The following is a 57,222-nucleotide window of genomic DNA, read 5'->3' as shown; positions in this document are numbered from 1 at the left end:
GGCATCGTCTCCTTCGATGGCAAGCGCTTCCATCAGGAACGCCATATGGGCCTCGTCGGCGATCATTATACCGATCCTGCAACCCTTGCCCGCCTGCCCGGCTCCATCGCGATTGGCCATACCCGCTACTCCACGACAGGCGAAGTGGCGATGCGCAACGTGCAGCCACTGTTTGCCGAGCTGGAAGAAGGCGGCATTTCGATTGCCCATAACGGCAATTTCACCAATGGCCTGACGCTTCGCCGACAGATCATCGCCACCGGCGCCATCTGTCAGTCGACTTCGGATACCGAAGTCGTGCTGCACCTCATCGCCCGTTCGCGTCACAGCTCCACTGCCGACCGTTTCATCGACGCCATCCGCCAGATGGAAGGCGGCTATTCGATGCTGGCGATGACCCGCACCAAGCTGATCGCAGCCCGCGACCCGATCGGCATCCGCCCGCTCGTCATGGGTGAGCTGGACGGCAAGCCGATCTTCTGCTCGGAGACCTGCGCTCTCGATATCATCGGCGCGAAATTCGTGCGTGACGTCGAAAACGGCGAAGTCATTATCTGTGAAATTCAGCCGGATGGTTCGATCACCATCGATGCGCGCAAGCCTTCGAAGCCGCAGCCGGAACGTCTCTGCCTGTTCGAATATGTCTATTTCGCCCGCCCCGATTCCGTCGTTGGCGGCCGCAACGTCTATACGACGCGTAAGAACATGGGCATGAACCTTGCCAAGGAAGCGCCGCTGGAAGCTGACGTTGTCGTTCCGGTTCCCGATGGCGGCACGCCGGCAGCGCTCGGTTTTGCGCAGGAAAGCGGTATTCCGTTCGAATACGGAATCATCCGCAACCACTATGTCGGCCGTACCTTCATCGAGCCGACGCAGCAGATTCGCGCTTTTGGCGTCAAGCTCAAGCATTCCGCCAACCGGGCGATGATTGAAGGCAAGCGCGTGGTGCTGGTGGATGATTCGATCGTGCGCGGCACGACTTCATTGAAGATCGTGCAGATGATCCGCGAAGCGGGCGCGAAAGAAGTGCATATCCGCGTTGCCAGCCCGATGATTTTCCATCCGGATTTCTACGGCATCGACACGCCTGATGCCGACAAGCTGCTCGCCAACCAATATGCCGATGTGGACGCCATGGCGAAATTCATTGGCGCCGATTCGCTTGCCTTCCTGTCGATCGACGGTCTTTACCGCGCCGTCGGTGGCGAGAACCGCAACAATGCGCGTCCGCAATTCACGGACCATTATTTTACCGGCGACTACCCTACCCGCCTTCTCGACCAGAACGGCGAGGCGATGGGCAGCAAGATTTCCGTGCTGGCCAGCAACGGCTGATAATCTTGAAATAACAAGCGGCCACCGGCTTCCGGTGGTCGCTTTTTTGTGGCGGGCGATTGAAACCGTGCCCGCTGCGGCGTTTTGATCGCTTGCGGTTGGCGTCAGGGGCTTCATAAAACAAGCGGAATGAATTTCGGAGGGGGCAAAATGACCATCAATCTCAAGGGCAGGATCGCGCTCGTCACCGGCGCGTCGCGCGGTATCGGCTATTTCACGGCGCTGGAACTTGCCAAGGCCGGTGCGCATGTCATTGCCTGCGCCCGCACGGTCGGCGGCCTCGAGGATCTGGACGACGCCATCAAGGCCGTCGGCGGCACCGCGACGCTGGTTCCCTTCGATCTCGCCGATATGAACGCCATCGATGCGCTGGGCGCCAATATCTTCGAGCGCTGGGGCAAGCTCGATATTCTGGTCGCGAATGCCGGTGTTCTCGGCGTCATCTCCCCGGTCGGCCATATCGAGGCGAAAGTCTTCGAAAGGGTCATGACCATCAATGTCACCGCTACATGGCGGCTGATCCGCTCGGTCGAACCGTTGCTCCTGCGATCGGATGCCGGGCGCGCGTTGATCCTGTCTTCGGGTGCTGCCCATAGCTGTCGTCCCTTCTGGGGCGTCTATTCCACCTCCAAGGCCGCCGTTGAGGCACTTGCCCGGACCTGGGCTGCGGAAACAGATAAAACCGCCCTGCGCATCAACAGCATCAATCCCGGCGCGACACGAACAGCCATGCGTGCGCAGGCCATGCCCGGCGAAGACCCCGCAGACGTGCCGCACCCTTCTGAAGTTGCCGCCGCCATTGTTCAACTCGCCTCGCCTGAGCTTACCGAAACCGGCAAGCTCTTCGTGGTGCGTGAAGGCAAATTCCTGGATTACCGCCAGCCGGAATAGGCTTTTGGTCAAGGCGGTCTCTTAAGGTGCTTCTGGCGTCTGCGAGAAACGCTTGACCGCGAAACACCGGCACGCCATAAGGCAAGGCATGAAAACAACGATCTGCACCTGCTGCTGAATAATTTTTGCTGGTTCACCACCGGCCAGATCGTTTTCGTCTCCCCGCAAGGTCCAACAGACAAACGGTCCGGCCAGGACAATTGACTGCCTTTAGGGAACGCCCGCATGTCCTTGCGCCTGAAACTCCACAACACCCTGACACGCGAAAAGACGGAATTTGCGCCGATCGACGCCGACAATGTGCGCATGTATGTCTGCGGACCAACGGTTTACGATTTCGCCCATATCGGCAATGCGCGCCCGGTCATCGTTTTCGATGTTCTTTACCGGCTGCTGCGCCACGTCTATGGCGAAAGCCATGTGACCTACGCCCGCAACATTACCGATCTCGACGACAAGATCAACGCAAGGGCGCTGCGCGACTATCCGCATCTGCCGCTGAATGACGCCATCCACGCGGTGACGAAAAAGACCGCCGACCAGTTCCATGAGGATGTGGCAGCACTCGGCTGCCTGCAGCCGACCGTTGAACCGCGCGCCACCGACTACATCGCCGAGATGATCGACATCATCGAGAAGCTGATCGCACGCGGCCATGCCTATGCGGCGGGCGGCGAAGTGCTGTTCGACACCCGCTCGATGGCCGATTACGGCCAGCTGTCCAAACGCCCGCTGGACGAACAGCAGGCCGGCGCGCGCGTGGCGGTGGAAGCCCACAAGAAGACCCCCGGCGATTTCGTGCTGTGGAAACTTTCCTCTGATAGTGAGCCCGGCTGGGAAAGCCCATGGGGCCGCGGCCGTCCGGGCTGGCACATCGAATGCTCGGCCATGGCCGGTCGCTACCTCGGCGAAGTGTTCGACATTCACGGCGGCGGGCTCGATCTCATCTTCCCGCATCACGAGAACGAAATCGCGCAATCCCGCTGCGCCCACGGCACGCAGGTGATGGCCAATGTGTGGATGCATAACGGCTTCGTGCAGGTGGAAGGCCGCAAGATGTCGAAGTCCGAGGGCAACTTCGTGACCATCTATGAATTGCTGCACACCGAAAAATTCGGCGGCCGCCAATGGCCGGGCGAGGTTCTTCGCCTTGCCATGCTGATGACGCATTACCGCGAGCCAATCGATTTTTCGGTGAAGCGTCTCGAAGAGGCCGAACGTCTTCTCGCCAAGTGGCCGGCGGCCGAAGCCTCCGACGCGGCACCGGATGAAACCGTGCTTGATGCGCTTGCCGACGACCTGAACACGGTTGCCGCCGTGCAGGCGCTTCACGCGCTGGCACATGCCGCCAATACCGATCCTGCCCGCCTGCCCGCCTTTGCGGCCAGCGCCGCCCTGCTCGGCGTATTGCCGAAGAAAGCGGAAGTGGACGAGGCTATCGTTTCGGCAGTCGATGCCCTAGTGCAACTGCGTCTGGAAATGCTGAAGGCGAAAAACTTTGCAGAGGCGGATCGTTTGCGCGACGAGCTTTCCGAGAAGGGCATTCAGTTGAAGGATGGCAAGGATAAGGAAACCGGGGAACGGACGACGACCTGGGAGTTGAAGCGGTAATTTGCTGCTGCGGCTTGGGACTTACCCCCTCTGCCCTGCCGGGCAGAGGGGGTGATGCGCCACGACAGGCCCTTGATTTCGTCCACACCATGCTACAATCGCGCGGCAACCGTTCAAGTCGCGAGCATCCCAATGCCCCATGCCAAGGTCAGGCCCCGACATCGGGAACATGCTCGGCAGATGCGCAAGGCCATGACAGGCGCCGAACTCAAGTTCTGGAACGCCGTCCGTGCCCATCGTCTTGCAGGCCTGTCTTTCAGACGCCACCTGCCTGTCGCAGGATACATCGTTGATTTCGCCTGCCCGTCGCATAAGATCATTGTCGAGTTAGACGGGTTTCAGCATGCGGAAGATGCTGCGGCAGACTATGATCGGCAACGAACGGAGACGCTGGAGCAGTGTGGCTGGCGGGTTCTGCGTTTCTGGAACGAAGATGTTGTGAAAGACATCGACAATGTCTGTCTCCACATTATCCGGACGGTAAAGGAGAGCCAACCATGACCACCTACACCGGCGGATGCCAGTGCGGCGCGATCCGGTTCCGCGCGACCGGCGATCTCAAGGACAGTTCCATCTGTCATTGCCGCATGTGCCAGAAGGCTTTTGGGGCCTATTACGCGCCGCTGGTTTCGGTGCGCGGCGTCGATTTCGAATGGACGCGGGGGAAGCCGAAACGTTTTCAGTCCTCCAGCGTCGTCAAGCGCGGCTTCTGCGCCGAATGCGGCACGCCGCTGACCTATGAGGCGCCGGATGGCATTGCGGTTGCGGCCGGTGCTTTCGACGATCCTGCCGCCTTGCCGCCCACCATTCAGTGGGGCGTGGAACGCAAGATCGATTTCGTCGACAGCATCCACACGCTACCCGCCGTCCCAACGGAAGACGATCTGACCTCGGTCGACTATCTGACCAACCTCGTTTCCTACCAGCACCCCGACCATGACACCGAGAGCTGGCCCCCGGAGAATAAACGATGAGCGAAACAGGCTTTTCCGGCGGCTGCCAGTGCGGCGCCGTGCGGTTTCATGCGGGCAAGATCGGACGCCCCTCCATTTGCCATTGCCGCATGTGCCAGAAGCATTTCGGCAATTTCTTCGGTGCACTCGTCACCGCCGATCAGGCGCATCTGACATGGACGCGCGGCCAGCCTTCCCTCTTCCGTTCATCTGCGAAAATCCATCGCGGCTTCTGCAACAAATGCGGCACGCCGCTGACCTACCATTATCCTGGCGGCGTAGAGATCGCGATCGGTGCTTTCGATCATCCGGAGCGGATCGAACCGCAGGTGCAGGTCAATATCCACAAGCGCATGCCCTGGATCGAGCAGCTGTTTTCAAAACCTGCAATCGAGCAGAGCGTCGATGAGGCTGATATCACCTCCTTCCAACACCCGGACCACGACACCAAGGTCTGGCCGCCGGAAGACGACCGCGCATGAACGGTTCAGAAATCTTCAGCGGCGGATGCCAGTGTGGCGCCGTGCGTTACCGGATCGATGGCGGGTTGCGCTATCCGCATCTGTGTCATTGCCGCATGTGCCAGAAGGCATCGGGCAACTATTTCATGCCGCTTGCAGCAAGTACCCGCGCGAAGTTTGAAATGACCCGTGGCGAGGCTTCGTGGTTCCAGTCGTCCGATCACGTGCGGCGCGGTTTTTGCGGACGGTGCGGCACGCCGCTTTTCTATGACATGCCGGACGCCGATTTCATCAACATCACGCTTGGTTCGCTGGACGAGCCGGAGCTGATAAAGCCCGAGGCGCAGTCAAATCTCGACAGCAAAATGCATTGGTTCGGGGACCTTGACGGCTTGCCGGTCGAGCCGGAAGCTGCGCCGGATGAAAACCGGCTACCGGTCAACAACCGGCAACACCCGGATCGTGACACGGCCGAATGGCCACCCGAAGGAAAGTAAGACATGGCCGAAGAATTGCGCAGCTTTTACCCCGAGATCGAACCCTTCGAGAGCGGCATGCTCGATGTCGGCGATGGGCACACGATCTATTGGGAGCGGGTTGGTACACGCGGTGCGAAACCGGCGGTTTTCCTGCATGGCGGTCCGGGCGGCGGGGTAAATCCCACGCATCGCCGCGTTTTCGACCCGGCACTTTACGACGTCATCCTGTTCGATCAGCGCGGCTGCGGTCGCTCCACGCCGCATGCGGAACTGGAAGCCAATACTACCTGGCATCTGGTTGCCGACATTGAAAGGCTCCGTGCGCTGTGCGGCTTTGAAAAATGGCTGGTTTTCGGCGGCTCCTGGGGCTCGACGCTGGCGCTCGCCTATGCCGAGACTCATCCCGAACGCGTGAGCGAACTGGTGCTGCGCGGCATCTACACGGTCACCAGGCCGGAACTGGACTGGTATTACCAGTTCGGCGTTTCTGAAATGTATCCCGATCGCTGGGAAAACTTCATAGCGCCAATTCCTGAAGCCGAGCGCGGCGAGATGATGCAGGCCTATAATCGCTATCTCACCGGTACGGACGAAGCCAAGAAGCTCGAATGCGCGCGAGCATGGAGCCAGTGGGAAGGCGCAACCATCGCCCTTGTTACCGATCCGGCGCGCGTCGAGGATTTCGGCGAGGATAAATACGCCATCGCCTTCGCACGCATCGAGAACCACTTCTTCGTCAATGGCGGCTGGCTGGAGGAAGGGCAATTGCTGCGCGATGCCGGCAAGCTTCGCAATATTCCGGGCGTCATCGTGCACGGGCGTTACGATATGCCCTGCCCGCTGAAATATGCCTGGCAGCTTGCCAAGGCCTGGCCGAAGGCGGATTTCCATGTTGTCGAGGCAGCCGGGCATGCGCTGAGCGAACCCGGTATTCTTGACCAGCTGATCCGCGCAACCGATCGTTTCGGGGGTAAATAGGCAGGCCTTTCAGATGCTTGAAGCGGCCTGATGAGATAACGATTCACGCAGATTTTTGTGCGTGGATCATCCGTTTGGTCGCAAAGTCGCCTGTTTCAAGAGCAAATCGCCTTTTATTCATGCAGTTTTTCTCATGGACGCTTCACGGAAATGAATTGGCCCGCGCTAGGCCGATCCGTTATGAAGGGCCATCCCTAATAATTGGCGGTACTCCCATGGCACTCGATAAAACGCTTCCGGCCCAAGAGGGCGGCGATAGCGCACGCGGTTTTGCTTTCGCGCTCTCCGCATATCTGCTGTGGGGATTCCTTCCCATCTACATGAAGGCGGTTGCGCATATTTCGCCGATAGAGGTCATCGTGCACCGCGTCATCTGGTCGGTGCCTATCGGCGCTGCCGTCCTTATCGCTCTCGGTCGCACGGCGGAAATCCGCACTGCGCTGAAAACCCCTAAAATGCTTGCCATGGCAAGCCTCACGGCCGCGCTCATCAGCATCAACTGGGGCATCTATATCTGGGCGATCGGCGCGGGCCGCGCACTCGATGCCGCGCTTGGCTATTTTATCAATCCGCTGTTCAGCATCTTCCTCGGCGCGGTACTGCTCAAGGAAAAGCTTTATCCGGCGCAGATCGCCGCCATCGGCCTCGTGGGGCTGGCCGTTGCGATCCTCACCTGGCATGCGGGCAGCCTGCCATGGGTTTCCATTGCGCTCACCGTGTCCTGGGGTTTTTACGCCTTCTTCCGCAAGACGCTGCCAATCGGCGCCACACAGGGCTTCCTGCTTGAAGTCATGCTTCTTTCCGTTCCGGCCGTGCTGGTGCTGGCCTGGCTTGCCATTAGCGGACAGGCGCATTTCATGGCCGGCAATGCGACAGATACCTGGCTGCTTGCGGCCAGCGGCATCGTCACCGCCGTTCCGCTTATTCTTTACGGCAATGGTGCAAAGCTTCTGCGGCTGTCGACCATCGGCATCATGCAATATATCGCTCCGACGATGATCTTCCTCATCGCCATCTTCATCTTCAAGGAACCGTTCGACATGGTGCGGATGGCGGCCTTTGCAATGATCTGGGTGGCGCTGGCGATCTACACCGCATCGAGCCTGATGCGGCTGAAGCGATAACCTTCCGCGTCATGCCGCCTCTCCACATTCCCCTATCTGTAACGGGAATGTGGGTCTTCAATAATCGACCAGCAACTGCGGTGTCGCGTCATAACCGAAGCGCGGTTTGACGCCGAGAAGTCCAGCCGTCTGGGTGATGATTTCGCGGGTCATGGGTGCGGCCGTCGAGGCAGCCGTGCGTCCTCCGTTCACGCCGGTCCTGGGGGCGTCGATCATCGTCAGCACGACATATTTTGGCTTGTGCATCGGAAAACCGGCAACGAAGGCGTTGAAATTGATATCCTTGGCATAACGGCCATTGATGACCTTGTCGGCGGTTCCGGTCTTGCCGCCAACGTGAAATCCTTCCACCTGCGCACCCCTGCCCGACCCTTTGATGCCGTTCCAGTTGAAAAGGTAACGCATATCGGCGCTCGTCTTTCCGTTGATGACGGTGCGAGAAAGCACTGCCGCATCCTCTCGGGAACGCGGCAGGAAGGTCGGCGAAATAAGGCTGCCGCCATTGATGAGCGCAGCTGCTGCCACCGCCGTCTGCAAAGGCGTAGTGGCAACGCCATGGCCGAAGGAAATGGTGACGGAATTGATCTTCTTCCATGTTCTCGGCTGGGTGGGCGTGGCAACGCCAGGCATTTCCGTGTCCATTCTGGAGAGAAGTCCCAGTTTCGTCAGGAACTGCTGGTGGCCTTCGACCCCGACCTTGTCGGCAACAGCCGCCGTGCCGATATTCGATGAATATTGAAACACTTCCGGGATCGACAGCGGGCGGTTCCGGCCCTTGAAATCCTTGATGGTAAAGCCGCCCATGCGGATGGGTCGCGACGCGTCAACCACCGAGTTGAGCGTTATGGCACCTGCATCCAGTCCCATGGCAAGTGTGAAGCTCTTGAAGGTGGATCCCATCTCGAAGGTCGCATTGCTCATGCGGTTGAACCAGCCCTTTTCATACTCCCTGTCGATGCTGCCATCGGCAAGGGTGCGGGAAGGCTCGTTCGGGTCGTAATCCGGCACCGATGCCATGGCCAGCACCTCGCCCGTCTCCACATCCAGTATCACTGAACCGGCAGCCTCCGCCTGATAGGCGGTTTTCGCCTTGAGCACGACCTCACGAACGATGTTCTGCACCCGCAGATCGATCGACAACCTCACCGGCTCCAGCGGTGCACCGCTGGCAAGGCCGGTCGCGCGCAAGTCGGCCAGGCCCTGCTGGTCGAGATAACGTTCCATACCCGCAAGGCCCTGATTGTCGACATTGACGTGGCCGATGATATGGGAGGCTGCGGGGCCACCCGGATAAAAGCGCCGTTTCTCCGGCCGGAAACCGATGCCGGGGATGCCGAGGTTGAGAATATCGGCCTGCTGGCGCGGCGTCAGCTGGCGCCGCAGCCATTGAAAGCCGGAGTCCGAGCGCAATCTGCGGTGCGTCTCGCGCCAGTCGAGATTGGGGATGACGGTTGCGAGCTTCTCGACAACCTCATCCGCGTCCACGACCCGGCGCGGATCCGCATAAAGCGACACCATGTTGAGATCGGTCGCGAGCAGCGTGCCGTTGCGGTCGAGAATATCGGGACGGGAGGCGACTGCTGTAGCGCCGGTATTGATCCATGCGGTCGCAATGGGTTCGGCAAGGCCGTATTGGACAAGCCGTGCTGCAACGACGCCATAGATAACGGCAAAGACGGCGATCAATATTCCGAGCCGCTTTTTCGCGTCCACCCGGCGGCGGGCAGCGGAACCGAGGATCGCATCCCTGCCCTGAAACGGACTTCTCTGAATAATAAAATGCGTCCGGCTTTTCAGCCGCACCAAAAAAGCAATCATTCCCCAATGAGCCCCGCTATCATGGCGGCGAAAATCAAATTCCGCGCTCAGCCTACGCCTTGTAGACGCTGGCACAGGATCGGGCGCGGAGCCATGAAAACAGCGGGCGGGGCGATGCCGCAGTCAAATCTCTATTAATATACACTTAAAATTGTAACGAACCGCGTGGCGGCCCGTTAACATTTATTCGATGCCTAGAGACGGGAAATTACCGAAGGGTCGCCTTCCGGGTTCTGCTGCGCAAGCGCCCGGTCGATGATGGCGGGCACGATGTCCTTGACCTCATCGATGACCAACGGGTTCAGAAGATGGGCGCGATGGATGAAACCCTGATCGCGCATATGCTGCACAAGTTCCAGCATCGGGTTCCAGAAGCCGTTGATATTGGCGAAGACAATCGGCTTGGCGTGACGACCGAGCTGCGCCCAGGTCATGATTTCGACGATCTCTTCCAGCGTGCCGACGCCCCCCGGCAGCGTTACGAAAGCATCCGAGCGCTCGAACATCATATGTTTGCGCTCATGCATGTCCTTGGTAACGATAAGCTCGTTCAATTGTCCGAGAGAATGGCGTGTAGCCTCCATATCGACCAGAAATTCCGGTATGATACCCGTTACTTCGCCGCCGTTGGAAAGAACGCCGCTGGCGACCGCGCCCATGATGCCCTTGGTGCCACCGCCATAGACCAGGCGAATGCCGTTTTCGGCAATGGATTTCCCAAGCGCGCGGCCTGCTTCCATGTGAGCCGGGTCACGTCCGGGCTGGGAGCCGCAATAAACGCAGATGGATCGAATCGCTGTATTTTTGTCCGTCATGATGGGAAGGAACTATGCCGGATGCGACACGTCAAGAAAATTTGGGAAATCCCTTGCAAATATGGCCTTTTACGGCCACGCCGCTTGTCTGGGGCAAGGTAAGACGCTAGCAATCTGAACTCGTGTAAAAAGCTTACAATACCCGGAGATTCCAGGATGAAAAACAATAAAGCCGGTTTGCTGGCACTGATCGTGCTGGGCATCGCGTCCCTGCTCATGATCTTTTTCGTCCTGCCTAGAATTTCCAATGACGGCAAACCGATCGGCGATGCCATCAACGAAGCGGGCAACGCAGTGAAGAACAGCGTTGAAATGGGCAGCGACAAGGCGGGAGACATCCTGTCCGACGCCGCTCAGGAGACCGCCAATATCGCCGACAAGGTCGGACGGCTCGCGGCTTCCGCAACCCAGTCGATCAAGGATCTGACCACGCTTTTCGCCGATAGCAAGGTTCCGTCCGACGCCGACTTTGCGGCAGCACGCAAGAAGGTCGAGGCATCGCTCAAGGAACTGACCAATATCGAAATTCCCGAGACGCTGGATGAAACGACGTCGCGCCTCATCACCACGGCGCGCACTGCGGCCGAACGCACCACCGCTTTCCTGCGCGGTCTGCCGGATAGTGCAGCGGCGGCGGCAGCACAGGTCCGCCGTCTGGCGGGCGTCTTCACCGGCACCGACGATGGTGCTGCACAGCAGCCCCAACCCGCCGCTCCTGCCGCCGATGCAGCGCAGGCCCCATCGGGCGCACCGACCTTTGACGTGCTTCGCGTCGAGCCCGATGGTTCGGCTGTGGTCGCAGGCAAGGCACAACCCGGCTCCAGGCTTGAAATTCTGAGCAACGGCAAGGTGATCGCGCAGACGACCATCGACGGATCAGGCGATTTCGCCGCCGTTTTTGACAATCCGCTACCACCGGGCGACCATGAGCTGGTGCTGCGCTCGACCGACGCCAGCGGCAAGGCAACGCAATCCGAAGAAGTCGCAACCGTTTCCGTGCCCAACGGCAAGGCGGGCGAACTCTTGGCAATGGTGTCCAAGCCCGGTGAAGCAAGCCGCGTGCTGGCAATGCCGGAGGCGGCACCTTCAGCACTCCAGCCCCCGCAAGCCGCGCAACCGGGTCAGTCGGCAACAGCTGCCGCCACCACGACGCCCGCGCCTGCCGCTAGTACCCCGGCTCCGTCCGCTGCCGCCGCTCCTCTGACTTCGACCGTTCAGGTAACCGCCGTCGAATTCGAAGGCTCGAAGATTTTCGTTGCGGGTTCCGCGCCTGCCGCTTCGAGCGTGCGCGCGCTGGTCGACGACAAGGAAATCGGCAAAAGCACCACGGAGGCCTCCGGCCATTTCGTGATCGAGGGCAATGTCGATCTTTCCGTCGGCAGCCATATCATCACTGTCGAAGAGCTGAATGCCGATGGCACGGTGAAGGTGCGCGTGCGCGTTCCTTTCGAGCGCCCGCAGACCGACCAGGCAACCGTCGCCATGCAGGCACCGTCCGCAACGCCATCCGCCGCCACGACGACCGCGCCCTCTGAAAACCAGAGCACGGCAAGCGACCGCGCTGCATTCGAAAAGCTGCGCACGGATGTCGCCAAGGCCTTCGGCATTCTGTCCAATCTCTACAAGGATCAGGCCACACCGGCGCTCGACCAGGCCATTGCCGGCCGCTCCGCCGTGGTGATCGGCCTCAAGTCGCTCTCCGAGTTCCGCACTGCCGCCGGCACCGAGCCGTCCTTTACCGCCTTTGCCGGCGATATCGCCGCCAAGGCACGTCAGCTGCTGACATCGGTAGAGGCATGGCCGAACGACGTTGCCGGGATCGGCAAGGGCATCGCCACGCTGGCAAGCCGCCTTGCCGACCTCCACATCATCGCGCCGCCCGCACCTGCACCGCAGGCGCCCGCCGGTCCGCAGACCTTCGAGCAGCCGCCGCTTGCCGAAAGCCAGAACAGCGTCATCATCCGCCGCGGCGATACGCTGTGGCAGATTTCCCGTCGCGTTTACGGACAGGGCGTGCGTTACACCACGATCTACCTCGCCAACGAGGATCAGATCAAAAATCCTGACCTGATCGAGCCCGGCCAGATTTTCGGTGTGCCGGAGAAGGCCCTGCCGAATGCGGAAGAACTTCATCGCAAGCGTCTGAAGAGCGGTTCCTGATCGTTCAAGACATTGCGGTGACCCCGCAACAACCCTACCTGTGACAAGCACGGCGGCTTTCTAGAGCCGCCGCCCTGCTGTCGGCTTCCGGCAGTGCCCGGAGCAAATGATGGCCACCAAGAAAAAAACCATTTCGGCGGATTCCAGCAATCCCACGCAGACCCTCATCAACCTCTGGCCCTACATGTGGCCGGAAGGCCGCCTTGACCTGAAAATGCGGGTAATCTGGGCGACGGCGTTTCTCGTTGTCGCCAAGCTGGTGCTGATCCTCGTTCCCTATTTCTTCAAATGGGCAACGGATGCGCTGAACGGCAAGCTGGACATGGTCGGGCTGGTTCCGGCCTTCCTGCTCGGTGCTGTCGCGCTTGTCATCGCCTATAATCTGACGCGGCTGATACAGGTCGGGCTCAACCAGCTGCGCGATTCGCTGTTTGCCAGCGTCGGCCAGCATGCCGTGCGCCAGCTCGCCTATAGAACCTTCGTGCACATGCACCGGCTTTCCCTGCGCTTCCATCTGGAGCGCAAGACCGGCGGGCTTTCACGGGTTATCGAGCGTGGGACCAAGGGCATCGAAACCATTGTCCGTTTCACCATTCTCAACACCGCACCGACCTTCATCGAATTCCTGCTGACGGCGATCATTTTCTGGACCTCCTACGGCTTTTCCTATGTGCTGGTCACGGTTGTCACCGTGTGGGCCTATATCTGGTTCACCGTGCGGGCCAGCAACTGGCGCATCTCCATTCGCCGCGCCATGAACGACAGCGATACCGACGCCAACACCAAGGCGATCGATTCACTGTTGAACTTCGAAACCGTCAAATATTTCGGCAATGAGGAGATGGAGGCGAAGCGCTTTGACGTCGCCATGGAGCGTTACGAAAAATCGGCGATCTCGATATGGACGTCGCTCGGCTGGCTGAACTTCGGCCAGGGCGTGATCTTCGGCATCGGCTCCACTGTCATGATGGTGATGTCGGCGATGGCCGTGCAACGCGGCGAGCAGACCATCGGCGATTTCGTGTTCATCAACGCGCTCCTGCTGCAGCTTTCGGTACCGCTGAACTTCATCGGTTTCGTCTATCGTGAAATTCGCCAGGGATTGACCGACATCGAACAGATGTTCGAACTTCTCGAGGTCGAGGCCGAGGTTACCGACAGGGCGGATGCGAAGCCGCTTGTGGCCGGACCGGGTGCCATTTCCTTCCGCGACGTGCATTTCGCCTACGATCCGGAAAGACCGATCCTGAAGGGCATTTCCTTCGATGTGCCTGCGGGCAAGACGGTGGCGATCGTCGGTCCTTCGGGTGCCGGAAAATCGACGATCTCGCGGTTGCTTTATCGTTTCTACGATATTCAGGAAGGCGCCGTCACCATCGACGGGCAGGACATTCGCCACGTGACGCAAAAGAGCCTGCGCTCGATGATCGGCATGGTGCCGCAGGATACCGTGCTGTTCAACGATACGCTCGCCTACAACATCCGTTACGGACGCCCTTCGGCAACGACCGAGGAGGTCACGGCAGCGGCGGATGCGGCCCAGATCAGCGCTTTCATCGGCAAACTGCCGGAGGGTTACGCCACCATGGTTGGCGAACGGGGCTTGAAACTTTCCGGCGGCGAAAAGCAGCGCGTGGCGATTGCGCGAACCATTCTGAAAGCGCCGCCGATCCTCATTCTCGATGAAGCGACCTCTGCGCTGGACACCCACACGGAACAGGAAATCCAGAGCGCGCTTGATATCGTTTCGAAAAACCGCACGACGCTGGTCATCGCCCACCGCCTCTCCACCGTCATCAGCGCTGATGAAATCATCGTGCTGAAGGAAGGTTTGATCGCCGAGCGCGGAACCCACGCCTCGCTGATGGCACAGAACGGGCTTTATGCCTCGATGTGGAGCCGCCAGCGCGAAGCCATCCGGGCAGAGGAAATGCTGCGCCATGTTCGCGAAACCGACGATCTTGGCGTTGTTGACCGCGGCGAACCCGCGCATTGACGGGCATAAACCCCTGACAACAGGGCGGCACACCAACCGGACCATTGCCGGGCGGGGAGTTTGGCTGTAACCAGCTAAGCGAACTTTGTCGCATGCCCGTATGGATGATGTCGTATCACGACCATATAAAGACGCGGCAGGCGGAAACCGGAGCAAGGAAACTTATGAATCTGTTCGACACCATTCGCAACACCATCGTACCGATCCACAAGGAAGGCTACGTCTTCGTGGCCGCCTTCTTCGTGGCATCGCTGGTGCTCGGCTGGATATCCGAACCGCTGTTCTGGGTCGGTCTGGTGCTGACGGCCTGGTGCGCCTACTTCTTCCGCGACCCCGAGCGCGTGACGCCGCAGGATGACGACCTGATCATCAGCCCTGCCGATGGCAAGGTGTCCGCCATCCAGACCGTAGTTCCGCCGCTGGAGCTGGAACTCGGCAAGGAGCCGATGGTGCGCATTTCGGTGTTCATGAACGTGTTCAACTGCCATGTGAACCGCGCACCCGTGCGCGGCCGCATCGTCAATGTCGCCTACCGCCCCGGCCTCTTCCTCAATGCGGAAGTGGACAAGGCCTCCGAAGACAATGAGCGCAACGGCCTCGTCATCGAGACAGCGCATGGCAAGGTTGGCGTGGTGCAGATTGCCGGCATGGTCGCCCGCCGTATCGTCTGCTGGGTCAAGCCGAATGAACCAGTTGATGCCGGCGAGCGTTTCGGTCTTATCCGTTTCGGTTCGCGCCTCGATATCTTCCTTCCCGAAGGTTTTCAGCCGCGCGTTTCGGTGGGCCAGACGGCAATTGCCGGCGAAACGGTTCTGGCCGAGTTCGGCTCCGCCAAGGGTCCGGTCCTTAGCCGTCGCGGCTGACGAAAACAGGAAGGGCATGCGCCATGGAAACGCCGATCTCGGAGCCGCAACAGAACGGAAAACATGAGGGTCGCAACGACAGCGGCCGTGGGCCGCGCCTGAGGGAAATTCCCTTTCGCCTCGTAATACCCAACCTCATCACCGTTCTGGCCATCTGCGCGGGCCTGAGCGGCGTGCGCCTCGCCATTGAAGGCCGGTTCGAGCTGGCCGTGGGCATGGTGCTGCTTGCCGCCTTCCTCGACGGCATCGACGGGCGCATCGCCCGGATGATGAAGGCGACATCCAAATTCGGCGAACAGATGGATAGTCTGGCCGACATCGTCAATTTCGGCGTCGCCCCTGCCCTCGTCGTCTATATCTATATGCTCGATCAGGCGCGTTCGATCGGCTGGATCGCCGCCCTCATCTACGTGATTGCCGCAGGCCTTCGTCTGGCGCGCTTCAATGTCATGATCGAGCGCCCGGTGAAGGCGCCGTGGCAGAACGAATTTTTCGTGGGCGTTCCGGCGCCGATGGGCGCCATGCTGGTGCTTCTGCCTGTTTATCTCGGCTTCCTTGGTGTCGAGCCGGGCAAGCCCTTCGCCTATATCGCCGCCGCCTACACCGTGTTGATCGGTTATCTTCTCATCAGCCGCCTGCCTGTCTGGTCGGGGAAGTCAGGTACCAGCCGCATTCGCCGCGATCTGGTGCTGCCGATGATCCTCGTCGTCGTGCTTTACGTCGCGATGCTGATGAGCTTCACCTGGGAGGTACTGGTTCTGACGGTTGCTGCCTATCTCGTGTTCATCCCCATCAGCGCCCGCCTCTGGCACCGCCGTTATGGCACGCTGACGATTGAGGAAGACGCGCATGACGACGCCAATGGCGGCAACGGCCTCGATCGCGGTATTTGAAACCGCAGGTATTATTTTTCTCCCACGAACCGTCGTTTGACGTGACACAAAATGTCGCAGCCCGAAAAGCGGGCTTCGCTTTCTTTCGCCTCGAATCCGTCAAGATTACCCACGAAAGAAGTAGCTCACACGCATCGAAACGGCGATTGACGTGAATTGTGGAGAAAGAGAAATGACGAACGAGACGAAGGCACAGCCGCAGGCGAAGCCCGACCTCAACAGCCACTACCGACCGCTCGGACTGAAGGCCGTTGCGGCCGCAGCCCTGATGCTGAAGCGCAAGCCCGCCGCCAAAACTGCTTGAAAAAATTCGCTTTTCTTGAAAGCACAGCATCCAAGGCCTCGCAGACTTTGCGATGGTAACGGTCAATCCGAAAAAACATCCGGTTAAATGTGCGGCGCTAATATTAGCGCCGTCTCCATTTGTGCGGCCCCCATCGAGAACCGCATAACCGGCCTGTTTTATAAAACTTCCCGATCTGTAACGAAGCTGCAACCAAAACGAAGTAAAGTATTCGACTTCCACGGGACGACTGTACGGATAGTCTCGCATCGACTACTGAGCATCAAAAAAATTTCTACTTTAGCGATTCTTCCTGCTACAGCGAACAAGGCCGATTTTCGATGCCGTTGACAGGCGGTATCGGACCAATTCGGATGTTGCGGGAAAACCAACGAAGACGGGCCATGGGGGGCTTCATACGGCATGCAGGATAAAATCCTTCTGATTGAAGATTCCGTTGCTCTTTCCATGCTGCTGAAGTCGCGGCTTTCGGAGGAAACGCCAGCCGAAGTGATCCATTGTGACAGCATGGCGCAGGCCGATATTCTGCTGCGCGCCCATGATTTCACGCTGGCACTCACCGGTCTCAATCTGCCCGATGCGCCGAAGGGTGAAATTCTCGCACTTCTTGCCGACCACAAGGTGCCGGCGATCGTCTTCACCGCCACGGTGGATGAGGAGGCGCGCAAGCGCTACGCCGAAAAGAAGATCATCGACTACATCGTCAAGGATGGCCATCGCACCGTTGATGCCGTGGTGAAAACGGTCGACCGGATTTTGACCAACAGACTGTTTTCCGTGCTGGTAGTGGATGACGTGCGGACGGCGCGTTCCGGCCTCGTGGAAATCCTCGAACGGCAGAATTTCAGGGTCAGCGAAGCCCATTCTGGCAAGCAGGCGCTGGAAATCCTGTCGCAGGACCCATCGATTCAGCTCGTCATCACCGATTACCATATGCCTGACATGGACGGCTACGAGCTGACGCGCCGCATCCGCGACAGCCGTTCCTCGGAAGACCTGCGGGTCATCGGCATCTCGTCCTCCACGGACCGGCTGCTTTCGGCAAGCTTCCTCAAGGCCGGGGCATCGGATTTCGTCTACCGTCCCTTCGTACCGGAAGAATTGCAGTGCCGCATCGACAACAATATCGAAACGCTGAAACAGCTGAAACGGCTGCGTGAACTGGCAGAGCGGGATCATCTCACCGGATTGCCGAACCGCCGCTCCTTCTTCGAGCGTACGCGGGCACTGATGGACGTCATCAACGACAATGACGAGAACGGCGCAGTCGCCATTCTCGACATCGACCATTTCAAGAAGATCAACGACACACTGGGGCATGATGCCGGCGACAGGGCGCTGAAGAAGCTTGCCGAACTGCTGCACGACATGTGCCATGAGCAGCGCCACATTCCCGCGCGCCTTGGCGGCGAGGAATTCGCCGTGTTCCTGCGTGGGCTCAATGCGCATGCCGCCTATCAATTCTGCGAAGAGCTGCGCGGTGCCGTCGAAAAGAACGGCCGCCAGCTGAGCGGCAGCAGCCTGGCGCTGACGATTTCGCTCGGCGTCGTGGAAATCGAAAAGGGCGAACCCTTCGACAATCAGCTCAATGCCGCAGACCAACTGCTCTACCTCGCCAAGGCGAACGGCCGCAACCGCGTCTATTCCGACATCATGATCCAGGAAGGCCTGCAGAAAATCGGGCGGAACGGGTAAGACGGGCGCAGGATGGGCAACTGTGGAGTGACCGGGTCGACCCGCGATGACCAGCCTCGAATGCCAGCAAGCACATCAGAACAATGACATCTGGCCATCATCCTTAGGTAGCCTCATTTTCGCGAGCGGCGCGCTTTCCGGCACCGGCTCGATAAGGTCAGCGCCGACATTGGCGACCTTGTTGACCTTGTCCGATACCGGGATCATCTCGAAAAAATCATCCTGAACCGAGCGCATCAGGTCGGCCACCTCGCGCGGCTCCTGCGTCTTGCAATCCAGCCAGCGGCTGAAATCCTCCGGCGCGATTACCACCGGCATACGGTCGTGAATGCGGCCGATTGCGGCGTTGGCAGCGGTGGTTAGGATGGCGCCGGTATCGACCTCGGACCCGTCAGCGGAAGACCACGTCTCCATGAGGCCGGCAAAGGCGACGATGCCGCCGTTCTTCGGGCGGATGAAATAGGGCTGCGGCTTGCCGCCCTCCTCCTTCGGCGGGCGCCGCCATTCGTAAAAGCCGGTGGCAGGCACCAGCACGCGGCGATGGCGCATGGCAGCTCGAAAGGATGCCTTGCCGATGGCCGTTTCCGAACGCGCATTGATGAGGAGGGGAAAATCCTTCAGGTCCTTGACCCAGCCGGGCAGAAAACCCCAACGCACCAGCATGGCCCGCCGGTTGGGCAGGTTACTGCCGCGCTCCTGCCGTTCACCCTCCAGCACGATCAGGATCGGCTGTGTGGGCGCGATGTTGAAACGGGCAGGAAAATCTTCAAGGCCGATCAGGTCAAGATAATCGGCAATCTCTTCCGGTGTCGCTTTGAGTACGAAACGTCCGCACATCGTCTGCTCCTCAGGCCCGGGGACCGAATAAAATGATAGCCGTGCCCGCGAGGCAGACGGCACCGCCAGCGATATCCCATCTATCCGGTACTTGCCCCTCAACGCCCCAGAGCCAGAGAAGCGATGCGGCAATGTAAATCCCGCCATAGGCGGCATAGGCCCTGCCCGCGGTCTCGGTCGGCACAAGCGTCAAAGCCCAGGCGAAAGCGGCGAGCGCCAGCATGCCTGGCAGCAATATCCAGCCCGTCTTGCCAAGCTTCAGCCAGGCCCAGAAGGAAAAGCAACCGGCGATTTCCGCAACAGCCGCCAGGGCATAAATAAGATAGACCTTCATTCCACCGTCTTCTGCGTGCACAATCGATCCGATTCTCGAATATACCATCGGTATTCCCGGACCAATATAGACAGGCCCAAGACGGCTGAAACAAGCGAAACCATTCATGACCCTTCGTATCAAGCCCCGCCCCGCCTCCTCCGCCATCGTCCGGAATGGAGATCGGCTGCTGCTCGTGCGCCGTATAAATCCGCCGTCGAAAGACATGTTCGCATTTCCGGGCGGGCGCGGCGAAGAGGGTGAAACGCCAGCCGAGACGGCGCTGCGCGAACTTCAGGAGGAAACCGGTATCGTCGCGCGTAAACCGCAGCTGTTTGCGACCTATGACCTGCCGTCGCACGACCCCGAGGGTGCGCTGACGAGCCACTATTTCCTCTCCGTCTTTACCGTGGAAACGGATGCGGACCCGGCGGTGACGGCGGCCGACGACGCGGCGGATGCGGGCTGGTTCACATTGTCGGAAATCCGCCGGTTGCCGGCACCGGAAAGCGTCGTCGAATGCGCCGAGCGGCTGCTTGCATGATTGCCAGCCAGCCAGAATCGCTATTATCTAGAGGATGTCGCGCAACACTGTGCAGCAGTTTTGCGATAACGAGATGATATAGACCTAAAGCTGACGGGGCGGTCTGAAAGGCCGCGATGGCTTCAGGACCAATCCGCCCGCCGGGTGTTCACGAGTATGTGTGGGGCAGAATAAAATTTTGATACGGCCAACCATTTTCCTGTCTTTTTTCCTGACCATGCTTGCACCCGCCGGGCAAGACGGCGTCGCTCATGCGCAGTCTTCGAAGGCTGCTTCCAGTGAGGTTCGCCCGCCGGAAGCACAACCGCCCAAACCCGCTCCCTATGACGACAGGCTGGCACGGCTGTCGGAGATATTGGGGGCGGTGCAATATCTGAGAACCCTGTGCCCTTCCTCCGGTCCGGAGGACTGGCGCAAATCGATGAGCGATCTTCTGGCGGCCGATACGGCCAACGAACCTGAAAGGCGCCAGCGCATGACGGCTGCATTCAACCGTGGATATCGTTCCTTTGCGGCCATCCACAGCAGTTGCACACGCGCCGCCGTCATGGCAGAAGAGGGCTACCGTAACGAAGGGGCAACACTCGCCCAGGAAATTGCGTCCAGGTTCGGAAATTAGCGGATTGTTAACCTCTTTTCGCCGCAGCCCGTGCCGTTTTGATAAAAGGCTGCTAGTGTTGTTAACAGGGTGGTAAGGACTTGCCCGCCCTGTCGAGGATGAAAAATGCAGACGAGCCGTAACGAAATCGACGACATGATCGTGCATGAAAAGATGCAGGTCGCTCTGGAACACCAGAACGAGGCATGGGCTGACGGCATGGCCGACGGCATCGAGCCGGAGATCATCGCCGATGCCGCAATCGCTCTGGCCATGCGCGAAACCATCCGTATGCACGGCGAAGCCGGTGCTGAAGCAATGCTGGAATCGCTGCGCCAGCGCATGCTTGAAGGCGAATTTTCCCCGCAGCGCGTGATACAGTAAAGTCGGGGTCTGTCATGTCTTGCCTGAGCAAGGGGCTTTTGCGCTCTTCCGCCATGCTGTCCATCTTGGCTGCCTTGACCGCCGGGTCCATTGGCTTGCCCAGCCGCGCCTTTGCGCTTTCCGAGCTGAAACCCGCACAAAATACCGAAGGCGAGCCGCAAGCCCAAAGTGGCGAACAGCCGCAACGGCCCCAGGCTCCTGAGCCCGACGAGATCGAAGGTGATTCGGACGGCATTCCCCTGCCCGACCCTCTGGTCGACCGTTCCGCCGGTCAATCGACCCAGCAACCCGCCAAGCCGGGCAATACGCCGGAAATGTCGGTCGTTATCGAGCATGATATTTCAAAGGCGCCGGAAGCTGTACGCAAGCTTCGCCAGCAGATCATCGACGCCGCCTCGTCGGGCGATATCGAAAAACTGCGGCCTTTCATCGCCGCCAGCGACAAGCAGTTCCGTATCGACGGCAATGACAGCGACGACCCGATCGCAGCGCTGAAAAGCTATTCCGGCGATCCGGACGGTCTGGAAGTGCTGGCGATCATCATCGATCTGCTTTCCACGGGTTATGCCCATGTCGACGCCGGCACCCCGGATGAAGCCTATGTTTTCCCCTATTTCTCCGGAAAGCCGCTCAATACGCTGACCGCGCCGGAAAAGGTCGAGCTGCTGCGCATCATCACGGCGGGCGATCTGGCTGATATGCAGGAATACGGTAATTACAGCTTTTACCGCATCGGCATTTCGCCCGATGGCAAGTGGAAGTTCTTCACCGCCGGCGATTGATCGCGCGGCGGTGCTTGCCGTTCTTTTGCAAAAATCCTAACTGTGCGGCATGAGCAATTCAGCAGAAGCGCGTCGCGGTTCTGCAAATGGAACTGCGCGAAAACAAAAAGAGAGCATTTCGGCAGATTGCCTCGGGCAGCCCTCAGCGACCCTGGCCGGAAATGCTTTCGATGAACCGAACGGTGATGCCATGCCTTCCGCCTTTCTTGCCGACCGCCGCCTGATTAGAGTTTCCGGCACGGGTGCCGAAGAGTTTCTGAACAATCTGATCACGGCCGATGTTGAAAACCTGCCGCAAGGCGAGGCGCGCGCCTCGGCACTTCTGACGCCGCAGGGCAAGATCCTGTTCGATTTCCTGATCGCGCGCGATGGGCCGGATTATCTGATCGAATCGGGCGCTGCCGAACAGGATGCGCTGCTGCGCCGCCTGACCATGTACAAGCTTCGCGCGCCCGTCGATCTCAAGGCCGAACCGATAGAAGGTGTCAGCGTTTTCTGGAGCGAAAGCGTGCCGGAGGCGGGCGCGAAGGACGGCCGTTTCGACAAGGCCGGCATCAATCTGTTCCGCGTGCCGGGTGCTTCGGCCTCGGGCGACATAACGGCATATGATGCCCTGCGCATTGAGTACGGAATTGCCGAATCCGGCCGGGATTACGCGTTGCAGGATGCTTTTCCGCATGATGTGCTGATGGATGTGAACGACGGCGTCTCGTTCAAAAAGGGTTGCTTCGTCGGTCAGGAAGTCGTCTCGCGCATGAAACATCGCGGCACGGCAAGACGGCGGGTCGTCACCGTTTCGGCTGAAAGCGCCCTTCCCGCGACCGGAACTGAAATCACCGCCAATGGAAAAACGGTCGGGGCGCTTGGAACCGTTTGCGGCAACACGGGACTTGCCATCGTGCGGACAGACCGCGTTGCCGATGCGCTCGCCTCCGCCACGCCGCTCATTGCCGAGAATGTTCCCGTGACTGTGGCCTTGCCGGCCTGGAGCGGCATCTCCTTCCCCGTCGTCGATCCTGCGGTACAGGCGGAGGAATAGGCGTGGCGCCCGCTAAAAGTCCGCGCGCCTGGCAGCGCATGCTTTCTGGACGGCGGCTCGACCTGCTCGACCCCTCACCGCTCGACGTAGAAATCGCCGATATCGCCCATGGTCTTGCCCGCGTCGCCCGCTGGAATGGCCAGACGCGCGGCGATCACGCCTTCTCCGTCGCCCAGCATAGCCTCATCGTCGAAAACATTTTCTGCCGCATGTGTGCGAATGCTACGCCCGACGATATGCAGATGGCGCTTTTGCACGACGCCCCGGAATATGTCATCGGCGACATGATATCGCCGTTCAAATCAGTGGTCGGCGGCGGTTATAAAACCGTGGAGAAAAGGCTGGAAGCGGCCGTGCATCTGCGCTTTGGCCTGCCGCCGCATGCCTCGCGCGAACTGAAAGACCGCATCAAGAAAGCCGATACGGTTGCCGCCTTTTTCGAGGCGACGGAGCTTGCCGGTTTTTCCATTGCCGAGGCACAGAAATTCTTCGGCCTGCCGCGCGGCATCACCCGCGATATGTTCGACATTATCCCGCTTCCCTCGACCGAGGCGCAGAAGCGGTTCATTGAACGCTTCGAGGCGATCGAGGCGATGCGCGTGGTCAAAACCGGCAACGCGGCTGGAGGGGTTAAATGACTTCCATCGTCGTATCGCCGTTGTCGCGAATTGCGGAAATGGCCGTGAAGCACAAAGCCCGTGAAATGGTGACGCTGATCGCAAAGGAGCAGACCTTTCACCGCCCGGCGGTGATCTCAGCCGAAAGGCACCTGACCCTTGCGATGAATGACATCAGCTTCAAGGGCACCGGCGATCTCATCGCGCCTGACGATGCGCATGTGCTGCGGCTGATCGATTTCGCCCGCGAATGGGACCAGTCCGCACCGCTTCTCATCCATTGCTGGATGGGCGTGTCGCGCTCTCCTGCCGCAGCCGTCATTGCAGCACTCAGCCTTTATCCGGATCAGGACGAGATGGCGCTTGCGCTCAGCCTGCGCACCGCATCACCCTATGCCACCCCCAATGCCCGCATCATCGCAATCGGGGACCGGTTGCTTGGGCGGGATGGCAGGCTGGTGGCGGCAATCAAGACGATCGGCAGGGGCGCGGATACGGACGGCAACGTACCCTTCGTGCTGCCTCTCTCCAACTGACGGCTCCGTTTTTGGCGGAACCCCTGCGGGATCCAGTCGTTACCAAAGTAGAACAGCAATAAGAATCACGGGATAATTCATGGAACAACAGGCAACGGATATCATCGTCGCATCGCAGGCAGCGGTACGGCAGGCGAGCACGCTGGCGGTGCAATATTCCTTTTCGATCATCGGTGCGCTGCTGCTTCTGATCATCGGCTGGCTGGCCGCGACTTTCCTGCAGCGCTGGGCTTTTCAGGGCCTGTCCCGCATCCGCGGCTTCGATGCGACGCTTGCCGGTTTCTTCGCAGGTGCCATCCGCTACGTGGTGCTTATTCTGGTGCTGGTCATGGTGCTTGGCCAGTTTGGTGTACAGACGGCCTCCATTCTTGCGGCACTCGGCGCTGCCGGCCTCGCCATCGGCCTGGCACTTCAGGGCACATTGCAGAACATCGCCGCCGGCATCATGCTTCTGGTGCTGCGTCCCTTCCGGGTTGGCGAATATATCGAGACTGGCGCCGTGAGCGGCACGGTGATCGAAATCGGCCTGTTTGCGACCGAGCTTAAAACCAGCGATGGGCTTTACCGCCTTGCGCCAAATTCCACCCTGTGGAACGTGCCAATCACCAATTACAGCCGCTTTCCCTCACGCCGCCACGAATTGAGCCTGACGGTTAAGAGCGACGAGGATCTGGCTGCGGCGCAGGACATGCTGATGCGTGTGGTGCGCTCGGAAAGCCGGGTACTGCTGGACCCCGCCCCCGTTACCTTCGTCGATTCTGTCAGCGCAGACAGCGCCACGGTGAAATTGCGCTACTGGGCGCGTAGCGACAATTACTTCGCAACCACGCGTGACGTGACGAAGGCAATGAAGCTCGCTTTCGATGAGCGCAAGGCGGAATTAACCGCACAAACCGCGTGAATTGAGAGCGTCCCAGCCGCTCCCTTCCCCATGCAACTTTTTCCCATATGAAAGCCGGCCATGAGCCGGCTTTCACCTTTTTTTGCGCAAGGGTGGCGGCAGGCGCTCTTGCGTCTGGCGAAGGACGTGTTTATACGACCTATGCGTAATGTTATTACATAACTTACCCTTCGATTTATAACCACATAAGGGCCAGAAGAATGCAAAAAACCATCACCCGCGTCACCGGCGCGCTTGCAATCGGTTCCATGCTGCTGATGACAGCCCCGGCACTGGCGGCCGGAAAAGACAAGACGTCCACCGCGCATAGTCACAGCCACGATCACAGCCATAGCCAGACCGAAGCCGAGAAACAGATCTACAAGGGTTACTTCGAGGATGCGCAGGTGAAGCCACGCATGCTTTCAGACTGGGAAGGTGACTGGCAGTCAGTCTATCCCTATCTGCTGAACGGTTCTCTCGATGGGATCATGGCGGAGAAGGCAGCCCACGGCGACAAGACAGCAGCCGAATATCGTGCCTATTACGAAATTGGCTACAAAACGGATGTCAATCGCATCACCATCAAGGGCGACAACGTGGCGTTTTATAAGGAAGGCAAACCAACGCAAGGCACTTATGTCAGCGACGGCCAGGAAATCCTGACCTACAAGAAGGGTAATCGCGGCGTGCGGTACATCTTCAAAAAGACCGGCGGCGATGCGGATGCACCGCAATTCATTCAGTTCAGCGATCACACCATCGCGCCTAAAAAAGCCGGCCATTACCACCTCTACTGGGGCAATGACCGCAAGGCGCTTCTGGACGAGGTGACCAATTGGCCAACCTATTATCCGTTCCAGATGGATGGCCCTGAGATCGTCGAGGAAATGGCGGCGCATTAAGACCGCACTCTTCCTGGTTTTCCGCAGCCTGTGGTCAAACCTTGAATTGTCACGATTTCGCCTTCCCCCCAGTGGGGAGAAGGCAACCAATGCGAGTTGATACGGCCCTTTCCCCGCTTACTGCCCCATGGTCGAGCGATGCGCCCAGCCGGTCATGCGCTTTTCGAGCCAGGCCATGATCGCATACATGACGATACCTTCCACGGCGAGCATCAACAGACCGGCAAAGACCAGTGGCACGTTGAACTGGCTTTGCGCCGAACTCATCATATTACCGAGGCCATAATTGGAGGCGACGGTTTCCGATACGACCGAGCCGACGAAGGCGAGCGTGATGGCGATTTTCAGCGAGCCGAAGAAGTAAGGCATGGAGCGCGGAATGCCGACCTTCAGCATGATATCCATCTTCCTGGCGCCAAGTGCGCGCAGCACGTCCTCAGTTTCCGGCTCGATGGTGGCCAAACCGGTCGCGACGTTGACGACGATGGGGAAGAAGGAAATCAGGAACGCAGTCAGAACCGCGGGAACAGTGCCGATGCCGAACCAGATGACGAGGATCGGCACCAACGCCACTTTGGGGATGGCATTAAAACCGATCATCAGCGGATAAAGCCCGGCATAGATGGTTTTCGACCAGCCGATAAAGAGGCCGATGGCGAGACCCGCCGCGACGGCAATCGCAAAACCGAGCGTGGTGGTATAGAGCGTCTGCAGTGAGTTCTTCCAGATCGGCGACCAATATTGCACGATGGCCTGCCCCACACGCACGGGCGATGGCAGAATGGTTGGCGGCATTTTCAGCGCGTAAACCAGCAATTCCCACATTGCAAACAGCGCCAGCGTATATAGCCAGGGGGCGGCCTTCACCCAGTTGACCCGGGCGATCAGCGGTTTCGACGGCGCGGTTGCCATGCTGCTTTCCACAAACGCACTCATGCCGCCACCCTCGCCTGCGCTATCTCGCCATGCAGTTCCTGCACCATGTCGTTGAAACCCTTGTCATACATGATATCCAGCTGGCGCGGTCGCGCAAAAGGCACGCGGTGTTCCGCCAGCACGCGGCCCGGCCTTGCACTCATCACGAAAATCTTGTCGGCGAGAAAGGTCGCTTCGCGCAGATCGTGCGTCACCAGAATGATGGTAACCCGCTGCGCCGTATGCAGATCGCGGATGACACACCACAGTTCCTCGCGGGTAAAGGCGTCGAGCGCGCCGAAGGGCTCATCCAGCATGAGAAGGTCCGGCTCGTGGATCAATGCGCGGCAGAGATTGGCGCGTTGCTGCATGCCGCCGGAAAGCTGCCAGGGGAACTTCGAGCCGAAGCCTTTGAGGCCGACGATTTCCAGCAGGCGTTCGGCTTTGGCGACATATTCGGCCTTATGCGCGCGCAGACGCCGGCGGTGCTTCTCGACGATCTCCAGCGGCAGCAGGATATTTTCGAGCGTAGTGCGCCAGGGCAGCATCGTCGGGTTCTGAAACGCCATGCCGACAATGGAAACCGGTTCCGTGACCTGCCGCCCGGCAACGATGACATTGCCCTTTTGCGGAATGTGCAGCCCCGTTACCAGCTTCATCAGGGTCGACTTGCCGCAGCCCGACGGGCCGACGACAGCAGCGAATTCCCCCTTGTCGACCGTCAGGTTGAGGCCGGATACAGCCAGCGTTCCGGCCGCCCCGCCGTAACGCATGTCGACATTGTCTATTTCCACAAGATGTGACATCGCAGTCCCCTTTTCAGCCCCCCATGCTATTTAAAAATTGCAAACCGCCCGGACCGGCAAGCGATCCGGGCGGTCGCCGTGACATCAATCAGGGAAGCATGCGCTCTTCCTTGGGCGGCAGGTAAGCCGCGTCGAAGACCTGCTCTGCCTTGACGTTACCTTTCAGACCCATGGAAACTTTCAGGGTCTCGAGGGAGGCAGCAAGCCGGGCCGGATCGACGCCGCCCATGCCATTTTCCACCACATAGGGCGTCTTGATGTTCATGCTGTTGGCCATGTTGAGGCGTTCCAGCTCAATCGCGCTGTCGAGCGTCTCGTTACGCTTGAGCACGGCCGCCACACCCTCTTCAGGGGCCTTGACGGAATCGGCGAAGCCCTTGGCCAGCGCCTTGAGGAAACCCTTGACGGCATCAGGGTTTTTCTCAGCAAAATCAGTGTTTACCAGCACGGCATTGCCATAAAGATTCAAGCCATGCTCGGCCATCAGGATGGTCGAGATATCGTCATCGGCAATGCCCTGTTTTTTCAGGTTGAGGATCACCGAAAAGGCAAAACCGAAGACGCCGTCGACATCGCCCTTGGCGAGCATTGGCTCACGCACCGGAAAGCCGATCGATTCGATCTTGATCTTGCTGTCGTCCAGCCCCGCGACCTGCTTGAAGGCTGGCCATTGCGCAAAAGCGCCATCCGGCGGCGGCGCGCCGAGCTTCTTGCCTTCCAGCGACTTCGGGTCGCCAGTCACACCAAGCGACTTGCGGCCCACGACAGCAAATGTCGGGCGTTCATAGACCATGTAAACGGCCTTGACCTTCTGGCTCGGATCCTCATCGAGGAACTTGATCACCGAATTGATGTCGCCGAAACCCATCTGGTAAGCGCCGGTTGCCACGCGCGGAATGGCCTCCACCGAGCCGTTACCGCTGTCGATCGTCACGTCGAGGCCTTCGGCCTTGAAGTATCCCTTGTCCAACGCCAGCAGGAAACCTGCTGCAGGTCCCTCGAATTTCCAGTCGAGCGTGAATTTCACCGGCGTTTCGGCATGGGCGCTCGTTACCGGCAGCGACAGCCCGGCAACGGCACCGACTGCAGCAATGGCCAGAGCTCTCGACAACAACCTACGCGTTAATATCATCTGTTCCCCCTGATGGTTATGGTTGGATTGGTTGCATAAGACCCAATTCCAGCCATCAAGGCAAGATAAAATTGCATACAAAATAGCCGTTATTTTGTATGCTTATTTTAAAGGCATTCATGGTCAACCGGCAGGCAAAAAGCCCGATTTTTGCCCATCCCGCATGCAACGAAGCGACAGCAATATCGTTCACGCAGCGAACACAGCGTTCTCACTTGCCGGGGTTGCGGATCAGGCGCAGCGTGGGACAAATAGGGCCACAAACAGCAGGCAAAACGGCGGGGACGGCAAGATGAATTCTGCACTGGGCATACACCACATCACGATGATCACCCGGAAGGTGCAGGCGAATGTCGATTTTTACGCCGGCTTTCTGGGCTTAAGGCTCGTCAAACGCACTGCCGGTTTTGAAGATGCCATGCAGCTTCACCTGCTTTACGGCGACGGAAACGCCTCGCCCGGCTCGCTTTTGACCTTCCTCGTCTGGGAAGACGGTGGGCAGGGCCGCGTGGGTTATGGCCAGACGCTGGAAGTTTCACTGGCGATCGACCCTGCCAGCATTGGTTTCTGGCTGACGCGCGCGCTGAAATTCGGCATCCGCGCCGAGGGCCCATCCGACGAATTCGGAACCCCTGTCATCCGGTTGAAAGACCCTGACGGCCTGATCGTCAAGCTGGTCGGCACGAACGCCTTCGCCGATGCCACGCCGCATGTGACAAACGACATCCCGGCAGAAGACGCCATTCGCCGGATTTATGGCGCGACGATGCTGAGCGAGGTGCCGGAAGAAACCGTGGCGTTCCTTACAAGATATTTCGGCTACCGGCAGGAAAGCCAGACAGGCGCGATCCGCCGGCTCATATCGCAAAGCGGCGACATCATCGACGTGCGCGACGCGACCGGCTTCTGGTCCAGCGCCCCGGGCACCGGCACTGTTGACCACATCGCTTTCCGCGCGAAGGATCTGGAAGAGTTGAACGCGGTTCTGGCCGAGCTGAAATCGCTGAATTCCAGCAGCACGAATGCCCACGACCGAAAATATTTCCACTCGCTTTATGTCCGTGAACCGGGCGGCGTGCTGATTGAAATGGCGACCGACGCTCCCGGCATGACCGTGGACGAACCGCTGGAGGCACTCGGCGAAAATTTGTTCATCCCGCCACTCTTCATGAAGGACGAAGCGGATGTGCGCGTTGCGCTGCCGCAATTTTCGATGCCGGGCGAAGAACGTATCGTCTATCGCGACCTGCCCTTCGTGCACCGCTTCTATACGCCCGAGAAGCCGGATGGCAGCACCATCATCCTGCTGCACGGTTCCGGCGGCAGTGAAACCAGCCTGATGCCGCTGGCGCACCGGGCTGCTCCGGGCGCCACGCTTCTCGGCGTCCGTGGCCGCAGCACGGAGGAAGACATCGCCCGCTGGTTCAGGCGTCTGCCTGATTTCAGCTTCGACCAGAAGGATATCGTCTCGGAAGCGGAAGCCTTTGCCGCCTTCATTGACGGCGCCATTCGGTCCTATGGTCTGGATCGTTCGAAACTGCGCTTCATCGGCCATTCCAACGGCGCAAATTTCTATGCGGCCTTTGCGGCACTCTACCCGGAGCTTGCCGGGGATGCGCTGCTTTATCGCCCGTTGCCGATTCTCGATAGATGGCCGGAAAGTGATCTTACCGGACGCAACTTCCTGCTCGTAGCCGGAGAACGCGACAAATATCGCGACAGAGCGGCAGATGTGCAAGGCAGGCTTGTGGCCGGCGGCGCGCGGGCAGAAGTGCAAATGATCGATGACGGTCACGATCTTGGGTTTGCCGATATCGAAGCGGCACGGCACTGGCTTGCGGCGTGACATCTGACGATACTACGTTGCCTCGCGGTTTAGTCTCCCCCGCCGGCCAGAAAGCCACGGCAGCGGTATAAGGGGCAAAGGCCGCGAGATTGGGCAACGTTTTCCCCTCATCCGACCCTTCGGGCCACCGTCTCCCCGGCGGGCAGAAGAAACAAACGGCAACCTCCCGCATCCCTCAACCAAGCCTTGCATAAATTCGCCAAAACGGCTTTAAAAACAGCTTAGTAATTGGAGAGTCTGTTTGGAAATCCCGTTTCTCATCCTCGCCGTCATCGCAGCCTTCATCTATACGCTGGTCGCAAGCATCCGCAATTCAAGCCGCATCAAGTCGCTGGAGCGTGAGGTTCACGGCCTGAAGCGGCTGATGGCCACCGGGGCGGCCTCTCCTCTTGCCGCACAGGCGGAGGCGGATGCAGCCGCGGAAAACCCGGATTTCAGGGCGGAAGAAGAAGATCGGGCTTTGCCGGAAGACGAGTTCGTCGAAACGGAATATCCGTCCGAAACCGAAATGGCCGCGGCCATGGCGCCGGCGGAGAACCTTGCCAGCGCGGAAGAGACAAGTGCGCTTTCCACTGAGGCCGCATCCGCGTCAGCCCCGAAGGAAAGCTTCGAAAGTCTGCTGGGCGCACGCTGGGCAGTGTGGGCAGGTGGGCTGGCGCTGGCGCTCGGCGGCATTTTCCTGATCAAATATTCGATCGAGTCTGGGCTCCTTAGCCCGGCCGTGCGGCTTTCGCTCGCCGCCATTTTCGGCCTCGGTCTCGGTCTTGCCGGCGAAGCAATCCGCCGCAGGGCCGTGCCGGGCATCGCCACCACCTATTCCAACGCCATGATACCTGGCGTGCTGACGGCAGCGGGTGCACTGACGCTGTTCGGCGTTATCTATGCCGCCTACGGCATTTACGACTACATAAGCCCCACCACCGCTTTCATCCTGCTCGGGCTTGTCGCCTTCGCCACTATTGGCCTTTCACTTCTGCACGGGCAGGCGCTCGCCGGTCTTGGCCTTTTGGGTTCGATGCTGACGCCTGCGCTGATTTCCACTGAAACCCCGAATATCTGGGCGCTCTTCGTCTTCCTCACCATATCCTGGCTCGCGACAGCAGCTGCTGCGCGCAGGCAGCGCTGGACCGTGGCTCCCTCGCTTGCCAATGCCGGTCTCGGCCTCTGGGCGCTCGGCTATATCGCCATCGCCGACACGATCAGTGCCGCACCTCCGGTCCTTGCGCTGCTCGTCATGCTGGCGGGTACGATCTTCCTCTGGCCCGGACGCTATTTCGACACAGCACCTGCCGAAACGGGAGAAACCGTAACTTCCGGGCGGCGCGCCGTTCGCGCCATGCGGCTTTTGCTGCGCCCTTCGCTTGCCATCAATCTCACCGTCTCAATGGCCGTGATCCTGCCGGCATTCAGCCTTCTCGTCATCGGCGCCGGTATCGACCTTCATCCGGCCGTGATTGTCTCAGCGCTCATCGCAGGGCTGGCGGCCCTTGGTGCTTCCTGCCGCAACGCGGTCTGGCCCGCCATGATCGCAGCACTTGGTGCGCAGGCTGCGGTCTCGGTGATGTCTCGCTCCGGGCTCGATTTCATTGGCATCATCAACGATACCTCGATTGCGCTGCCGCCGGTGCGAACCGGCTACATGGCTGAAATCGCCATGGCGCTTGGTCTTGGCGCCATTCTTTTGCTCTGCGGTTTTTCCTTCCTGAAACGCAAGGGCGCGGACGATCCGGATTTCGCCCAGCTCTGGGCGGGGATTGCAGCTCTCTTCCCGGTCTGGCTCGGAACCGCGAGCTTCGTCGAATATGGAAATCTCGGTCGTGACTGGCTGCACGCAGCCTATGGCCTCGGCCTCGGTTTCGTGCTGATCGCCGCTGCCGAATGGCTGCACCGACAAAACAACGAGGCCTATCGCAAGCCGCTCAACATCCTCGTGCTCGGCTCCTTTGCCGCATTCGCGCTAAGCCTGCACACGCTGACTGAGGGGCTTACGACAACCATACTGCTTTCCGTCATCGGTTTCGGTTATGTGCTGGCAACCCGCCAGCGCAAATGGGATGTGCTGCCCTGGGTCATGGCGGTGGCAAGTGTTGCCGTTCTTGGCCGCATCGCCTGGGAGCCGACCATCGTCGGGCCGCAAAATCTTGGGCTCACGCCGGTCTTCAACGCGCTTCTGCCGGGTTACGGCATTCCGGCGCTGCTAGCTATCGTCTCCGCCTGGATGCTGCGCGACTGGCCGAGCTTCCGGGCAAAGAACTTCCTGCAGGCCATCGCCAGCCTGATGGGCCTGCTGGCGGTCGCAATCCTCATCCGCCATGCGATGAATGGCGGCACACTGGACGAAAGCGTGCCGACGCTTGGCGAACAGTCGATCTATACGCTGCTGACCATCGGTTTTTCAGGCGTACTGATGACGCTCGATTTGAAGAGCCCCAGCCCCGTCTTCCGTTACGGCTCGATGATTGCAGGCGTTATCGCCGTCATCAACGTGCTGGTGATGCATTTCTTCACGCTGAACCCCTATTTCACCGGCGAAAATACCGGCCGCATCCCGTTCCTCAACCTGCTGCTGATCGGTTACCTGCTGCCGGCGCTTGCCTATGGCGGCCTTGCCTATTACGCACGCGGCAAGCGGCCTGCAGCCTATGTCAGCCTGCTGGCCGTGGCGGGTGCCGCACTTGGCTTTGCCTGGGCCACGCTTTCGGTCCGCCGCTTCTGGCAGGGTGAAAACATTGCCAACTGGAAAGGCTTCCTGCAGGGCGAGACCTACAGCTACTCGGTGGTCTGGCTGTTGATCGGCGTATTGCTGCTCATCGTCGGTTCGCGCTTCAATGCCCGCAGCCTGCGCCTGGCATCCGCCGCCTTCGTGCTGATCTCCGTCGCCAAGGCGTTCCTGATCGACATGAGCAATCTTGAGGGCGTGCTGCGGGCGCTGTCCTTCATCGGGCTTGGCGCCGTGCTGATCGGTATCGGTCTGTTCTATCAGAAAATCCTCACCCGGCAGCCGAAGACATGATCCCGGCTGAGGCTTTTGCGCCCTATGAGGCGCTTGCGCAGGACCTTATCCCGCATGCCGCCGATGCGGGCGACGGCTCGCACGATCTTGCCCATATCCACCGCGTCTTCCGCAACGCCATGCGCATCCATGCGGGCGAAGGCGGCGATGGCACGGTGCTTGCGGCCAGCGTGCTTTTGCATGATTGCGTGGCGGTGGAGAAGAACTCGCCGCTTCGCGCGCAGGCCTCACGCCTTGCGGCGGAAAAAGCCTCCGGCATTCTGGCCGGGCTTGGCTGGCGTCAGGCCGATATTGACGCCGCCGCGCATGCCATCACCACACATAGTTTTTCCGCCAATATCGAGCCGCAGACGCTGGAGGCAAAGATCCTTCAGGATGCCGACCGGCTGGACGCCATCGGCATGGTGGGTGCTGCGCGTTGCTTTTACATTGCCGGACGCATGGGTTCGGCGCTCTACGACCCGGCCGATCCACTGGCAAAGGACCGTCCGCTTGATGATCGCGCCTTCGCCATCGACCATTTCGAAACCAAGCTGTTCAAGCTTGCGGATGGTTTCCGCACCGAAACCGGGCGAGAACTGGCAAAGGCCCGCCATGAGCGGCTGAAACAGGTGCTGGACCTGTTTCTCGACGAAATCTGAGGAGACCTGAATGCGTGTGACCGAACTCAACATCTACCCGCTGAAAAGCGCGCGCGGCATTGTCCTCTCGAAAAGCGATGTTTCGGCGGAAGGCCTGCCCGGCGACCGGCGCGCCATGCTGACCGACCCTTCGGGCCACTTCATCACCCAGCGCGAATTGCCTGATATTGCCACGGTTCTGGCACAGCACGCGGATGGCGGCATGGTGCTTTCGCGGGAAGCAGGTGGCGAGATTTTCGCCAGGCCTTCCGGGCAGCGCATGGATGTGGCCGTGTGGAAATCGATCGTCAGCGCCAATATCGCCGATAGCGAAACCAACGACACATTGTCTGAGTGGCTTGGGCGCGAGGTGAAGCTGGTGTTCTTCGACGACATCGCAAAACGCATCGCGAGCCTCGAATGGACCGGCAACGAAACGCCCGTCACCTTTGCGGACGGTTACCAGATCCTCGTCACCACCACCGCTTCACTTGCAGCCCTTAACGACAATATGCGTGCAAATGGCGAGGACGCCGTTGGCATGGAGCGGTTCCGGCCCAATATCGTGCTGGAAACGGACGAGCCGTGGGCGGAGGATCGCTGGGCGGCGATCGAGATCGGCGGCATTCGTTTCGACCTCGTCAAGCCCTGTGCCCGCTGCATCATGACGACGCAGGACCAGATAACCGGCTCGCGCGATGTACCTTCCCCCATGAAGGCCATGGGCCGCATCCGCATGTCCGGCGACCGGCGCGTACCCGGCCCGCTCTTCGGCTGGAATGTCACACCGCGCGGCGAAGGCAGGCTAGCTGTTGGCGATGTGGCAAAGGTAGTCGAGGAACGGCCGGACGGCTGGGCGATCAAGAGGCGTTAAGCTGCCGGGCGATGCATCTCACGATCTCGTATCAAGGCTTCTTCGCACCGACGATCAGGAAAATCGGACGGCGGTCTTCGTGTTTCATCTCCGGCCGCTCCGCCAGCAGGGCGGGATCGGGCCTCGGTTCCGCGAGCCGCGTGATCACAAAGCCTGAAGTCAGCAGGGCGTTGAGAATGCCTGACACCGTGCGGTGATATTTGACGACATCATCCGCCATCCAGTTGGAATGGCGCACGCCCTCGTTCTGATAGTTATCGAGCGGCCAGTGCAGTATTTCGCCATCTTCGCCGTAGAACCAGTCCTGTTTGTCCAGCGCCGTGAACACGGGATGCTCGATGGAAAAGACAAAGTCGCCGCCGGATTTCAACACGGAGAAAACTCTCGCGAATGCCGCATCGAGGTCGCGGACGTAGTGCAGAGCAAGTGAGCTCAGTACCAGATCGAAGCTTTCCGGCGCAAAATCGATGTCCTCGATCGCGGCGCGGCGATATTCGATGCCGGGGCCGCCGTTTATCTCGGCGGCGCGGCGCAGCATATTTTCCGACAGATCGACCCCGACGACATGCGCCGCGCCCTGCTCTACGGCATGGCGGCAATGCCAGCCAAAACCGCAACCGAGATCAAGAACGGTCTTGTCTTTCAGCGCTGGCAACATGGCGCGCAGCTCATGCCATTCGCCCGCCTGACGCAGCCCCTCCAGAGAGCGTGGCATGGCGCTGTAGCGCTCGAAAAACTGCTGGTCGTCGTAAATATTCTGCTTCATCGTTGCCTCACCTTGCCCGATGGCATTTCACCTGAGTGTCTCATCAATCGCACGAATAGTGCCGTCAAGAAAAGTTGCTAGTGGGGCAGCCTTGCAAAAGATAATATTCCTCTCATCAAAGGGGAATTTTGCGGCACAGCGTCCCACGGGGCGAGGTACTGCATCGGGAGAGTTTCATGTCGCAAGCCACACGCCAAACCATGCCCTGGGCGATCATCGTCGCCGGGTCGCTGATCGCGGTCATGACCTTCGGGCCACGCTCGGCGATGGGCTTTTTCCAGCTACCCATGCTGGCCGATACCGGCTGGGACCGCTCCACCTTCGGACTTGCCATGGCGTTTCAGAACCTGTTCTGGGGTCTAGGCCAGCCATTCTTCGGCGCCATCGCCGATAAATTCGGCACCGGCCGTGTGCTCGTGCTTTCCGGCTTTCTCTATGCGGCTGGCCTCATCTGCATGTCCTTCGGCACGTCGCCCTTCTGGCTGCATTTCGGTGGTGGCGTGCTTGTCGGGCTTGGCATTGCCGCTGGTTCGTTCAGCGTCATTCTTTCGGCCTTCGCGCGGCATGTTACGCCGCAGCAACGCTCGCTTGCCTTCGGCATCGGCACCGCGGCGGGATCGGCGGGCATGTTCCTGTTTGCGCCAATCAGCCAGGGCCTGATTTCCACCTATGGCTGGTCGGACAGTCTCGTCTGGCTTGCCGTGATGATGATGCTGGTGCCACTGCTGGCCTATCCGATGCGCGGCAATTCCTCGTCCGGCAGCCAGTCGCAGACGCAATTCAAGCAGACTGCAGGCGAGGCGCTGAGAGAAGCGCTCGGCCACAAGAGCTATCTGCTTTTGACCACCGGCTTTTTCGTCTGCGGTTTTCAGGTGGCCTTCATCACCGCGCATTTTCCGGCCTATCTCGGCGATATCGGCATCGAACCCCGCTATGCGGTCATCGCCATGGCGCTGATCGGCTTCTTCAACATCATCGGATCGCTTGCCGCCGGCGTCATTGCTCAGCGTTACTCGAAACCCTATCTGCTGGCCTATATCTATATCGCCCGCTCAATCGCCGTCACGGCTTTCCTGCTTCTGCCGCAAACGCCGCTTTCGGTCATCATCTTCGCGGCCGTGATGGGCATCCTGTGGCTTTCCACCGTGCCGCCGACCAATGCGCTGGTGGCGATCATGTTCGGCACGCGCCATCTCGGCATGCTGGGTGGCGTCGTATTCCTGTCGCATCAGATCGGCTCGTTCCTCGGTGTCTGGCTCGGCGGCTTCCTTTACGACAAGCTCGGCTCCTACGATCTCGTCTGGTGGCTCGGCGTCGGCATGGGTATTTTTGCGGCCATCGTGCATTGGCCTATTCAGGAACGACCCGCACCTCGGCCAGCAATGGCCTGAGGCTATACCGCCTTATCGAGCGCAGGCAGCATCGCCTTGCGCTCCAGTGCCTTCAACGCCGCCTGCACGAAACCGTCGCGGGCGGCGTTTTCATTGAGGCCGCGCGGATCATAGACATGCCGGTGGAGAAAATGGCCGGTCAGGCGAAAGGCTGCCGCGAGGCTGTCGCGATCGGCGGCCTTCGACTGACCTTCGCTCAGGAAAGCGGGAAGCGAAAGCATACGCGCCGCATAGGGCGCGCCCGCCGTACTACAGACCGCCCTGCCCGTTTTGGGCGATACATAGATTAGATCGGTGCGCAGGCCCGTTGCAGCGCATTCCGTGAGATCGAGGCCGAAACCAAGATCGTTGAGCACCGCCAGCTCGAACCGTACGAACAATTCGCCAGCATCGACCGGATCATGGAGATTGTCGAGAATGACGTCGAGCGCCTGATAGAGATGCGGATGCGGGTCACGCTCCGGCAGAAGCCGCAGCAGCGCGCCCATGGCCTGCACGCCATAAACGGCGGTTGCCGTTTCCATCAATTGCGCTGCCCGCAACTGCAAAGGCTCAATGCGGAATTCGCCGAGATGGTCGTCAAGCCGCGCCCGCCAGATCACATCCACCCGGTTTCCCGCCTGCAGCACCGGCTGCATGCTGCGGGAGCGCCCGCCGCGCACCATCCCCAGATGGCGGCCGCGCAAACGGGTCATCACCTCGGCGATGACGCTGGTCTCGCCATGACGCTTTACGCCGAGAATGATTGCCTCGTCCTGCCACTGCATGAAATCTGTCCGAATTCCGATTCAAGCCCGATCATAACCGATCTGACGGCGAAACGTTATTCTTTTACGGTGTCGCGCGCCGCAGCAACGAGCGTCGTCACGAAATCGGCGATTTCGTTTTCACCGAAAGGCTTGCCCAGCAGGGGCGCATGCACGAGATCTTCGGGAAAACCACTCGTGTCGCCATAACCGCTGACGAAACCGAAGGGAATTCCGTGATCGCGCAGGTGGCGGGCAAAATCGTAACTCTTGCCGTCGGAAAGGCTGACGTCGAGAAGCACGCAATCGGCGCCATCCCGCCCTAATGCGTCCTGTGCCTGCGCAAGTGTCGTCGCAATCGTGATGGTTTCAACGCCGATGGACTGGAGAACCGCCTCGACGTCAAGCGCCACCAGATATTCATCTTCAACGATGATGCAGCGTTGTGGCACCATGTTTCTTCTTCTTTCAACGTGAAGGGAACCAGACGGATTTGCGCCGCTGTCGCCAATGTGATTTTCAAGCGCCATGTCGACAGAGTTCGCAAATTACGGACCCAACGTCATTTAAAAAAGACATGTCGAAAAAAGATCAGATGAAGGGTCTTGGCCGCTTTTCATCGTTTTGCCAACCGGCAACATGGCTCAGTCCGGCATCGTCCAGCACCAGACAGCCCTTGTCCGTCCAGCGAATCAGACCGCGATCGACAAGCTTTCTCAAGGTCTTGTTGGTGTGGACGATGGAGAGGCCAAGCGTATCGGCAACGTGCTGCTGGGTCACCGGGATCGGCGTTTCGCCCTGCACGAGATTAACCGCCTTTGCCTTGCTGTAAAGGAACGCGATGAGATACGCGGCACGCTCGATCGCGGTGCGCCGGCCGATGCTGAGCAAGTGGTTGTCGAGCATGCGCTCCTCGCTTGCTGCAATCCACGTCAGGTCATAGGCAAGGGTCGGATGATCGGTGAAGAGGTTGTTGAGTCGCGAGCGTTCGAAGACACACAGCGTCACCGGCGACAGCGCCTCCACCGAATGCTGCATTTCCCCCATGACCGTGCCCTGCAGGCCGACGAGATCGCCTGGCATGACATAATTGAGGATCTGCCGCCTCCCGTCTTCCAGTGTTTTATAACGGAAAGCCCAGCCTTGAAGGACAGTGTAGAGATGGGCGCTGTGCGACCCTTCCATCAAAATGACGGAACCGCTTTCGACCGCCAGTTCCCCTGTCTTGAAACGGGAGACGAAATCCAGTTCGGAAGAGGAAAAGTCCCTGAAATGCGGCAGGTCGCGCAAGGGACAGTGCTGACACGGGGTGGTGGAAATTCCGTTCGGTTTTTTTGGCGACATGAATATCCATCATCGAAAAAAAGGTTGCGCCCAATCGTTTTGGAACAACCCACCCGAATGCATTCGGTTCCCGATAAAAGGTTGAAGATATTCAGAATGTTCGTTGTGTGCCGTTCCGTTTCCGGCCGGCACATCCACATTCCTGTGCCTGTCACAGGAATGTGGGCGGAACCGGATGTGCCTTATCCCCGCGGAAATTCCAGGCCCATTTCGCGGAAACGTTCGGGGTCGTCGCCCCAGTTTTCGCGAACCTTGACGAACAGGAAGAGGTGGACCGGCTGTTCGAGGATTTCAGACAGTTCCTTGCGCGAGGCGGTGGAGATCGCCTTGATCGCGTCGCCGTTCTTGCCGAGAGCGATCTTCTTCTGGCTGTCGCGCTCGACATAGATCACCTGCTCGATGCGCACGGAGCCGTCCTTGCGTTCTTCCCACTTCTCCGTCTCGACATGCGATGCGTAGGGAAGCTCCTGATGCAGACGCAGGAACAGCTTTTCGCGGGTGATTTCGGCGGCGAGCTGGCGCATCGGCAGATCGGAAATCTGGTCTTCCGGATAATACCACGGACCTTCCGGCAGGGTATCGACCAGATAATCCATAAGGTCTTCGCAGCCCGAGCCGTTGGTGGCCGAAATCATGAAGGTCCGGTCGAAGGTCACGTGCTCATTGGCGGCGGCAGCAAGCTTCAGCAGGTCTTCGCGCTTCACCTGGTCGATCTTGTTGAGGCAGAGGATTTTCTTCTGCGGAACATCCTTCAGCCCCTCGAGAATCGCTTCCGCGTCACCCTTCAGGCCGCGTTCGCTGTCGATCAGCAGCAGGATGAGATCCGCATCCTTCGCTCCGCCCCAGGCCGAGGTGACCATGGCGCGGTCGAGCCTGCGGCGCGGCTTGAAGATGCCGGGCGTGTCCATAAAAACAATCTGCGCATTTTTGTGAATGGCGATGCCGCGCATCACCGCGCGCGTCGTCTGTACCTTGTGGCTGACGATCGAAACTTTTGCACCCACCAGCCTGTTGACCAGCGTCGACTTGCCGGCATTGGTCGGGCCGATGAGAGCCACGAAGCCGGAGCGGGTCGGAAGGGCGATGTCTTCGCCGGCAACGGCGGGGTTTTCGTGATCGGTCATGATATCCATTCAAGGTCTAAGGTATTCAACATGCGGCCACAAGGCTCGCCATGCGCTCGATTTTAGCGCCACTATCTTTCGGTCGCTCAGTTCTAGGTGGAGCTTTTCTGCCAGACGCCTTCGCGTTCCAGCAATCTGGTTGCTGCCACCTGTTCGGCTGCGCGCTTGGAACGCTCGACGCCGGTTTCCGGCTTTACGCCGGGAATTTCCACCGTCACGGTGAAGCTGGGATCGTGATCCGGTCCGGAGCGATCGTCAACCCGATAAGCGGGCGTAACCGCAAATCTGGCATGCGCCCATTCCTGCAATTCAGTCTTGGCATCGCGCCGTCCGGCATCCACGCGCGTTGCGCGGCCCTGCCAGTATTTCAGAATGAACTTGCGGGATGCCTCCAGACCACCATCCAGATAGAGAGTGGCGATCAGGCTTTCGACCACATCGGCGCGCACGTTCAGCATCGCCTTGCCGGTCAGCTTCTTCACATCCGATCCGGTGCGAATGAAATTATGCAGGCCCATTTCGTCGCCGATAGCGGCGCAGGATTCGGCGCTGACAAGCTGGTTGAGGCGAACCGAAAGCTCACCTTCGCTGGCGTTGCGGAAGGTGGAGAACAACAGCTCGGCAACACAAAGGCCGAGAACGCGGTCGCCCAAAAACTCCAGCCGCTCGTAATTGCCCGCCGCAGCGGAACGGGCACTCGCATGGGTCAAGGCCCGGTCGAGCCGGGCCTTTTCCTTGAATTCATATCCGATCAACGCTTCGAGACGGGAAATCTCCGCAATCGACAGCGGCTTGGTCTTGCTCATCCCACAACCTTGAAGAGACGGTCCCAGCGCATGTTGGACGGCCAGTCCCAAATGCGGCTGAACGGCGTGTCATTGCCCAGCGAGAAGAAGATGACGCTGGCGCGGCCGATCAGGTTTTCTTCCGGCACGAAACCGACATCGAAACGGCTGTCGAGCGAGTTGTCGCGATTATCGCCCATCATGAAATAATGGCCTTCCGGCACCAGGAATTCGCGGGTGTTGTCGCCGCGCGAATCGGGCGACTGGTCGAGCGTGTCGAAGGTGACGCCATTATCGAGCGTTTCGCGGAACACCGGTACATTGGCGCCCGGATCGGCACGGTAATCGGAGGTGAAGGTGCCATCAGGCTGCTTCGGAACCGGCTGGCCGTTGATGAACAGCACGCCGTTCGTCACCTGGATGCGGTCACCCGGCAAGCCGACGAGACGCTTGATGTAATCCACTTCAGGATTGGGCGGCAGGCGGAAGACCACGACATCGCCACGCTTGGGCTTGCTGAATTCGAGGATACGGCCGGAAAACAGGTTCGGCGAAAAGGGCAGCGAATATTTCGAATAGCCGTAGGAGAACTTGTTGACGAAAAGATAGTCGCCTACCAGCAGCGTCGGCATCATCGAACCTGAAGGGATCGTGAAGGGCTGAAACAGCACGGTGCGGATGACCATGGCCAGCAGCAGCGCCTGAATGATGACCTTGACGTTTTCCCAGAGGGCGTTCTGCTTCTTTTCAGCTTTTTCGGACACTTAAAGACCTGCCTGATTGTTTACCGGTTCCTGCGATTTGACGGAGGCGTCCGGGCCGTTGTTGCTCGCGACTGCGGCGGGGTGAAGCAATTTTTCACGCAGCCAGCGACGCTTTCATATTTCTGCGACTTCTCTAGAACCTTTCCAGCCGGAAGGGAAGCGCTTCTGTCATACGCCTGCAAATAGGCCGCCAATGCGGCAGCCCCCAGTCTCAGTCGCTCACGGGAAGCGCCTCGATAATCACAAATGCCTGAGCGTAAGGGTAATCGTCCGTGATGGTCAGATGGATATTGGCGCGGTGACCGGCGGGCAGCATGGCCGCCAGCCTTTCTGCGGCACCGTTGGTGAGCGCCATGGTCGGCTTGCCGCCCGGCAGATTGACGACCCCCATGTCCTTCCAGAAAACGCCGTTCGCAAGGCCGGTTCCGAGCGCCTTGGAGCAGGCTTCCTTGGCGGCGAAACGCTTGGCGTAGGATGCCGCGCGGTTCTTGCGGCCATCGGACTTGGCGCGCTCGATATCGGTGAAACAGCGGTGCGTGAAACGTTCACCGAAACGGGTGAGCGAATGTTCGACGCGGCGGATATCGATCAGGTCGCTGCCCAATCCAAGGATCATTTCAACATCTCCAGAGACGCGTTTTTATTGGCGGCGCGATGCGCGAGATTTTCCATCTTGCGGCGCTGGAAACCGCTGATGAGGCTGTAGACGGTAATATAGGCGATGACCGCGCTCACGGCCGCGGGCAGAAGCGCACCGACGGTCATGGGTTCCAGCACCGGCCTCCATATCTGCCGGAATTCGAGGTGGCTGAACAGCGCAACGAAATCCACATGCGCAACCCCCGCCTCCTTCTGTCGTCCGAGCAGGAAATGCCCGAGTTCCCAGGTGGACGCCCAGATGAACGGAAATGTCAGGGGATTGGCGAAGGTGGTGCCGAGTGCTGCCGCAACGAGATTGACGCGCATGAGGAAACCGAGCGCCATGGCGATAATGATATGCACGCCGAGAAACGGTGTCCACGCCACGCCGATACCGAGCGCGACACCGGCGGCAATCGAATGCGGAGACGCAGACAACCGCAGGAGACGCAGCTTCATATAGCGCAGCGAACGGGTAAAACCCGTGCGCGGCCAAAAGAGGTCACGAATCTTCTCTGAAAAACCAACGGGTTCACGGCGGCGAAACGGCATGGGGGCAGTCTATTTCATCGCCCCGGCTGAGCCAAGAGCATCGTATACGACACGGGGATTTCTTTTGCAGGCATATTTTCCCCGTCATTCCGGCCTTTAGCTGGAATTCCGCCCACGCCACGTGGCACAACCGAGTATACGAACCTTGCCGAAGACTCTGACGTCATCCTCAGGCTTGTCCCGAGGATTTGCAATCGATTGATTGAATGCAAGGCTATCAGATCCCTGGGACGCGCCAAGGATGACGTCGAGGAAACAACCACCTCTCGCCGTCAAATTCGTTTCAAAAGCAGCGTGTCCTATCATTTAGACCGGACAGCGGTGAACGCCCGTTCGTAGCGCGCATTCACACAGCCTTAAGAGACACGAGAAGGAGCAGACCGACAACGGCCACCCACCTTCCAAGTCCCATACGCATGGCGAACGGCTGCCATGCGCTGAGTGCATTACCGGCGGAACAGGCCGCGGTCGATTTCGCGCTGGCGGAACTCGAGGTCGACATTCGACACGGAGCCGCTGAGATATTCGAATTCGCGTTCCTGGGTCGTCTTGCCACGAACTGCACGGGCGATCTTGCGAAGCGGAGTAAACATGATTTCATGTCCTTTCAGTTTGGAAATGGCGTTTCTCATCGGGGTAGGACCACCGGCACGCCGCGTTTTCCGTTTTCAATTTCTGAAAGGAAGATAGTCGCAAACCACATGCGCGACCAGAGACAGTAAAAGGCCGCTGCCATGCACTGAATGCATAACAGCGGCCTTTTGGAATGTGCGAATGATCAAAAATGCCTCAATCGAAGGCACGTTTGACAGTGGATACGCAATCGAGGTCTTTCAGCTGCGACAGCAGCTGGTTGAGTTGCCGTAAATCCCAGACTTCGACATCCAGCGCCAGTTCGGAAAAATCCGTGCCGATGCGGACCATATTCAGGGCGCGTATGTTGACATCCAGCGTTGCGATCGATTGCGCCACGGAGGCGAGCGTGCCGGGTTCGTTCAGCGCGTTGATCATCACCCGCGCCATGAAGCGCGACTTGTTCGCCTCATCAAGATCCCAGCGGACATCAATCCAGCGCTCCGGCTCATCGTCGAAACGCTGCAGCGCCGGCGCCTGAATGGGATAGATGGTGATGCCCTTGCCTTTTTCCATGATGCCGACGATGCGATCACCCGGAACGGCGCCGGCGGCACCAAAATGCACATCGACATTGCCGGAAAGGCCACGGATGGGCAGCGGGTCCGGTCCATCGAGCATTTCGGCTGCGCCATCGTCTTCCAGAACGGAGCGCGACTTTCCGGGGATCTTGAAGACCATACCGGAAGCGCTGCGCATGTTGAACCAGCCGTCGTCGCCGGTCATCTTCACAGTCACGCGCTCGTCCTGATAATCCGGATAGACTGCACGCAGCACGTCGAGCGAGGAGACCTCGCCGCGCCCGACGGCGGCGATAGCGTCTTCCACATCCTTCTGCGCCAGACGATGCAGCACGGGTTTTAGCGCGTCACGCGAGAAGGCCTTGCCGGCACGTTCGAAAGTGCGCTCCAGAATACGGTAACCGAGACCCGAATATTGCTTGCGAATGGCCATGCGCGTGGCGCGGCGGATGGCCGAGCGGGCCTTGCCCGTCACCACCACCTCTTCCCATGCAGCGGGCGGAACCTGCACGCCGGAGCGGATGATCTCCACCTCGTCGCCGTTGTTGAGCCGGGTCACAAGCGGCATGATCCGGCCGTTGATCTTGGCGCCAACTGTGGTGTCGCCGATATTGGTGTGCACCGCATAGGCGAAATCGATGGGCGTCGCGCCACGCGGCAGCGCAATCAGCTTGCCCTTGGGTGTGAAGCAGAACACCTGGTCCTGGAACAGTTCCAGCTTGGTATGTTCGAGGAATTCTTCCGGGCTGTCGCCTTCTGCCAGCGATTCGATGGTGTGGCGCAGCCAGGAATAGGCGTTGCTCTCCGGCGAGAGCAGATCGCCCTCCCCGTTTTCGCCGTCCTTATAGAGCGCATGGGCGGCAATGCCGAATTCGGCGATTTCGTGCATGCGCTTGGTGCGCAGCTGCAACTCAATACGCTGGCGCGAAGGGCCAACGATCGTGGTGTGGATGGAACGATAGTCGTTCTGCTTCGGCGTGGAGATATAGTCCTTGAAGCGACCGGGTACCACGCGCCAGCGGGTGTGGACGATGCCGAGCGCGCGGTAACAGGAGGGAATATCGTCCACCAGAATGCGGAAGCCGTAGACGTCGGACAGCTGCTCGAAAGAGAGCGATTTCGACTGCATCTTGCGGAACACCGAATAGGGCTTCTTCTGACGCCCCTTGACGCTGGCGCCGAGAAGGCCATTCGCCACGAGTAGCTCGCGCAGCTCGTCCTCGATCTTCTTGATGAGCCCTTCGTTGCGTGTTTCCAGTTCCTGAAGGCGGTTGGTCACCGTCTCATAGGCTTCCGGATTGAGGTAACGGAAGGACAGGTCCTCCAGCTCGTCGCGCATGTCCTGCATGCCCATGCGGCCGGCGAGCGGCGCATAGATTTCCATGGTTTCTTCGGAAATGCGGCTGCGTTTGTCCGCCGGCATATATTCCATGGTGCGCATGTTGTGCAGGCGGTCGGCCAGCTTCACCAGAAGAACGCGCACGTCGTCGGAAATGGCAAGCAGCAGCTTGCGCAGGTTTTCGGCCTGCTTGGCCTTGCGCGTGACGAGATCGAGTTTCTTGAGCTTGGTCAGCCCCTCCACCAGTCTGCCGATATCCTCACCGAACAGCTCGTCGATTTCAGCGCGGGTAGCGGTGGTGTCCTCGATCGTATCGTGCAGCAGCGCCACCGCGATGGTCGATTCGTCGAGATGCATTTCCGTCAGGATGGCGGCAACTTCCAGCGGATGCGAGATATAGGGGTCGCCATTGGCGCGCTTTTGCTGGCCATGTTTCTGCATTGCATAAACATAGGCCTTGTTCAGCAGGGCCTCATTCGCATCCGGTTTATATTTTTGAACCCGCTCAACGAGTTCGTATTGCCGCATCATGCGATATTCCACAAAAAGAAAGCGCGCCAACCTTGGGGTCGGCGCACAATGCTGCATCAATAGGGATCAGATTATGACGGCAAATATTGACAGACGGTAACCACCGCCTGCCAATGGCGTCATAAAGTCAGATCAATAGTCGTCATTTTTTTCCGGCGGCACAAGGCCTTCGATACCGGCCAGCAGTTCTTCTTCCGACATCTGGTCGAAAGTAACGGTTTCCGGCTGGTCGTCCTCTTCGCCATCGGCAGTAGCGGAGGCTGCCAGCGTAACCGGATCGGGCTCGGGCTCGTCCACTTCCACATGCTTCTGCAGCGAATGGATGAGGTCTTCCTTGAGGTCGTCGGGCGAGAGCATCTCGTCGGCGATTTCGCGCAGAGCGACGACCGGGTTCTTGTCGTTATCGCGGTCAACCGTGATGGACGAGCCCTGGGAAATCTGGCGCGCACGGTGGCTGGCGAGAAGGACCAGCTCGAAACGGTTGTCTACTTTATCAATGCAATCTTCAACTGTGACGCGGGCCATTGCCTGTCCTTTGCGAGTCGTAATGTCGTGGATCAGAGCGCCGTGCTTTCTTGAGGATGCACAAGGGATGCTCTAACCTATTGAATCTGCGCTTCGTGCCTTGCGAAAAACGCTTTGGATTCCTCGCGACGAAGCCTTCCAGCTTCCGATACAGCCATTGGCCGCGGAATTCAAGTTTTTCCTGTCTTTGGCGTCTTTTGGCACCTTATTGCCCTTGTTTGGCGTCTGATGAACAAAATGTCTAGAAGAATTGTCTTGGAATACGGGTGAAGTTACCTTACTTAAAACGCAACGGCGCTACGCAAAATTCGTTGATACGACATGATTTTTCGCATTTGCGACCGGAAATAAAAGCCAGATAATGGCCTTTCCAAAAAAGGAATGGGATGGAATGTTCGATCCACGGGAGAAAATTGCGCTCTTTATAGATGGAGCCAATCTTTATGCAGCATCTAAAAGCCTGGGGTTCGATATCGACTATCGCAAGCTTCTTAAGGCGTTTCAGAAGCGCGGATACCTGCTGCGCGCCTACTATTACACCGCATTGATCGAGGATCAGGAATATTCCTCGATCCGCCCTCTGATCGACTGGCTGGATTATAACGGCTACAAGGTCGTGACGAAGCCGGCGAAGGAATTCACCGACGCGCTCGGTCGCCGCAAGATCAAAGGCAACATGGATATCGAACTTGCTGTCGATGCCATGGAACAGTCAGAGACCGTCGATCATCTGGTTCTGTTTTCCGGTGACGGCGACTTCACAAAGCTGGTGGACGCGCTTCAGCGCAAGGGCCGCAAGGTTTCCGTGGTGTCCACCATGGCAACGCAGCCCGCAATGATCGCCGACGATCTGCGCAGGCAGGCAGATCACTTCATTGATCTCATGACCTTGAAGGCCGAAATCGGACGTGACCCGAACGAGCGCCCTGCCCGGCACGTCGAAAGCCCCGAAACGATCTGATCCCGGTTTTTAAGCCGCCGACCTAATGAGAACGCGTCCGTCTGCAAGGCGGGCGCGTTTTTGTTTGGCGCCACAACCGTGTATTCCTGCCGGAAAATTCCTCTTAAAATTAACAAACATCAAATTCGGCCAGTCAAAATTATATCTTGGTTAATTTTAGACGTGTCTAAATCACCCAACGGCACCAACGACATGATTTCGGTGTCAAATCAGGATGTTCAGACATGCATGGCCAAGTAAAAACCAATCAACAACTCGACGAAAGACTTAATTTTCTGGGGCTTGGCCAGGAGCAACGACAAAACCTTTCGGACATGAAGGGCGTCATTACAGGCTCTCTCGACGCCTCTCTCGATCGGTTTTATGCGAAGGCGCGCTCCGTGCCGGAGACGGCGAAATTCTTTGCAAGCGACGCGCATGTCCAGCATGCCAAAGGCATGCAGATGAAACACTGGGCAAGAATTGCCTCCGGCACCTTCAACTCGGACTATACCGATGCCGTGACGGCCATCGGCCGTACCCATGCAAGGCTGGGGCTGGAGCCGAGATGGTATATTGGCGGTTACGCGCTGATGCTTGATGGCATCGTCAAAGCCGTCGTCAATTCGGAACTGAAGGGCCTTTTCCAGGAAAAGAAGGCCAAGAAGCTGAACGACGCCCTGACGGTAACGATCAAGGCCGCCCTTCTCGACATGGACTATTCGATCTCCGTCTACCTCGACGTGCTTGCCGCCGAGCGGCTGAAGGTCGAGGAACAACAGGCGCAGATGAAGAGGGAGCAGGAGCACGTTCTCGAACTGCTCAACAACGCCCTGAACAAGCTGGCGAATGGCGACCTCACCTCCAGCATCAATGAAAAGACTGCACCGCAATTCGAGGGGCTGATTGCCAATTTCAACGCTGCGGTCGGCAATCTCGCGGGTGCATTCTCGCAGATCGTCGAGGAAGCCAACAAGATATCAGGCAATACGCGCGAACTGACATCGGCTACCGACGACATGGCCCGCAGAACGGAGCAGCAGGCAGCAGCCCTTGAGGAAACCGCCGCCGCCGTGGAGGAAATCACCACCATTTCCAAGCTTTCGGCGCAGCGCTCCGAAGAAGCCAAGGCCATCGTCGAAAGCTCGGCCGCCGAAGCGGCGCGGTCACGGGATGTGGTGACGGAAGCGGTAAAAGCGATGGGCGCCATCGAGGAATCGTCGCAGAAGATCACCCAGATCATTTCCGTCATCGACGAGATTTCGTTCCAGACGAACCTTCTGGCGCTGAATGCCGGTGTGGAAGCCGCGCGTGCCGGTGAAGCTGGCAAGGGTTTTGCCGTCGTCGCCCAGGAAGTGCGCGAGCTGGCACAGCGTTCAGCCAACGCCGCCAAGGAGATCAAGACCCTCATCACCAAATCCTCGGAGGATGTGATGCAGGGCGTATCGCTGGTCAATAAAACCGGGCAATCGCTGAATACGATCGGCAACAAGGTGGATCATATTCAGGAACATATCACGTCGCTGACCAAGGCGGCCCAGGAGCAGTCCGTCGGCATTCAGGAAATCAGCGCCGCCATCAACAGCATGGACAATCTGACCCAGAAGAATGCGGCCATGGTGGAAGAAACCAACGCGGCCACGCATAATCTGAGCGATGTGAGCGCCAATCTGGCGGCACTGGTCAGCCGGTTCAGCGTTTCGGCGTCCACGTCCTATGTGGAGCGGACTTACAGGGCGGCGTGAGAGCTGTCTATTCAAGAGGCGAAAGCATCCCCGCTCTCATTCCTGTGCTTGTCACAGCAATCTAGCCAGCCCAAATCCTTGGGCTGAAAAGAACTCTCTCGCCGCGCAGAAGCGCGGCGGCTTGATTCCTGCGACAAGTGCAGGAATGAGGGATGAGCTCTAGGCGTTGTTGCCCTTCAGCAGCCGCGACTTCTGCCGGTTCCAGTCGCGTTCCTTCTCCGTCTCGCGCTTGTCGTGCAGCTTCTTGCCCTTGGCCAGTGCCAGTTCCAGCTTCGCACGGCCCTTTTCGTTGAAATAGACCTTCAGCGGCACCAGCGTCATGCCTTCACGGTTGATGCCGGCGCGCAGACGGTTGATCTCGCGCTTGTTCAGCAGCAACTTGCGACGGCGGCGCGGCTCGTGGTTGAAGCGGTTGGCCTGCAGATATTCCGGCAGGTGGGAATTGATGAGCCAGATTTCATCGCCCTCGTCCGATGCGTAGGACTCGGCGATATTAGCCTTGCCTTCGCGCAGCGCCTTGACCTCGGTGCCGGTCAGCACCAAACCCGCCTCATAGGTGTCGATGATTTCGTAGTTGAAACGAGCCTTGCGGTTTTCCGCAACGATCTTGTTCACCACGCGCTGGCTGCCTTTGGGGGCCATGATATTTCAATCCCTTGTTTTTCTTATTGCGCCTGCGGCTTGTCCGCCACGAGCGGTTTTCACGTTTCTATTTAGTATCGTCGTTACGAAAAGAAAAGGCGCGCGAACCGGCTTCTGTCGCGAAGCAGTCCCATTGCGCGCCTTTCGGGTTTCAGGTGTCCGTCAGTTCATCAGGCCGGCATGCTTCAGTGCCGCGTCGATTGCCGCTTCCGTTGCCGGTTCCAGCGTGCTCATCAACGGCGAGCGGACCTTCCGGTTGCCGCCACGGGTCTTCGAAAGCGCATATTTTGTGCCGCACACACCAGGTTCCATGAAGATGGCCCGGTGCAGAGGCATCAGGCGGTCCTGATACTCCAGCGCCTTGGCGTAGTCGCCTGCAAGCATGGCCGCCTGGAATTCGGAACAGAGGCGTGGCGCAACATTGGCGCTGACCGAAATGCAGCCGACGCCGCCATGGGCGTTGAAGCCGAGTGCCGTGCCATCTTCGCCGGACAGCTGGATGAAATCCTTGCCGCAGGAAATCCGCTGTTCGGAGACGCGGTCGAGCTTGCCCGTCGCATCCTTGACGCCGACGATGTTCCTGTGCGCCTTCACAAGCGCACCCATGGTTTCCGGCGACATATCCACCACCGAGCGCGGCGGGATGTTATAGATGACGATCGGCAGTTTCACCGCTTCCGCAACTGCGGAAAAATGGGCGAAAAGCCCCTTCTGCGTCGGCTTGTTGTAATAGGGGGTGACCACCAGCAGCGCATCCGCGCCGGCATCCTGCGCGTGCAGGGCAAGTTCTATCGCTTCATCGGTATTGTTGGAGCCAGCGCCCGCGATGACCGGAACCCGTTTCGCCGCTACCTCGATGCACAGCTCGACCACACGTTTGTGCTCGTCATGGGACAGGGTTGGAGATTCCCCCGTCGTGCCCACAGGCACAAGTCCGTTGCTGCCTTCGGCAATCTGCCATTCCACATGGGCGGCAAATGCCTGTTCGTCCACGGCACCATTGTCCGTGAACGGGGTAATGAGGGCGGGAATTGATCCCTTGAACATACAAAGCTCCTGGCGCCGAGCCGGTTCATGCTTCGGCCGCATTCGATGGTTAAAACCGGCACACATTAGTGCCAGCCCTTGGCGCCGACAAGCGCAAAGGCAGCCTATTTTGTCCGAAATTGTCGGAAGTGTGACAGTCGCGGAAGCTCACGCGGCAGGCAAAAAACGAGGCGGTGGAATTTTACGCCGCTCGCAGACCGGTGAATAAAAGTTGATTGGAGTGCCGAGCGGAAAGTAAGGTTTCGTTAAGCACAGTCTCCGTAGATTCCAGAGCGGGATCTGAGGCGAAACTCATAGGTGCAACGCACTGGCGCATTTCGCAATCCCGCTGCAATGAAACGACAATACAAGAAGGTCGATTGTTTCCGTCCAGTGATGAAGAGCGGTATGAAAAAGACAGTTTGGGGATTGATGGCGGCAGGTCTTGCCGCGACCGTTTGGAACGCGCTGGCCGGCCCCGTGCCGGAAGCTGCCGTGCCGCTTCCCTATGTGAAGCCGAATGCGCCTGCTCTTCCCGCCTTCATGCCGGCCTCGCCCGAAATTACCGGCGCCATACCACGCCTTAACCGGCCTGACGATGCGAGCCAGCTTAAAGCCGGACTGGATGCGCTTTCCAGCCGCGACACGACACGCGCCATCGCCCTTCGCAACGCCATGCAGACAGGCAGTCTCGACCGGCATATTCTTACCTGGGCGATTGCCATTTCCGGGCAGAAGGACGTGCCTTCCGCCGAAATCACTACAGCCCAGAGCGAACTGGCGGGGTGGCCGGGTGCGGCGACGCTGCGCGCCAATTCCGAAAAGGCGCTTTACCGCGAAAATCCACCGGCACCCCAGGTGCTCGCCGCTTTTGGCAGCGGCCGGCCGGAAACAGCCGAGGGCACCGTTGTGCTGGCCAAGGCCCTCACCTCTTCCGGCAAAGCTTTGGAAGCACAACGCCTCATTCGCCAGCTCTGGGTGAGCGAAGGCATGGACAAGGACATGGAAGACCGTGTTCTTGCCGAGTTCCCCACTTATCTGACGCCCGCCGACCACAAGGCGCGGATGGATTATCTGATGTATCGCAGCCGAATCGGCCAGGCGAAACGTTTCGGTGATCTCGGCAAGGCGCAATCGCTCTACAATGCCTGGGCCGCCGTGCTGCAGCGCTCAGGCAATGCCGTGGCGCTGCTGGGCAAGGTTGACGCCAACTTGCGCAGCGACCCTGCTTTTCTCTTCGCGCGCATCGAAAATCTGCGCAACCAGCAGAAATATCCGGAAGCCGCAGCACTTTTAAAGCAGGCGCCGAAGGACACGGCAAAACTCGTCAATCCCGGCGAGTGGTGGAACGAGCGGCGAATCATCGCGCGCGGCGTCGCCGATCTCGGCGATTTTGCCGAAGCCTATCGCATCGTCGCCAATCATTCGGCCACATCAGCCGTCGATGTTGCCGATGCGGAATTCCATGCCGGCTGGTACGCGTTGCGGGCACTGCGCGATCCCGCCACGGCCTCACGCCACTTCAACACCCTTTTGCAGACCTCGAACCGGCCACTTTCCGCCTCGCGGGCCTATTATTGGCTGGGGCGGGCGGCGGAAGTGGGCGGGCCGGGCAATGCCCGCGATTTCTTCACCAAGGCGGCTGCCCATTCCGGCACCTTTTACGGCCAGCTTGCTGCCGCACGAATCGATGCAAAGACGCTGAACGTCACATACCCTGCTCCGAGCGCTGCCGACCGTGAACGATTTGCCGGCCGCGAAGCCGTGCGGGCCATCGACAGGCTGGAAGCCGCAGGCTACGGCTGGCGGGCCGACAGCCTCTACAGGTCATTGGCAGATCAGCTCGACAGCCCGGGCGAGCTTGCCATTCTGGCAGCAAGGGCAGAGGGCAACGGCAACCATCAGGTATCACTGCAAATCGGCAAGACGGCCTTCAGCCGCGGCATCGATGCGGCCGCCCTTGCCTATCCGCTCGGTGTCATTCCCGCCAGTGCCAATATTGCCGGCTCCGGCAAGGCGCTTGCCTATGCAATCGCCCGGCAGGAAAGCGCCTTCAACCCGGCCGCCGTCTCCGCTGCGAATGCTCGCGGTCTGCTGCAATTGCTGCCGGGAACCGCCAAGGGCGTGGCCGGACGCCACGGCCTGCCCTACACTCAGGCGATGCTGACCAGCGACGCCGGATATAACGCCACGCTCGGCGCACATTATCTCGGCGAACAGATCGACAGTTTCGGCGGCTCCTACATCCTCACCTTCATCGCCTATAATGCCGGCCCGAAACGTGTGCCGGAATGGATCGCCCGTTATGGCGATCCGCGCGGCAAGCCGATCGACGATGTCGTGGACTGGATCGAGCGCATCCCCTTCCCCGAAACCCGCAATTACGTGCAGCGGGTGATGGAGAATTATCAGGTCTACAAGACGAGGCTTGGACAACAGGCCGATATTGTCGATGACCTGCGTCATGGCCGGGCGGGATAGAAGACCGGTTCATCAGTTGACTACTGTCAAAATATCAAAGCACCGGCAGGCCCGGTGCTTTTTTTGTTTTCAGGATTTACCGCACTCAAACGAAAAAGCCCGGCTCGAGAGCCGGGCTTTCCATCACTGACAATGTCAGATCAGATTAGAACGAACGCTGCAGACGAACGAAACCGGTGACCTGATCGTCAGCGCCATCTTCGTCGTAGTAGTTTGCGGTAACCTTGGTGCTCAGACCTTCGGTGATCTTGTAGTCAACCGTCAGACCAGCGGTCCAGGCATCACGGTCACCAACGAAGTCACCATCAACCGGGTTGACGTCGAGCTTGCTCAGATATTCGAAGCCGGGTGTGATGGTCAGGCGGTCGGTAGCCTTGACAGCATACTCAACAGCAACAGCCCATTCAGACTTTGCGTAGTAAGCGTTGTCACCCGAAGCCCATACACCTGCGAGGCCGAACGTGCCCGGACCAACGTCTGCGAACAGGATGCCGCGCACAGCAACGTTCTCGGCATCGAAGTCGTAGCTGGCAATCAAGTTGGCAGAAACTGCGCCGAACTTGCCGCCGATCATGCCACCGATACCTACGTTGTTATCCGGATCGTAACGAAACTGACCGAACTGGCCTTCAAGCTCGTCAACCGAGATAGCAGCCTGGAAAGAACCTGCATCGTAGGTGTACTTGATCGAGTTGAACAGGGTGTTCGTGGACAGAATGTCGGTTTCGCCATTCAGATCGTCGTCCCACCAGCTGTAGAACTTACCGACCTTCAGGCCGCCGAGTTCGATGAAGGCCTGGTCAACGAAAACGCTGGAACCAGAAGCAGTACCGTTGTCGGCATTGCCACGGAAGCCGATGAAGCCACGCAGAGCGCCGAGTTCGGTGTCGGTGCGTGTGTCGATTTCGAACTGAGCGCGCGTGAACGAATCCCAGTCAGACGTGCCGCCAGCAGCGGTGCCTGCGCTTGAACCGTTACCACGATTAAAGTCGGTCTGGAAACGGATGTAACCGCCGAACTTCAGGCAGGTTTCGGTGCCGGGGATGTAGAAGAAGCCGGTGCCGAAAGCGTCGCAAACGCGAACGTATTCCAGGGGCTCAGGCTCAGCAGCGACGATAGCGTCGGCAGCGTGAGCGCCGGATACTGCTGCGAGAGCCGCAGCGGAGCCGATCAAAAGGCTCTTGATGTTCATGGTTGACCTCCAGTCAAACGCTTAATCTTCTAAGCAGCGAGTGGGAAACACAAATCGATGCGTGCCGCTTATGGAGATGATTAGAGCCAAAACCGGCCGGACAGGCAATCGCAATCGTGACAAAAGGAAGACAGTAAGGTGCCCTTAGTTTTGCATTGTTGCGAAATAGCTACAATTCTAATTTCCCCAACTCCAATTCTTAATGAGTCGTTAATTTCTTATTTATTTCACATACTTACGAGGAATGGCAAAATTTCCTCGCGAGCTAGACTCGGCCCGCAAGCAGGATATCGACGCAATCAGGCCACGCGAACTTGTCAAAAGAGCGATTTACAGGGCTGTAGATTCGGACACGCTCGGCGCTCGGAACCGCCTCACCGCCCCGCTTGATGTATATTGCGCCCAAGCAAGAGATGCTGGACGAATCGGCAGCCATGGACGCCGTCTGACGTCAGTCAGAGAAAATGGACTCAGCGCCGCAGTCGATCGTGGCTGACCACGTTTGCAGTGATGCTTCACACGCGCCTTCCGAGGGCAGATTGAGAAAAAAATGAAAAAGCCCGGCTCAAGAGCCGGGCTTTCCTTCACTGACAATGTCAGATCAGATTAGAACGAACGCTGAAGGCGCACGAAACCGGTAACCTGGTCGTCACGGTTGTCGATGTCAACGTAGTTAACAGCGATCTTCGTGGAGAGGCCCTGGGTGATCTTGTAATCAACCGTCAGACCAGCCTTCCAGCCGTCGTCGTTCGAGAAGTCGTCGAAGGAAACGAGGCCGTAGTTGCCATAGTACTGCGCGCCGGGGGTGATCGTCAGCTTTTCAGTTGCCTTGATGGCATATTCAGCTGCAACTGCCCACTCGGAGACGTTGTAGTAAGCGTTTGCGCCAGAAGCCCAAACACCGGCCAGACCGAGCGTGCCCGGACCAACGTCAGCCGTTGCGATCAGGCGAACGGAGCCGTTTTCGCGGTCGGTGTCGTAGCCGCCGATGAGCTGGAAGGAAGCAGCGCCGAGCTTGGCGCCAACGCCGAGAGCAACACCAACGTTGTTGTCGGATTCGTTGAACGGACCAACAGAGATGCCTTCGAGTTCGTCAACCGAAGCGCCTGCCCAGAACGAGCCAGCGTCGTAGGTGTAACGAATGGAGTTGAACAGAGCGTTGGAAGACAGCTCGTCCGTTTCGCCAGAAAGGCCATCGTCCCACCAGCTGTAGAACTTACCGACCTTCAGGCCGCCGAGTTCGATGAAGGCCTGGTCAACGAAAACGCTGGAACCAGAAGCAGAACCGTTGTCGGCATTGCCACGGAAGCCGATGAAGCCACGCAGAGCACCGAGTTCGGTGTCGGTACGGGTGTCAACTTCGAACTGAGCGCGCGTGAAAGCGTCCCAATCAGACGTGCCGCCGTTGTTGGTGCCAGCGCTCGTGCCGTTACCATTCTTGAAGTCTACCTGGAAACGAACGTAACCCTGGAACTTCAGGCAGGTTTCGGTGCCGGGGATGTAGAAGAAGCCGGTGCCGAAAGCGTCGCAAACGCGAACGTATTCCAGGGGCTCAGGCTCAGCAGCGACGATAGCGTCGGCAGCGTGAGCGCCGGATACTGCTGCGAGAGCCGCAGCGGAGCCGATGAGAAGGCTCTTGATGTTCATGATTGACCTCCAGTCAAAGTTTTTAAGTGGGTCTGGGTACTTTTGCCGAAGGACAGCATTCCCTGCCCCATTCCCGTGTTCTTAGAAGCCAAACGATCCACCGCCTCGCTTCTGGTCGTGAAAATACAAAAGGTTTCGCCGCTTGCAATCGCCAACATCCGATAAAGCGCATTTACGTACATGCTTCATTTCGGTTTGTTGCGGAAACAGCACACAGTGGGCACACGGCCCACAGGCGGCTTTACCATGCGTTAAGAAATGACTTGAAAATCCGTTAGTTAGCGCGGTTAACAAGGTCTTTCTAAACTATAGGCCTTTTCGGAGATCCCTTGCCCCGCAGGGGAAGGACGACGGAAACTTTTGCCCCGTTCCGGCCCCACACTTAGTATGGCTCCCCGGTGCGCACATAGAAACAACAGTGAAACCCGAGCGGTTCGCCACCGATTCCCCGATCAACGATTCGGCTCGCAGGCTCCGGCACTTCAATTCTTTGGCCGATTGCGTCAGCAAGCATTACGGGACGAGTCGCGAAAACGGCGCGGAATACGAGTGTGTGTCACTTGGGTACAGAGTGCTTTATAACTGCCTGCAAGAAACGAGGGGCAGAATCGAGTCGGCCCATTAGCTCTCTCCACTATCATCCGGTTTATCGCAGGGGTCCGGCGTTTCGCGAAACGTGCTGAAGAACGAACTGGCATGCGGAAACGCATGCTTTGGGTGTCTGCTTGGAAGAAGTAGCTTTTTAGGGAGGTTTATAATTTCAGGCTGCGTGCCGAAATGGCGGAGAGGATGGGATTCGAACCCACGATACGCTTTTGACGTATACTCCCTTAGCAGGGGAGCGCCTTCGACCACTCGGCCACCTCTCCGGT

General features: G+C 59.0%; 55 protein-coding genes and 1 tRNA gene (1 of these 56 only partly in view). 32 read left to right on the top strand and 24 right to left on the bottom strand.

The genetic code is table 11. From position 1 onward, the window contains the following. The 9 genes from purF to rarD form a co-directional block, all read left to right on the top strand. Window positions 1–1,335: the 3' portion of an amidophosphoribosyltransferase gene (gene purF / locus F617_RS0111500; RefSeq protein WP_003512343.1), read on the top strand. It extends 159 nt beyond the left edge of the window; only the last 1,335 of its 1,494 coding nucleotides appear in the window; its start codon lies beyond the left edge, outside the window; the stop codon is at window positions 1,333–1,335. A gap of 150 nt (window positions 1,336–1,485) precedes the next feature. Then, a complete protein-coding gene (locus tag F617_RS0111495) occupies window positions 1,486–2,226 on the top strand; it encodes an SDR family NAD(P)-dependent oxidoreductase (protein ID WP_019565381.1) in 741 nt (246 codons plus the stop codon). Window positions 2,227–2,451: 225 nt separating this feature from the next. Further along, on the top strand, window positions 2,452–3,837 hold the full coding sequence (cysS, locus tag F617_RS0111490; RefSeq protein WP_019565380.1) for a cysteine--tRNA ligase: 1,386 nt from the start codon (window positions 2,452–2,454) through the stop codon (window positions 3,835–3,837). Window positions 3,838–3,969: 132 nt separating this feature from the next. Beyond that, complete coding sequence (locus F617_RS0111485; protein ID WP_026330796.1) at window positions 3,970–4,338, top strand: endonuclease domain-containing protein; 369 nt, start codon at window positions 3,970–3,972, stop codon at window positions 4,336–4,338. Next, window positions 4,335–4,811, top strand: coding sequence for a GFA family protein (locus tag F617_RS0111480; protein WP_019565378.1), 477 nt, complete (start codon window positions 4,335–4,337; stop codon window positions 4,809–4,811). The genes F617_RS0111485 and F617_RS0111480 overlap by 4 nt, the downstream gene beginning before the upstream one ends. Beyond that, complete coding sequence (locus F617_RS0111475) at window positions 4,808–5,272, top strand: GFA family protein (RefSeq protein ID WP_003512324.1); 465 nt, start codon at window positions 4,808–4,810, stop codon at window positions 5,270–5,272. The genes F617_RS0111480 and F617_RS0111475 overlap by 4 nt, the downstream gene beginning before the upstream one ends. Next, on the top strand, window positions 5,269–5,748 hold the full coding sequence (locus tag F617_RS0111470) for a GFA family protein (protein ID WP_019565377.1): 480 nt from the start codon (window positions 5,269–5,271) through the stop codon (window positions 5,746–5,748). Before F617_RS0111475 ends, F617_RS0111470 begins: the two co-directional genes overlap by 4 nt. A gap of 3 nt (window positions 5,749–5,751) precedes the next feature. Next, window positions 5,752–6,708 carry a prolyl aminopeptidase gene (gene pip / locus F617_RS0111465; protein ID WP_019565376.1) on the top strand — a complete coding sequence of 319 codons (957 nt, stop codon included), beginning with the start codon at window positions 5,752–5,754 and terminating at the stop codon, window positions 6,706–6,708. Between the two features lie 215 nt (window positions 6,709–6,923). Continuing rightward, window positions 6,924–7,832 carry an EamA family transporter RarD gene (gene rarD, locus F617_RS0111460; protein WP_003512314.1) on the top strand — a complete coding sequence of 303 codons (909 nt, stop codon included), beginning with the start codon at window positions 6,924–6,926 and terminating at the stop codon, window positions 7,830–7,832. A gap of 57 nt (window positions 7,833–7,889) precedes the next feature. Here the strand turns inward: rarD and F617_RS0111455 are convergent, their stop codons facing one another. Then, window positions 7,890–9,650, bottom strand: coding sequence for a penicillin-binding protein 2 (locus tag F617_RS0111455; protein WP_019565375.1), 1,761 nt, complete (start codon window positions 9,648–9,650; stop codon window positions 7,890–7,892). 194 nt (window positions 9,651–9,844) lie between these two features. Continuing rightward, the gene (locus F617_RS0111450) at window positions 9,845–10,465 is read right to left on the bottom strand and encodes a TIGR00730 family Rossman fold protein (RefSeq protein ID WP_003512311.1); all 621 of its coding nucleotides are present in this window, start codon (window positions 10,463–10,465) and stop codon (window positions 9,845–9,847) included. 156 nt (window positions 10,466–10,621) lie between these two features. Here F617_RS0111450 and F617_RS0111445 point away from each other — a divergent pair, with 156 nt between their 5' ends. The 6 genes from F617_RS0111445 to F617_RS0111420 all read left to right on the top strand — a co-directional run bounded on the left by F617_RS0111445 (window position 10,622) and on the right by F617_RS0111420 (window position 18,376). Then, window positions 10,622–12,625: a LysM peptidoglycan-binding domain-containing protein gene (locus F617_RS0111445; RefSeq protein ID WP_019565373.1), complete on the top strand. Its 2,004-nt coding sequence runs from the start codon at window positions 10,622–10,624 to the stop codon at window positions 12,623–12,625. Window positions 12,626–12,734: 109 nt separating this feature from the next. Further along, window positions 12,735–14,621 (top strand): ABC transporter ATP-binding protein/permease, encoded by a 1,887-nt coding sequence (locus F617_RS0111440; RefSeq protein WP_019565372.1) that lies wholly within the window; start codon window positions 12,735–12,737, stop codon window positions 14,619–14,621. Between the two features lie 164 nt (window positions 14,622–14,785). Further along, a complete protein-coding gene (locus F617_RS0111435; RefSeq protein WP_003512305.1) occupies window positions 14,786–15,484 on the top strand; it encodes a phosphatidylserine decarboxylase in 699 nt (232 codons plus the stop codon). A 23-nt stretch (window positions 15,485–15,507) separates the two neighbouring features. Next, window positions 15,508–16,377 (top strand): CDP-diacylglycerol--serine O-phosphatidyltransferase, encoded by an 870-nt coding sequence (gene pssA / locus F617_RS0111430; RefSeq protein WP_003512304.1) that lies wholly within the window; start codon window positions 15,508–15,510, stop codon window positions 16,375–16,377. Window positions 16,378–16,549: 172 nt separating this feature from the next. Beyond that, window positions 16,550–16,681 carry a hypothetical protein gene (locus tag F617_RS29030; protein ID WP_003496883.1) on the top strand — a complete coding sequence of 44 codons (132 nt, stop codon included), beginning with the start codon at window positions 16,550–16,552 and terminating at the stop codon, window positions 16,679–16,681. Between the two features lie 402 nt (window positions 16,682–17,083). After that, window positions 17,084–18,376: a PleD family two-component system response regulator gene (locus F617_RS0111420; protein ID WP_013635817.1), complete on the top strand. Its 1,293-nt coding sequence runs from the start codon at window positions 17,084–17,086 to the stop codon at window positions 18,374–18,376. A 75-nt stretch (window positions 18,377–18,451) separates the two neighbouring features. Here the strand turns inward: F617_RS0111420 and F617_RS0111415 are convergent, their stop codons facing one another. Both F617_RS0111415 and F617_RS0111410 read right to left on the bottom strand, forming a co-directional pair. Then, a complete protein-coding gene (locus F617_RS0111415) occupies window positions 18,452–19,213 on the bottom strand; it encodes an SOS response-associated peptidase (RefSeq protein WP_019565371.1) in 762 nt (253 codons plus the stop codon). 10 nt (window positions 19,214–19,223) lie between these two features. Beyond that, the gene (locus F617_RS0111410; RefSeq protein ID WP_026330795.1) at window positions 19,224–19,547 is read right to left on the bottom strand and encodes a YnfA family protein; all 324 of its coding nucleotides are present in this window, start codon (window positions 19,545–19,547) and stop codon (window positions 19,224–19,226) included. Window positions 19,548–19,653: 106 nt separating this feature from the next. Here F617_RS0111410 and F617_RS0111405 point away from each other — a divergent pair, with 106 nt between their 5' ends. The 9 genes from F617_RS0111405 (at window position 19,654) to F617_RS0111365 (ending at window position 25,811) form a co-directional block, all read left to right on the top strand. Next, entirely contained in the window at window positions 19,654–20,070 is a 417-nt protein-coding gene (locus F617_RS0111405) for an NUDIX hydrolase (protein ID WP_013635814.1), read from the top strand. Window positions 20,071–20,248: 178 nt separating this feature from the next. Continuing rightward, window positions 20,249–20,689, top strand: coding sequence for a TIGR02301 family protein (locus F617_RS0111400; RefSeq protein ID WP_013635813.1), 441 nt, complete (start codon window positions 20,249–20,251; stop codon window positions 20,687–20,689). A 105-nt stretch (window positions 20,690–20,794) separates the two neighbouring features. Then, window positions 20,795–21,052, top strand: coding sequence for a hypothetical protein (locus F617_RS0111395; protein ID WP_003496894.1), 258 nt, complete (start codon window positions 20,795–20,797; stop codon window positions 21,050–21,052). A gap of 14 nt (window positions 21,053–21,066) precedes the next feature. Beyond that, window positions 21,067–21,834: a hypothetical protein gene (locus F617_RS0111390; RefSeq protein ID WP_026330794.1), complete on the top strand. Its 768-nt coding sequence runs from the start codon at window positions 21,067–21,069 to the stop codon at window positions 21,832–21,834. Window positions 21,835–22,024: 190 nt separating this feature from the next. Beyond that, window positions 22,025–22,873, top strand: coding sequence for a folate-binding protein YgfZ (locus F617_RS0111385; protein WP_026330793.1), 849 nt, complete (start codon window positions 22,025–22,027; stop codon window positions 22,871–22,873). A 2-nt stretch (window positions 22,874–22,875) separates the two neighbouring features. Further along, window positions 22,876–23,511, top strand: coding sequence for a YfbR-like 5'-deoxynucleotidase (locus F617_RS0111380; RefSeq protein ID WP_019565368.1), 636 nt, complete (start codon window positions 22,876–22,878; stop codon window positions 23,509–23,511). Beyond that, on the top strand, window positions 23,508–24,026 hold the full coding sequence (locus F617_RS0111375) for a tyrosine phosphatase family protein (RefSeq protein WP_019565367.1): 519 nt from the start codon (window positions 23,508–23,510) through the stop codon (window positions 24,024–24,026). The genes F617_RS0111380 and F617_RS0111375 overlap by 4 nt, the downstream gene beginning before the upstream one ends. A gap of 79 nt (window positions 24,027–24,105) precedes the next feature. Beyond that, entirely contained in the window at window positions 24,106–24,927 is an 822-nt protein-coding gene (locus F617_RS0111370; RefSeq protein WP_019565366.1) for a mechanosensitive ion channel family protein, read from the top strand. A 200-nt stretch (window positions 24,928–25,127) separates the two neighbouring features. Continuing rightward, the gene (locus tag F617_RS0111365) at window positions 25,128–25,811 is read left to right on the top strand and encodes a metal-binding protein ZinT (RefSeq protein ID WP_019565365.1); all 684 of its coding nucleotides are present in this window, start codon (window positions 25,128–25,130) and stop codon (window positions 25,809–25,811) included. Window positions 25,812–25,928: 117 nt separating this feature from the next. Here the strand turns inward: F617_RS0111365 and F617_RS0111360 are convergent, their stop codons facing one another. The 3 genes from F617_RS0111360 to F617_RS0111350 all read right to left on the bottom strand — a co-directional run bounded on the left by F617_RS0111360 (window position 25,929) and on the right by F617_RS0111350 (window position 28,664). After that, window positions 25,929–26,747 carry an ABC transporter permease gene (locus F617_RS0111360; RefSeq protein ID WP_003512280.1) on the bottom strand — a complete coding sequence of 273 codons (819 nt, stop codon included), beginning with the start codon at window positions 26,745–26,747 and terminating at the stop codon, window positions 25,929–25,931. Next, window positions 26,744–27,532, bottom strand: coding sequence for an ABC transporter ATP-binding protein (locus F617_RS0111355; protein WP_003512279.1), 789 nt, complete (start codon window positions 27,530–27,532; stop codon window positions 26,744–26,746). Before F617_RS0111355 ends, F617_RS0111360 begins: the two co-directional genes overlap by 4 nt. Before the next feature lie 88 nt (window positions 27,533–27,620). After that, window positions 27,621–28,664, bottom strand: a complete 1,044-nt coding sequence (locus F617_RS0111350; RefSeq protein WP_026330792.1) for an ABC transporter substrate-binding protein — start codon at window positions 28,662–28,664, stop codon at window positions 27,621–27,623. Window positions 28,665–28,956: 292 nt separating this feature from the next. Between F617_RS0111350 and F617_RS0111345 the strand changes: the two genes are divergently transcribed. The 4 genes from F617_RS0111345 to F617_RS0111330 all read left to right on the top strand — a co-directional run bounded on the left by F617_RS0111345 (window position 28,957) and on the right by F617_RS0111330 (window position 35,017). Further along, entirely contained in the window at window positions 28,957–30,510 is a 1,554-nt protein-coding gene (locus F617_RS0111345) for a VOC family protein (RefSeq protein ID WP_026330791.1), read from the top strand. 241 nt (window positions 30,511–30,751) lie between these two features. After that, window positions 30,752–33,523 (top strand): DUF2339 domain-containing protein, encoded by a 2,772-nt coding sequence (locus F617_RS0111340; protein ID WP_019565361.1) that lies wholly within the window; start codon window positions 30,752–30,754, stop codon window positions 33,521–33,523. Beyond that, window positions 33,520–34,164 carry an HD domain-containing protein gene (locus F617_RS0111335; RefSeq protein ID WP_019565360.1) on the top strand — a complete coding sequence of 215 codons (645 nt, stop codon included), beginning with the start codon at window positions 33,520–33,522 and terminating at the stop codon, window positions 34,162–34,164. The genes F617_RS0111340 and F617_RS0111335 overlap by 4 nt, the downstream gene beginning before the upstream one ends. Window positions 34,165–34,174: 10 nt before the next feature. Then, window positions 34,175–35,017 carry an MOSC domain-containing protein gene (locus tag F617_RS0111330; RefSeq protein ID WP_013635801.1) on the top strand — a complete coding sequence of 281 codons (843 nt, stop codon included), beginning with the start codon at window positions 34,175–34,177 and terminating at the stop codon, window positions 35,015–35,017. Window positions 35,018–35,048: 31 nt separating this feature from the next. Here the strand turns inward: F617_RS0111330 and F617_RS0111325 are convergent, their stop codons facing one another. Then, the gene (locus F617_RS0111325; protein ID WP_019565359.1) at window positions 35,049–35,783 is read right to left on the bottom strand and encodes a class I SAM-dependent methyltransferase; all 735 of its coding nucleotides are present in this window, start codon (window positions 35,781–35,783) and stop codon (window positions 35,049–35,051) included. 176 nt (window positions 35,784–35,959) lie between these two features. Between F617_RS0111325 and F617_RS0111320 the strand changes: the two genes are divergently transcribed. Beyond that, the gene (locus F617_RS0111320; protein ID WP_003512255.1) at window positions 35,960–37,174 is read left to right on the top strand and encodes an MFS transporter; all 1,215 of its coding nucleotides are present in this window, start codon (window positions 35,960–35,962) and stop codon (window positions 37,172–37,174) included. A 2-nt stretch (window positions 37,175–37,176) separates the two neighbouring features. Here F617_RS0111320 and recO read toward each other — a convergent pair whose 3' ends face one another. The 11 genes from recO to rpoZ form a co-directional block, all read right to left on the bottom strand. Further along, entirely contained in the window at window positions 37,177–37,941 is a 765-nt protein-coding gene (gene recO / locus F617_RS0111315; protein WP_019565358.1) for a DNA repair protein RecO, read from the bottom strand. Window positions 37,942–37,997: 56 nt separating this feature from the next. Beyond that, window positions 37,998–38,375, bottom strand: coding sequence for a response regulator (locus tag F617_RS0111310; RefSeq protein WP_025592901.1), 378 nt, complete (start codon window positions 38,373–38,375; stop codon window positions 37,998–38,000). Window positions 38,376–38,511: 136 nt separating this feature from the next. Further along, window positions 38,512–39,264, bottom strand: coding sequence for a Crp/Fnr family transcriptional regulator (locus tag F617_RS0111305; protein WP_003512249.1), 753 nt, complete (start codon window positions 39,262–39,264; stop codon window positions 38,512–38,514). Between the two features lie 182 nt (window positions 39,265–39,446). Beyond that, complete coding sequence (gene era / locus F617_RS0111300) at window positions 39,447–40,397, bottom strand: GTPase Era (protein ID WP_013635798.1); 951 nt, start codon at window positions 40,395–40,397, stop codon at window positions 39,447–39,449. Window positions 40,398–40,480: 83 nt separating this feature from the next. Continuing rightward, window positions 40,481–41,194, bottom strand: a complete 714-nt coding sequence (rnc, locus tag F617_RS0111295) for a ribonuclease III (protein ID WP_003512245.1) — start codon at window positions 41,192–41,194, stop codon at window positions 40,481–40,483. Further along, window positions 41,191–41,937, bottom strand: a complete 747-nt coding sequence (gene lepB / locus F617_RS0111290; RefSeq protein WP_003512243.1) for a signal peptidase I — start codon at window positions 41,935–41,937, stop codon at window positions 41,191–41,193. Before lepB ends, rnc begins: the two co-directional genes overlap by 4 nt. Before the next feature lie 211 nt (window positions 41,938–42,148). After that, window positions 42,149–42,553 (bottom strand): holo-ACP synthase, encoded by a 405-nt coding sequence (gene acpS / locus F617_RS0111280; RefSeq protein ID WP_003512241.1) that lies wholly within the window; start codon window positions 42,551–42,553, stop codon window positions 42,149–42,151. Then, window positions 42,550–43,128, bottom strand: coding sequence for a DUF2062 domain-containing protein (locus tag F617_RS0111275; RefSeq protein WP_003512239.1), 579 nt, complete (start codon window positions 43,126–43,128; stop codon window positions 42,550–42,552). Before F617_RS0111275 ends, acpS begins: the two co-directional genes overlap by 4 nt. 446 nt (window positions 43,129–43,574) lie before the next feature. Continuing rightward, the gene (locus tag F617_RS26985; protein WP_003496944.1) at window positions 43,575–43,721 is read right to left on the bottom strand and encodes a hypothetical protein; all 147 of its coding nucleotides are present in this window, start codon (window positions 43,719–43,721) and stop codon (window positions 43,575–43,577) included. Window positions 43,722–43,917: 196 nt separating this feature from the next. After that, complete coding sequence (locus F617_RS0111265; RefSeq protein WP_003512236.1) at window positions 43,918–46,152, bottom strand: bifunctional (p)ppGpp synthetase/guanosine-3',5'-bis(diphosphate) 3'-pyrophosphohydrolase; 2,235 nt, start codon at window positions 46,150–46,152, stop codon at window positions 43,918–43,920. 132 nt (window positions 46,153–46,284) lie between these two features. Further along, window positions 46,285–46,677, bottom strand: coding sequence for a DNA-directed RNA polymerase subunit omega (gene rpoZ, locus F617_RS0111260; RefSeq protein ID WP_003512234.1), 393 nt, complete (start codon window positions 46,675–46,677; stop codon window positions 46,285–46,287). Window positions 46,678–47,068: 391 nt separating this feature from the next. On the opposite strand from rpoZ, the gene F617_RS0111255 reads away from it, so the two are divergent. Both F617_RS0111255 and F617_RS0111250 read left to right on the top strand, forming a co-directional pair. After that, a complete protein-coding gene (locus F617_RS0111255) occupies window positions 47,069–47,638 on the top strand; it encodes an NYN domain-containing protein (protein WP_013635795.1) in 570 nt (189 codons plus the stop codon). A gap of 224 nt (window positions 47,639–47,862) precedes the next feature. Then, window positions 47,863–49,362: a methyl-accepting chemotaxis protein gene (locus F617_RS0111250; RefSeq protein WP_019565354.1), complete on the top strand. Its 1,500-nt coding sequence runs from the start codon at window positions 47,863–47,865 to the stop codon at window positions 49,360–49,362. A gap of 159 nt (window positions 49,363–49,521) precedes the next feature. On the opposite strand, the gene smpB is transcribed toward F617_RS0111250, so the two are convergent. Further along, a complete protein-coding gene (gene smpB, locus F617_RS0111245; protein WP_003512228.1) occupies window positions 49,522–50,004 on the bottom strand; it encodes an SsrA-binding protein SmpB in 483 nt (160 codons plus the stop codon). Window positions 50,005–50,166: 162 nt separating this feature from the next. Then, complete coding sequence (gene dapA, locus F617_RS0111240; protein ID WP_019565353.1) at window positions 50,167–51,051, bottom strand: 4-hydroxy-tetrahydrodipicolinate synthase; 885 nt, start codon at window positions 51,049–51,051, stop codon at window positions 50,167–50,169. A 387-nt stretch (window positions 51,052–51,438) separates the two neighbouring features. On the opposite strand from dapA, the gene F617_RS0111235 reads away from it, so the two are divergent. Beyond that, window positions 51,439–53,511 (top strand): lytic transglycosylase domain-containing protein, encoded by a 2,073-nt coding sequence (locus F617_RS0111235; RefSeq protein WP_026330790.1) that lies wholly within the window; start codon window positions 51,439–51,441, stop codon window positions 53,509–53,511. 145 nt (window positions 53,512–53,656) lie between these two features. On the opposite strand, the gene F617_RS0111230 is transcribed toward F617_RS0111235, so the two are convergent. The 3 genes from F617_RS0111230 to F617_RS0111215 form a co-directional block, all read right to left on the bottom strand. After that, window positions 53,657–54,703, bottom strand: coding sequence for a porin (locus F617_RS0111230; RefSeq protein ID WP_003512223.1), 1,047 nt, complete (start codon window positions 54,701–54,703; stop codon window positions 53,657–53,659). 606 nt (window positions 54,704–55,309) lie between these two features. Next, window positions 55,310–56,350, bottom strand: coding sequence for a porin (locus F617_RS0111225; protein ID WP_003512221.1), 1,041 nt, complete (start codon window positions 56,348–56,350; stop codon window positions 55,310–55,312). Window positions 56,351–57,128: 778 nt separating this feature from the next. Beyond that, window positions 57,129–57,219: transfer RNA gene (locus F617_RS0111215), tRNA-Ser, on the bottom strand. Between the last annotated feature and the right edge of the window lie 3 nt (window positions 57,220–57,222).

The organism is Agrobacterium sp. 10MFCol1.1, from assembly GCF_000381165.1.
In the GTDB taxonomy this organism is placed as follows: Bacteria; Pseudomonadota; Alphaproteobacteria; order Rhizobiales; family Rhizobiaceae; genus Agrobacterium; species Agrobacterium tumefaciens.
The sequence above is the reverse complement of the archived record's forward strand: the minus strand, read 5'-3'. Positions and strand labels throughout refer to the sequence as shown.

Coding starts and splice junctions, on each gene's coding strand:
- F617_RS0111495 (WP_019565381.1), top strand. CDS start 1,486: ATGACCATCAATCTCAAGGGCAGGATCGCGCTCGTCACCGGCGCGTCG.
- cysS (WP_019565380.1), top strand. CDS start 2,452: ATGTCCTTGCGCCTGAAACTCCACAACACCCTGACACGCGAAAAGACG.
- F617_RS0111485 (WP_026330796.1), top strand. CDS start 3,970: ATGCCCCATGCCAAGGTCAGGCCCCGACATCGGGAACATGCTCGGCAG.
- F617_RS0111480 (WP_019565378.1), top strand. CDS start 4,335: ATGACCACCTACACCGGCGGATGCCAGTGCGGCGCGATCCGGTTCCGC.
- F617_RS0111475 (WP_003512324.1), top strand. CDS start 4,808: ATGAGCGAAACAGGCTTTTCCGGCGGCTGCCAGTGCGGCGCCGTGCGG.
- F617_RS0111470 (WP_019565377.1), top strand. CDS start 5,269: ATGAACGGTTCAGAAATCTTCAGCGGCGGATGCCAGTGTGGCGCCGTG.
- pip (WP_019565376.1), top strand. CDS start 5,752: ATGGCCGAAGAATTGCGCAGCTTTTACCCCGAGATCGAACCCTTCGAG.
- rarD (WP_003512314.1), top strand. CDS start 6,924: ATGGCACTCGATAAAACGCTTCCGGCCCAAGAGGGCGGCGATAGCGCA.
- F617_RS0111455 (WP_019565375.1), bottom strand. CDS start 9,650: ATGATTGCTTTTTTGGTGCGGCTGAAAAGCCGGACGCATTTTATTATT.
- F617_RS0111450 (WP_003512311.1), bottom strand. CDS start 10,465: ATGACGGACAAAAATACAGCGATTCGATCCATCTGCGTTTATTGCGGC.
- F617_RS0111445 (WP_019565373.1), top strand. CDS start 10,622: ATGAAAAACAATAAAGCCGGTTTGCTGGCACTGATCGTGCTGGGCATC.
- F617_RS0111440 (WP_019565372.1), top strand. CDS start 12,735: ATGGCCACCAAGAAAAAAACCATTTCGGCGGATTCCAGCAATCCCACG.
- F617_RS0111435 (WP_003512305.1), top strand. CDS start 14,786: ATGAATCTGTTCGACACCATTCGCAACACCATCGTACCGATCCACAAG.
- pssA (WP_003512304.1), top strand. CDS start 15,508: ATGGAAACGCCGATCTCGGAGCCGCAACAGAACGGAAAACATGAGGGT.
- F617_RS29030 (WP_003496883.1), top strand. CDS start 16,550: ATGACGAACGAGACGAAGGCACAGCCGCAGGCGAAGCCCGACCTCAAC.
- F617_RS0111420 (WP_013635817.1), top strand. CDS start 17,084: ATGCAGGATAAAATCCTTCTGATTGAAGATTCCGTTGCTCTTTCCATG.
- F617_RS0111415 (WP_019565371.1), bottom strand. CDS start 19,213: ATGTGCGGACGTTTCGTACTCAAAGCGACACCGGAAGAGATTGCCGAT.
- F617_RS0111410 (WP_026330795.1), bottom strand. CDS start 19,547: ATGAAGGTCTATCTTATTTATGCCCTGGCGGCTGTTGCGGAAATCGCC.
- F617_RS0111405 (WP_013635814.1), top strand. CDS start 19,654: ATGACCCTTCGTATCAAGCCCCGCCCCGCCTCCTCCGCCATCGTCCGG.
- F617_RS0111395 (WP_003496894.1), top strand. CDS start 20,795: ATGCAGACGAGCCGTAACGAAATCGACGACATGATCGTGCATGAAAAG.
- F617_RS0111390 (WP_026330794.1), top strand. CDS start 21,067: ATGTCTTGCCTGAGCAAGGGGCTTTTGCGCTCTTCCGCCATGCTGTCC.
- F617_RS0111385 (WP_026330793.1), top strand. CDS start 22,025: ATGCCTTCCGCCTTTCTTGCCGACCGCCGCCTGATTAGAGTTTCCGGC.
- F617_RS0111375 (WP_019565367.1), top strand. CDS start 23,508: ATGACTTCCATCGTCGTATCGCCGTTGTCGCGAATTGCGGAAATGGCC.
- F617_RS0111370 (WP_019565366.1), top strand. CDS start 24,106: ATGGAACAACAGGCAACGGATATCATCGTCGCATCGCAGGCAGCGGTA.
- F617_RS0111365 (WP_019565365.1), top strand. CDS start 25,128: ATGCAAAAAACCATCACCCGCGTCACCGGCGCGCTTGCAATCGGTTCC.
- F617_RS0111360 (WP_003512280.1), bottom strand. CDS start 26,747: ATGAGTGCGTTTGTGGAAAGCAGCATGGCAACCGCGCCGTCGAAACCG.
- F617_RS0111355 (WP_003512279.1), bottom strand. CDS start 27,532: ATGTCACATCTTGTGGAAATAGACAATGTCGACATGCGTTACGGCGGG.
- F617_RS0111350 (WP_026330792.1), bottom strand. CDS start 28,664: ATGATATTAACGCGTAGGTTGTTGTCGAGAGCTCTGGCCATTGCTGCA.
- F617_RS0111345 (WP_026330791.1), top strand. CDS start 28,957: ATGAATTCTGCACTGGGCATACACCACATCACGATGATCACCCGGAAG.
- F617_RS0111335 (WP_019565360.1), top strand. CDS start 33,520: ATGATCCCGGCTGAGGCTTTTGCGCCCTATGAGGCGCTTGCGCAGGAC.
- F617_RS0111330 (WP_013635801.1), top strand. CDS start 34,175: ATGCGTGTGACCGAACTCAACATCTACCCGCTGAAAAGCGCGCGCGGC.
- F617_RS0111325 (WP_019565359.1), bottom strand. CDS start 35,783: ATGAAGCAGAATATTTACGACGACCAGCAGTTTTTCGAGCGCTACAGC.
- F617_RS0111320 (WP_003512255.1), top strand. CDS start 35,960: ATGTCGCAAGCCACACGCCAAACCATGCCCTGGGCGATCATCGTCGCC.
- recO (WP_019565358.1), bottom strand. CDS start 37,941: ATGCAGTGGCAGGACGAGGCAATCATTCTCGGCGTAAAGCGTCATGGC.
- F617_RS0111310 (WP_025592901.1), bottom strand. CDS start 38,375: ATGGTGCCACAACGCTGCATCATCGTTGAAGATGAATATCTGGTGGCG.
- F617_RS0111305 (WP_003512249.1), bottom strand. CDS start 39,264: ATGTCGCCAAAAAAACCGAACGGAATTTCCACCACCCCGTGTCAGCAC.
- era (WP_013635798.1), bottom strand. CDS start 40,397: ATGGATATCATGACCGATCACGAAAACCCCGCCGTTGCCGGCGAAGAC.
- rnc (WP_003512245.1), bottom strand. CDS start 41,194: ATGAGCAAGACCAAGCCGCTGTCGATTGCGGAGATTTCCCGTCTCGAA.
- acpS (WP_003512241.1), bottom strand. CDS start 42,553: ATGATCCTTGGATTGGGCAGCGACCTGATCGATATCCGCCGCGTCGAA.
- F617_RS0111275 (WP_003512239.1), bottom strand. CDS start 43,128: ATGCCGTTTCGCCGCCGTGAACCCGTTGGTTTTTCAGAGAAGATTCGT.
- F617_RS26985 (WP_003496944.1), bottom strand. CDS start 43,721: ATGTTTACTCCGCTTCGCAAGATCGCCCGTGCAGTTCGTGGCAAGACG.
- F617_RS0111265 (WP_003512236.1), bottom strand. CDS start 46,152: ATGATGCGGCAATACGAACTCGTTGAGCGGGTTCAAAAATATAAACCG.
- rpoZ (WP_003512234.1), bottom strand. CDS start 46,677: ATGGCCCGCGTCACAGTTGAAGATTGCATTGATAAAGTAGACAACCGT.
- F617_RS0111255 (WP_013635795.1), top strand. CDS start 47,069: ATGTTCGATCCACGGGAGAAAATTGCGCTCTTTATAGATGGAGCCAAT.
- F617_RS0111250 (WP_019565354.1), top strand. CDS start 47,863: ATGCATGGCCAAGTAAAAACCAATCAACAACTCGACGAAAGACTTAAT.
- smpB (WP_003512228.1), bottom strand. CDS start 50,004: ATGGCCCCCAAAGGCAGCCAGCGCGTGGTGAACAAGATCGTTGCGGAA.
- dapA (WP_019565353.1), bottom strand. CDS start 51,051: ATGTTCAAGGGATCAATTCCCGCCCTCATTACCCCGTTCACGGACAAT.
- F617_RS0111235 (WP_026330790.1), top strand. CDS start 51,439: ATGAAAAAGACAGTTTGGGGATTGATGGCGGCAGGTCTTGCCGCGACC.
- F617_RS0111230 (WP_003512223.1), bottom strand. CDS start 54,703: ATGAACATCAAGAGCCTTTTGATCGGCTCCGCTGCGGCTCTCGCAGCA.
- F617_RS0111225 (WP_003512221.1), bottom strand. CDS start 56,350: ATGAACATCAAGAGCCTTCTCATCGGCTCCGCTGCGGCTCTCGCAGCA.